This window comes from Caulobacter sp. GW821-FHT11E10 (assembly GCF_058808375.1).
On record NZ_JBXARP010000002.1, the window covers coordinates 216064 to 272897 of the forward strand.

Here is a 56834-nt window from a genome sequence, read left to right on the forward strand (position 1 = left end):
CCGCGAAGGCCTGAGGGTCAGCGTTCTGGACAGCGGAATCGGCATCGAGCCCGAAAGCATGGCGCGGCTGTTCCAGCGCTTCTCGCAGGTCGACGCTTCCACGACTCGCAAGTTCGGCGGCACGGGCCTCGGGCTGGCGATCTGTCGCGAACTGGCCCGCCAGATGGGCGGCGAGGCCTGGGCCGACAGCACGCCCGGTGTCGGCTCGGCATTCCATGTCACCTTGGCCCTGCCTGTCGTCGAGGCTCGCGCCACCGGCGATGATCCGGCCTCGGCCACCCCTGTGGTCATGGACCGGAACCTGCGGGTGCTGGCTGCCGAGGACAATCCGACCAACCAGACCGTGCTGCGCGCGATCATGGACGCCCTGGGCGCCGACCTGACCCTGGTCTCGACAGGGGTCGAGGCGGTCGAGACCTGGCGGCGCACCGATTTCGACGTGATCCTGATGGACATCCACATGCCCGACATGGACGGCATCGAGGCCACGCGCGAGATCCGCACCGCCGAGGCCAAGAGCGGGCTTATTCCCACGCCGATCATCGCCCTGACCGCCAACGCCTTCCAGCACCAGGTGGCCGAATACGCGGCGGCGGGCATGGACGACCATGTCTCCAAACCGATCGACGTCCAGGCGCTCAGCCTGGCGATCGCCCGCGTCCTGCAGCCGGAACCGGCCGATGCCGTCGCGGCCTATTCGGCATAGAGCGCCAGGGCCTCCAGGCACAGCTCCAGGCCCGTCAGGTCGCGCAGCGGATCGTGGGTGACGATCACGAACAGCCGCCGCATCTCGGCCCACAGCATCACCGTCTCGGGCAGGCCGTGGTCCTCGATCACGCAACCGTCGCCGTCGCGCCAGATGCGGTTCTCGTCCAGGGTCGCGCCCAGGATGGTGTCGACCCGCGCCACGTACTCGGCCTGCATCTCGCTGGTGACGTTCAGATAGGCGAAGGTCGGCTTGCCGAGGCCCGCCAGCACGCCGGCCTCGAACACCGACGCCGTGTCGGCCGAAGGGCCGCGAAACGGGGTCAGGTTGACGACAGCCGCGTCGGCCTGGCGCAATTGCGCCATGCGGGCGGCGTAGAACTGCCGCGCTTCCAGCTCGTCGCCGCCTTCGCCATGCGGCATGCGAGCGGGGGTCAGCACCTCGAAGCCGGCCTCCAGGCACAGGGCTCTCTGGCGAGCCCCCTGGATTTCGATGTCGGGGAGCCAGGCCTCGGGGCCGGTGAGCCATAGGGAACGGACAGGACGCATGGCGTCTTAGGTCTGGTCCGGAAGGCTCGCTGTCAATGACTTGATGGAGACGGAATGACGCCGATCGCGCGAAGAACCCTCCTGGCCGGCGGCCTCGCCTTGGCCGCGCCGCCCGTCCTGGCCGCGCCTCCCCAGCCGTGGATCGGCTATGAGCGCCGGCTGCGCGGCCTGCTCGCCGATCCGCCCGAGGGCGACTTCGATCCGGACTTCGAGGAGACGCTTCTGGACCTCAACAACGTCTTCCGGCGTCGCCAGGGGCCGCCCGAGCTGGCCTTCGACCGGGGCCTGACCCTGGCCGCCCGCGCCCACGCCGCCGACATGGCCGTCACCGGTGTCTTCGAGCACATCACGCGCGAAGGCTACTCCCCCGCCGGCCGCGTCGGCCTGCTGGCCCGCGACCTGGTCGGCGCGCCGGGCGAGAACATCGCCATGCGCCGCAACGCCTCGGGCGCGGTGCGACCCGAGCAGATCATGGATCAGTGGCGCACCAGCCCCGGCCACCGCGCCAACCTGCTGGCCCCGGGCTTCACCCATGTCGGTTACGGCGTCCTGCGCCAGGGCCCGCGCGTCATCGCGGTCGGGGCCTATGCCGAGGTCGCCGCGCGCCTGGCCGGCCCAGCGCCGCTGCGCGTGGCCGGGGTCGACGAAATCGCCCGCGCCCTGTCAAACGCCGCGCCGTCGATCCGCCAGTTCTCGGTGTCCGAGCCCGGCGGCGAGGCGCTGGTCTCGACGTATCTGGAGGGCCGTCCGCCCACCGTCCTGCGCCCCGGCGCCTGGCAGCTGCGCCCCCACCTGTCTTCAGGCGAGCACCGCTACCAGGTGGCCTGGGGGCCGGTGTTCGTGCTGGGCTAGGCGGCTATTGCGCCACCGCCAGGGTCTCGATGCGGATGTTCACCGCGTCGCCGATGATGCCGGCCGCGCTGGCGCTGCCGAAGGCCTTGCGGCTGACTTGGCCGGTGATGGTGAAGCCGGCCTGTTTCTTCTGGTTGTTCGGGGCCGAGCCCATCTTGTTGAGCTTGACGTCCAGAGTGACCGGCTGGGTCACGCCCATGATCGTCATGTCGCCCGTGACCTTGGCGGTCATGTCGCCGGTCTTTTCGACCTTGGTCGACTTGAAGGTCATGGTCGGGTTCTTGACCGCGTTGAGCCAGCGCTCGCCTTTGATGTGCTGGTCGCGGGTCGCGTCCCCAGAAAAGACGCTGTCAACCGTCACGGTGGCCTCGACGCGCGATTTGTCGGGCGCGGCCTCGTCCAGGAAGATCGTGCCTTCCGACTTGGCGAAGATGCCCAGGATCGAGGTGAAGCCGAAGCGGTCGATCGTGAAGGTCGTCTCGGTGTGCGCCGTATCCAGCTTGTAGGCGACCTCGGCGGCGAAGGCGGGCGCGGCGGTGGCCACCAAGGCGGCGCCGGCGATCATGGAGGCGAGCAGGCGTTTCATGGGGAGTCTCCCTCGTCATCCCCAAGCGGGACAGGGGCCAGACTTTTCCGCGCGCCGCCGCGCCGCGCAAGCCACAAAGAGGATCACTTATCACCCCAGCGCCAAAGCGATCGGCCGCGCACGCAAAAGCCCCCGGCCTTTGGGGACCGGGGGCTCCGTGGGATTACTACGCGGGGTACTAAACCGAATTAGTTCTTCGCTTGGTCGACAAGCTTGTTCTTGGCGATCCACGGCATCATGTCGCGCAGGCGACCGCCGACTTCCTCGATCTGGTGCTCGGCCGCGCGGCGACGGGTCGCCTTGAAGCTGGGCTGGCCCACTTGGTTCTCCAGCATGAAGTCACGCACGAACTTGCCCGACTGGATATCTTCCAGCACGCGCTTCATCTCGGCCTTGGTTTCCGGCGTGATGATGCGCGGACCGGTGACGTACTCACCGTACTCGGCCGTGTTCGAGATCGAGTAGTTCATGTTGGCGATGCCGCCTTCGTACATGAGGTCGACGATCAGCTTCAGCTCGTGCAGGCACTCGAAATAGGCCATTTCCGGCGCGTAGCCGGCTTCCACCAGCACTTCGAAGCCGGCGCGAACCAGCTCGACGGTGCCGCCGCACAGGACGGCCTGTTCGCCGAACAGGTCGGTCTCGCACTCTTCGCGGAAGTTGGTCTCGATGATGCCCGAGCGACCGCCGCCGATGGCCGAGGCATAGGCCAGGCCGAGGTCGTGGGCGTTGCCCGTGGCGTTGTGATGGATCGCGATCAGGCAGGGCACGCCGCCGCCCTTCTGGTACTCGCCGCGCACGGTGTGACCCGGGCCCTTCGGCGCGACCATCAGGACGTCGATGGTGTCCTTCGGCTCGATCAGGCCGAAGTGGACGTTCAGGCCGTGGGCGAACAGCAGGGCGGCGCCGTCACGGATGTTGGGGGCGATCTCGTTCTTGTAGATCGCGGCCTGATGCTCGTCGGGCGCCAGGATCATGATCAGGTCGGCCCAGGCGGCGGCCTCGGCGACGGTCATGACCTTCAGGCCTTCGCCTTCGGCCTTCTTGGCGGTCGGCGAACCGGCGCGCAGCGCCACGGCTACGTTCTTGATGCCCGAGTCCCGAAGGTTAAGAGCGTGCGCGTGACCCTGCGAACCATAGCCTACGATCGCGATCTTCTTGTCCAAGATGCGGGCGAGGTCGGCGTCGCGATCATAATAGACGCGCATGTTTTTTCTCCAAGGACTGGTCAATCTGGCCACCCCGCGCAACGGCGGAGCGACAAAGGCCGGGCGTTTGAGCGTTTTTTTGCCGTTTCGTCAAGGCGAAGCCGACAGAACGCTGAAATGCGAAGACCCTCGCGGCCACGTTTTAGGCGCTCGCGCGGTCGTACGCCATGCCGAGAGCCGACCAGGGGCGGCAAATGCGACTTTTGACCTAGCCGCGCAGCTCCAGCCCGTTGCCGTCCGGATCCTTCAGATAGATCGAGGTCGAGAGGCCCGAGGCGCCATGTCGTTCGCCTTCCTCGCCCAGCGCGACGCCCTTGGCGACCAGCTCGGCCTTGACCGTCGCGACGTCGAAATCGGCGATGGCCAGGCAGAAGTGATCGAGGTTTCGCCCCTCGACGCCCGGCGCGGCGCCGCCCTGGCGGCCCAGGAGGCCATCGATCTCGACCAGGTCGATCAGGGACGAGCCGGCCCGCAGCTGGGTCATGCCGATCCTGTCCTGACGGCGCTCGAGCGAGCAGCCGATGACGTCCATGTAGAAGGCCTCGGCCACGGCGCGGTCGCGGACCCGCAGCACCACGTGATCAATCCCTGCCGGCTTCATGCATCTCCGCTCCCTGTTCGCCCGGATATAGGCGCCGCTAGCCCTTGCGGTAGGGGAAGACGGCGCGCAGCACCGGATCGCGCAGCCACAGGCCGCCCCACATGAACAGGCCCAGATAGAGCGAGAACAGCTCGTGGCTGAACAGCGGGTTCTCGATCCGCACCTGGGTGGCCATCGCCCCGCCCAGGAGTCCCGTCATCAGCACCGCGCCCAGGAAGGCCGTGCGGGGAAAGAGGTACAGCGCCAGGAACGTCAGCTCCATGAGGCCGATCATCAGAACGTAGTCAGGCTTCCAGCCCAGCGCGATCATAGTCTCCGCGGCGACCGGCATGCCCAGCAGCTTCGGCGCGATGGACGCGCCCAGCATGAAGAGGGCGAAAAGGCCGGTCAGGACCCGGCCGGTCCACACCATGGGCGAAGCTTTCATCGGGAGTCTCTCCTGTCAGCGGAACAGCCGCCTTCAGGTCAAGGACGCCCGAGTCGCGCCGGAACCGACAGTGGGAAGACAGAAATTCGACGAAGGCCACGGGCGTCATCCTCGAACGAGAACGGGCGGGTCCCGTGAGAGACCCGCCCGCCCGGCGATTACCAGAAGAGATCGTAGTAGACGCTCAGGACCCGGCCGCTCCAGACGTCGACCAGGATGGCGTTGTCGCCGACCCGGACCCATTCGCAGCCGATCGGCGGCTGCGGCAGGTCGTACTGCCACCAGTCCAGATAGTAGGGGCTGGAGTACCAGCCGCCCGGCAGGTAGTCGCCAAAGCTCCAGCTGCGGACGTACCAGCCGCTGGGATAGCGGTAGGGGGACGCGCGGTAGCGATGCGTGGCCCGGAAGCTCGGGCGGTAGTGGTTGCGGTCGTACTGAGGACGGCCCCTGTCGCGGTCACGGTATTGGCCCTGACCGGGACGACGGTCGTTCCGGTCCCAACCGCCCCGGTTGTCGCCGCCACGATTGTTGTCGCGATCCCAGTCACGGCCTCGGTTGTCGTTGCGGTCGTTGCGATCATTCCGGTCCGGGCCGCGACTGCCGTTGCGGTCGCCGCCACGGTTGTCGCTGTCGCGGTTCCAGCCGCTGCGGTCGCGGTTGTCGTTGCCGCCCCGATTCCAGTCACGGCCGCCGTTGTTCTGCGGTTGCTGCCCGGCCTGGGGCGTCGGTTGAGGCTGCGGTTGGGTTTGCGGACGGTCGCCACGGTTCCAGCCGCTGCCGCCGTTCCCATCGGGACGGCCGCCGCGATCGCCACGGTCACCTCGGTCGCCTCGGTCCCGGCCGCCGCTGCTTTGCGCTGGCTGCTGCACCGGCTGGGGTTGGGCTTGAGGTTGAGACTGCGGACGTTCGCCGCCTCCACGGTTCCCGCGGTCGCCACCTCGGTCGCCGCCACGATCTCCGCGATCGCCTCGGTCACCGCGATCGCCGCGTTCGCCACCACGGTCCCCTCGGGGCCCGTCGCGCTGCTCGCGCTGCGCCTGCTGCTGCGCGACCACCGCCCCAGCCGCTCCGGCTTCGGCGGCGGCGCCGCCCAGCAGCGAAAGAAGCATGGCAGTCGTGATCAGACGTTTCATTTCTTACTCCGAAGGGCCTTGAAGCGCGGCCCAGGCTTGTCCCTTGATAGCAGTCTCTGACTCGCCGGATGAACCGCGCTTGAACGAACGGTAGGAGGCTTGATGACCGCGCACCCCAACGACGTCGTCAGCTTCTGGCGCAAGGCCGGGCCGAGAAAGTGGTTCGCCAAGGATCATGCTTTCGACGCGGCCATCGCGCTGAAATTTGAACAGACCCACTACCGCGCCTCGATGCGCAGGTACGACGACTGGGCCCAGACGCCGGAGGGCGCGCTGGCCCTGCTGATCCTGCTCGATCAGTTCCCGCGCAATATGTACCGCAACACGCCGCACGCCTTCGCCACCGATCCGCTGGCCCGGATGTTCGCCCGCGAAGCCATCGCCGCCGGCCACGACCACGACCCGATCATCGCTCCGGACCTACGGCCGTTCTTCTACTTGCCGTTCGAACATTCGGAGTCGCTGGTCGACCAGGAGTTTAGCGTCCAGCTCTTCGCGACCCTCCAGGCCGACACCGGCGACGAAGAATCGATGAAGTACGCTCTGATCCACCGCGACATCATCGCCCGCTTTGGTCGCTTCCCCCATAGGAATGACGGCCTTGGTCGCAAATCCACCGACGCCGAACAGGAGTTCCTCGACGAGGGCGGGTTCGCAGGTTAACGCGCTGTAATCTTGGCGCGACCGAAATCTAACATCACTTTAACTTGGCGAGACTGCGTTTCGCCAATAGGTAGCGCCCGCTCCATTAGGTTCGGGAAGAATACACATGAAAACGCTTCAAAAAAGCGTGCTGGCCGTCGGCCTCGCGCTCTACGCCGTCACGCCTGCCGTCAGCTTCGCCCAGGCCAAGCCCACCAAGGGCCAACAGTTGCAGACCCAGGCCTCGGCCGAGGTGCCCCACTGCCCGCGTAAGCTGGGCACCCTGTCGATCGTCGACGGCGACGACCCGCGCGGTTGGACCCAGTATAATCTGGCCTCTCCGCAGAAGGTGCTGCGCGCCATCGTCCAGCGCTCGGGCTGCTTCAACCTCGTCGACCGCGGCGCGGGCCTCGGCGCCGCCGAGAAGGAACGCGCGATTGGCGGAAATCTGGGCCTGCAGCGTGGCGCCAATGTCGGCCAGGGCCAGATCAAGGCCGCCGACTACGTGCTGGTCGCCGAAGTGCAAGGCGGCAACAGCGACGCCAGCGGCACGGCCGTGGCCGGAGCCGTCGGCGCCCTGATGGGCGGCCGCGCCGGCGCCCTGATCGGCGGCATCAAGACCAAGAAGGTCGAGGCCAACACGGTCCTGTCCCTCACCAACGTCCGCACCACCGAGACCCTGCAGGTCACGGAAGGCTACGCGGCCAAGAACGACATCGGCTGGGGCTTCGGCGGCGGCTCCATGGGCTGGGGCGGCGCTATCGGCGGCGGCTACGAGGACACCGACATCGGTCGCGTCGTCACCCTGGCCTTCATCAACGCCTATTCGAAGATGGTCACCGACCTTGGTCTGCTGACGGACAGCCCGTCCGCGGCGGCCGCCGCGCCGCAGAAGACCTTCGTGGCCACGCGCATCACCAACCTGCGCGCCAGCCCCGTCGCCAGCGGCAAGCTGATCCGCGCCCTGCCCGCCGGGGCCACCGTCTACCCGACGGGGAACAAGCAGGAAGCCTGGTGGGAAGTCGCCGACGAGAACGACAATGTCGGCTGGGTGCTGAACACGGCGCTGGAGCCGGCGCGGTAACGCCCACGCGTTATTCCTTCGTCATCCCGGAGAGCCTCTGCGAGGCTTCCGGGATGACGAGTCATTTTGGCGAGGGAAAACGAAGCGCGGCCTGTGGACGTCTACGGGCGCCGCACTGTGCAAACGTGCGATTCTCGCACACTGTGCGGGCATGCAAACCGCCGTCCTCGATGCTCCGAAAGCCGCCGCCGACCACCCCGAGCGGCAGTACCTGGCCCTGCTCGCCGACATCCTCGAGAACGGCGTGCAACGCGGCGACCGCACGGGCACGGGCACGCTCGGCGTGTTCGGCCGGCAGATCCGCTTTGATCTCGCCAAGGGCTTCCCGGTCCTGACGACCAAGAAGCTGCACCTGCGCTCGATCTTCATCGAGCTGCTGTGGTTCCTGAAGGGCGACACCAACATCGCCTATCTCAAGGACAACGGCGTGCGCATCTGGGACGAGTGGGCCGACGAGAACGGCGACCTCGGCCCGGTCTACGGCAAGCAATGGCGCTCGTGGGCCGCGCCCGATGGCCGCGTGATCGACCAGATCGCCAATCTCGTCGAGAACCTGAAGACCAATCCCAACAGCCGCCGCCACATCGTCTCGGCCTGGAACCCGGCCGATGTCGACGACATGGCCCTGCCGCCCTGCCACTGCCTGTTCCAGTTCTTCGTCGCCGACGGAAAATTGAGCTGCCAGCTCTACCAGCGCAGCGCCGACGTTTTCCTGGGCGTGCCGTTCAACATCGCCAGCTACGCCCTGCTGACCCTGATGGTCGCCAAGGTCGTCGGCCTGGAGCCGGGCGAGTTCGTCCACACCTTCGGCGACGCCCACCTCTATCTGAACCACCTCGACCAGGCCCGCGAGCAGTTGGCCCGCGAGCCCTTCGACTTCCCGACCCTGAGGATCGCCGACAAGCGCGACCTGTTCGGCTTCGAATACGAGGACTTCACCCTGGAGGGCTACCAGGCCCACCCGCACATCAAGGCCGAGGTTTCGGTTTGATCCATCTTGCCCTCGTCGTCGCCCGCGCCGCCAATGGGGTGATCGGTCGCGACGGCGACCTGCCCTGGCGGCTGAAGTCGGACATGGCCCTGTTCAAGGCCAACACCTTGGGCAAGCCCATCATCATGGGCCGCAAGACCTGGGACAGCCTGCCCCGCAAGCCGCTGCCCGGCCGCACCAATGTCGTCCTGTCCCGCGACCAGAGCTTCGAGCCCGGCGGCGCGGTGGCCTGCGAGACCTGGATGGAGGCGGTCGAGATCGCCAAGGAACAAGCGGCCGACGACGGGGTCGAGGAGGTCTGCGTGATCGGCGGCCACGCGCTGTTCGAACTGGCTCTGCCGAAAGCCAAGCGCCTCTACCTCACCGAGGTCGCCGCCGAGGTCGAGGGCGACGTGCGCTTCCCCGACTTCGACGAAAACGCCTGGACCGAGGTCCGCCGCGAGGAGCATCCCGCGGGCGAAGGCGACGACTTCCCGTTCGTGTTCCGGGTGCTGGAGCGCCGCTAGGTCGCGGGATCGTCCTTGGGCCAGGGCTTCGGACGCGACTCCAGGCCGGCCACCTTGCGCGTCTTCAGGTGCTTGCCCGTGCAGGCCTTGAACACGATCTCGACCTCGCCGCCCTTGCCGGGCTCGGGCATCGCGAACTTGGCCGGACCGATGCGGTGGGCGGTGATCACGGTGTTGCCGTTGTCGGTCTTGCTCCAGCCGAGCCGCACATGGGTTCCGGTGTCGCCGAACCGCTTCCGAAGCTCGCGGTCGAACGTCTTGTGAATGGCGCCGTCGACGACCGGACGCCAGGCCTCGCTCTTCATCGCCGGGCAGCTCGCCCGGGTCGGCATCGACGCGGGTTTCGACCCCAGCAGAGGGAGTGACGACAGCAGAGGGAGTCTGGTCCCGCAGCCCGCCATCATCAGCGCTACCGCCGCGACCGCCATCACAGATACCCGCATCTCAGATCCCCTATTCGCACTTTGCCCTACGCTCACCGCGAACCCTGTCGCGCGCAAGGCCTCGTCTCAATCATCGGTGAAGTAGTCGGCGATCGCCGCGTCGACAGTCTCCAGCTCGAACTTCGGCGAGGCGGCGCTTTCCAGGGCCCGGCGGATCTGCCAGGCGCTGCGCCCGACGTGGACGCCCATGTCGCGCAGCTCGGCGACAATCGCCTCGCGGGTGGCCTCGTCGACCGCCTGGTTGTTCTGCAGCCGCGCCTGGTCAAGCCGCCAGCCGAAGAAGGTGTCGGGGATCAACTCGACCACCGCCCCCGGCGCGGGCAACCACTCGTAGATCGCGCTGCGCTGGTCGACGGCGTAGTCGACATAGTTGGCCAGGCAGTTGCGGTAGCGGCGGGCGGCGTCACGGATGGCCGCGACCGTCTCCAGCGGCCGCAGGCGCTCAGTGCCCGGATGGGGCGGCGGCGGCAGCTCGCGGCGGAAGTCCTCGGCCACCAGGGTGAACAGCGCCTTGGGCGTCGGCGCGTGGCCCCAGGCCGCCACGCGCTGGGCCAGGAGCTCGGGCGGCAGGCGCTTGGCCAGCACCGCGTGGGCCTCGGCCAGCAAGGCGGCCTGGGCGGGGGTGACGCGCAGGGCCACGCCGCCGGCCTCGCGCAGGTCCGGCGGCAAGGCCGCCAAGGCGCGAACGAGATCCGGGGTGATGGCCTGGGCGTGGCGCAGGGTCTTGGCCGGCGCGGGATCGGCCAGCATCTGGGCCAGGACGCGGTAGTCCTCGGGCGCCCAGGCGATCTCGCCCAGGTGCTCCAGGGCCCGGCGCAGGCCTTCGGGGGCGGCGTCCTCCAGGGCAAGGCGCAAAGCCTTGCGCAGCGGGAGGTCCATCAGGCGCAGGACGTCGATCGGCGGCCCGCCATGAGGCTCAGCGGCCAGCATCAGGCAGATCAGGTGCCGGCGCGCGGCCGGGGCGGTGACGAACGGGGCGTGCGGCGCGGGCCACAGCGCGGCCAGCACCTCGGCATAGGGCGGCGCGATCAGGCAAAGCAGGGGCGAAGCGACCGAGGTCACGCTCGCGAGAGACTGGACAGTCATTGAAGAGCTCCGGCGGCGGCCGGAGCGGCCGCGACTAGCGGGAAGTGCGCAGGGGGCGATCGGCGGTTCGGCACGCTTTCGACGGCGCGCGCCAACCCGCCTTCGGCGGTGCGTTGGTCTGTGCGGCGGCGAGAGTCATGCGGCGGATCAGCTCCTGGAGCTCGAGTGGAGGCAGGCTGATCCCACGATCGCCGACTCGCGACAAGGCCCGCGAACGCCGTTCGCGCACGCGCGGCGGCGGCTGTGGCTGGGACGACACGGTTATCCGAACGGAACGCTCGCCAGGTTCAAACGGCCGTTTATAGTCTTCCGCGACGCCCGCTAGAGGCACAGGGAGAGACGCTCATGGACATCGAACTGGTGGCTGACGGCCTTCAATTCCCCGAAGGCCCCGTGGCCATGGCCGATGGTTCGGTGATCCTCACCGAGATCCAGGGCCAGCGCCTGACCCGTATCTGGCCGGATGGCCGCAAGGAGACCGTGGCCGAGACCGGCGGCGGTCCCAACGGCGCGGCGATCGGGCCGGACGGCGCGCTTTACGTCACCAACAATGGCGCCAGCTTCCAGTTCTTCGAAGCCAACGGGCTGAACATCCCCGGCCCTACCCCGCCCACCCACACGGGCGGCTCGATCCAGCGGGTCGACATCGCCACCGGCGCGGTGACCACGCTCTACACCGCCTGTGACGGCAAGACCCTGGTCGGGCCCAACGACCTGGTGTTCGACAAGCAGGGCGGCTTCTGGTTCACCGACCACGGCTGCTCGACGCCGGAGGGCCGCAAGTACGGGGCTCTCTACTACGCCCTGGCCGACGGCTCGAAGATCACTCGCTGGCGCGACCATTTCGTCTCGCCCAACGGTGTCGGCCTCTCCCCGGACGAGAAGACCGTCTACATGGCCGACACCATGCTGGGCCGTCTGTGGTCGTTCGATGTGGTCTCGCCTGGCGTCCTGGCCGATCCGCACCCGCTGATGCCGGGCAATGTCGTCTGCAACCTGCCGGGCTACCAACTCCTGGACAGCTTGGCCGTCGAGGCCGGCGGCAAGGTCTGCGTTGCCACGATCATCAACGGCGGCATCACCGCCTTCGACCCGGACGGCTCGACCGAGCACTACGCCTTCCCGGACGTCATCGTGACCAACATCTGCTTCGGCGGGTCGGACATGCGCGACGCGTGGATCACGGCGTCGGGGACCGGCAAGCTCTACAAGGCGCGGTGGCCGCGCCCGGGGTTGAAGCTGAACTTCAACGCGTGAATCAGATCCTCCCCCGCTGGGGAGGTGGCCCGGAGGGCCGGAGGGGGCAGCGCGGCCTAGGCCCAGATGACCCCCTCAGTCGCTCCGCGACAGTTCCCCCAGCGGGGGAGCATCTATCGCCCCTATTCCTTCAGGAACGCGCCGGCGATCAGCAAAGCCATGGCCAGAAGCGCCAACAAACCCGCGACATAAGGCAACCAGTTCATCGACGCCTCCCTGCTCTTGTGCGGGAGGACGATGGTCCGGGGCCGTCCGATCCGACAGCCCCGGAACAGGGGGTATGGCGACGCTCTAGTACAGCGTCCCCATGGCGGCGCGCTCGAAGCTCTTGAGCTCGTCATTGCGACCATCGCGAATCTTCACGACCCATTCCGGATCCTGCAGCAGGGCGCGGCCGACGCCGACCAGGTCAAACTCGCCGCGCTCCAGGCGCTCCAGCAGGCCGTCGATGGAGGCGGGCTGGCTGCCCTCCCCGCCGAACGCCGCGATGAACTCGCCCGACAGGCCCACCGAGCCGACCGTGATGGTCGGCGCGCCGGTCAGCTTCTTGGCCCAGCCGGCGAAGTTCAGGTCGGAGCCCTCGAACTCCGGCTCCCAGAAGCGGCGTTGCGAGCAGTGGAAGATGTCGGCGCCGGCGTCGGCCAGGGGCTGTAGCCAGGCTTCCAGCAGTTGCGGCGTCTCGGCGTTCTTGACCGCGTAGTCCTGCTGCTTCCACTGCGACAGGCGGATGATCACCGGGTAGTCCGGGCCCACGGCGGCGCGGACGGCCTTGAGGATCTCGGCCGCGAACTTGCTGCGGTCGGCGATGGTCGGGCCGCCGAACAGGTCGTCGCGGACGTTGGTGCCTTCCCAGAAGAACTGGTCGATCAGATAACCGTGGGCGCCATGCAGCTCGATGGCGTCGAAACCCAAGCGCTTGGCGTCGGCGGCCGCCTTGGCGAAAGCGGCGATGGTGTCGGCCACCTCGGCGTCGGTCATCGGCTCGGTGAACGGGTTGCCGCCCTTCTTGGACAGGCCCGAGGGGCTGTCGACCTTGCCCAGCACGTCCTTGCCGCGCGCGGCGCCCACGTGCCACAGCTGCGGAGCGATCAGGCCGCCGGCCGCGTGAACCTCGTCGACCACCTTCTTCCAGGCGGCCAGTTCTTCGTCGCCATGGAAGCGCGGCACGTTGGCGTCGTTCAACGAAGCGGGCCGGGCCACGCCCGTGCCCTCGGTGACGATCAGGCCCACCTGCCCCTCCGCGCGACGGCGGTAGTAGGCGGCGACGTCGTCGGTGGCCACGCCGCCTGGTGAGAACGACCGCGTCATCGGCGCCATCACCACCCGATTGGGCAGCTTCAGCGACTTGAACTCGAAGGGCTTGAACAGGGCGTCGAGGGCCATGGGGTGTTCCGGCACAGGGGTTGTTGCGAGCAATCCAAACACTTGTTCGGAATTTAGGCCAGTTAGAAATACTGGGAAGCGCCGTGCGTCCTTCGAGGCCCGCTGCGCGGGCGCCTCAGGATGAGGGATTCAGGGCTCTATCTTCCTCATCCTGAGGCGCGCGCTCCTGAGCGCGCCTCGAAGGACGCACAGCCTCACAACCCCAGCACCATCTTGGCCATGATGTTCCGCTGGATCTCGTTCGAGCCCGCGTAGATCGAAGCCTTGCGGTAGTTGAAATAGGCGGGCGCGGCCGGCGCGGCGTAGTCGGGTCCCGCGCGGCCGTCATTGGTCGCCGACCAGGTGTCGCGCACGAATGGCGCGGCATAGGTCCCGACCGCCTCCAGGGTCAGCTCGGTGATCGCCTGCTGGTGCTCGGAGCCAACGCATTTCAGCATCGACGAGGCCGGGCCGATCGCCTTGCCGGCGGTGCGGCTGGAGAAGATCCTCAGCTCGGTGGCGTTCAACGCCGCGACCTGGATCTCCAGATTGGCGATCTTCTCACGGAAGTCGCGATCATCGATCAACCGCCCGCCGTCATCCGCCCGCTCCAGGGCGGCGATGCGCTTGACCTTCTTGAGCATGTTCATCAGGCCCGGCGCATAGGCGTTGCCGCGCTCGAACTCGAGCAGGTACTTGGCGTAGGTCCAGCCCTTGTTCTCCTCACCGATGCGGTTGGCGACCGGCACGCGGACATTGTCGAAGAAGACCTGGTTGATCTCCTGCTCGTCATCCGGCGGGCCGTCCAGGGTGGGCAGCGGCTTGATCTGGATGCCGGGCGTATCCATCCGCAGCAGCAGGAACGAGATGCCCTCCTGCGGCTTGCCCTGGCTGGAGGTGCGGACCAGGCAGAACATCCAGTCGGCCCACTGGGCGTGGGTGGTCCAGATCTTCGAGCCGTTCAGGACATAGTCGTCCCCATCTCGCTCGGCCTTCATCTGCAGGCTGGCGAGATCCGAGCCCGAGCCCGGTTCCGAATAGCCCTGGCACCACCAGATGTCTGAGGTCAGGATCGGCGGCAGGTGCTGGGCCTTCTGCTCAGGGCTTCCGAACGCCATGATCACCGGCGCGACCATCTTCAGCCCCATCGGCGAGGAGGTCGGCACGCCGGCCAGGCTCATCTCCATGTTGAAGATGTAGCGCTGCGAGGGCGAAAAGCCCGTCCCGCCCAGCTCGACCGGCCAGTCCGGCGCGGCCCAGCCACGCGCGGCCAGCTTCTTCTGCCAGCGCACCTGGCCGGCCTTGTCGAGATAGCCGTTCTTGGACTGCGAGAACTGCTTCTTCAGGTCGTCGTCATAGGCCGAGGCGATCCAGTCGCGGACCTCCTGCTGGAACGCCAGGTCCTCGGGCGAGAAGGCCAGGTCCATCGTCCCTACTCCACCGCGTCGAGGTACTCGATGTCCGGACGACCGGCCATGAACGGCCCCATCGCCGCGCCGGCGGCCTTGAAGTAGTCCGTGCCGCCGTGGTGCTTCAACGCATCCGCCGAGGCGTAGAGCTCCAGAACCTTGTAGACGCCCTCATCGGTCTTCGACTTGGTCAGCTGGTAGACGCTGCAGCCCGGTTCGTTGGCCTTCACCTTGGCCGCCAGGTCCAGAAACACCTTCTCGAAGTCCGCGGACTTGTCCGGCTGAACCTTCAAGGTCGCCACCACACCGATCATGTCATCCTCCCAACGCTTGTTTGAACGCGAGGATGGGATAGGTGGAAGCGCGGAGCAAGAGGCATTGAATCCCTCTCTCATGGAGAGAGGGAGAGTTCTCGGCGGCTTACCGCCGCTCGTTCCAGCCGTAAGCGACCCACGAATGGCCGCCGACATTGCGGGCTTCGATCAGGCTGGGATCGCCTTGCTGGGTCTTGCCGACCTTGCGGCCGCGGAAGGCGAAGGCGGCCAGGCCGAACAGCGCGCTGCCGATGAAACCCACGACCACGACCGTCGCGGCGAACATCACCGCCAGGACCGCGCCGATCACCACCGCCACCGACGTCGCCAGGGCGCCGGCGATCCAGGCCAACTTATGGAGGGGCGAGGCTGCGGCGCTAGGGCTGCTCATCGTGATCCTTTCGTCCGCGCTCATGGTCAATCAAGTTGGTTCACAAGCGCTGAACGTCAACTGAACACCCGCTCGCGGCGGATGAAAAGCCTTTTCCGCCCCCTTACGGGGCCGCCACCCAGGGACAGATTGTCTCGGCTCAACCCGCGGCCGCCAGCCCAAGCTCCTTGCGCTCGCGCATCACCGTCGAGAAAGCGGCGTTGATGGCGGCGGCCTTGGCCTCGGCGACCTCGATGAATTCGCTCGGCAGCCCCCGCGCCCGGGCGCGGTCGGGGTGAGCGTTGGACAGGGCCAGCTTCCAGGCCTTGCGCACGGTGGCGTCATCGGCGTCGGGCAGCACTTCCAGGACCGCGTAGGGGTCGTCGGCGCCGACACCCAGGTGCGTGGCGCGCAGGCGGCGGAAGGCCAGGGGCGACATGCCGAACAGGTTCGAGACCCGCTCCAGGTAGTCGAGCTCGTCCTGGGTCACGACGCCGTCGGCCTTGGCGATATGGAAGAGGCCGTCGACCACGTCCTCCAGCAACTGCGGGCAACTGCTGTAGCGCTTGGCCAATCGCTTGGCGTAGCTCTCGAAGCCGTGCGTGGTCTGGCGGGCCAGGTCGTACAGGCGGTGGATGTTCTGCTCAGAGGCCGGGTCGGGCTGGAAGACCTCGGTGAAGGCGGCGAACTCTCCACCGTCGGCGCGACCGTCGACCTTGGCCAGCTTGGCGCCCAGCGCCGTCACGGCCGTCGAGAACGCGGGATCCTCACCGGGCAGACCGCCCGGGCACTCGGTGCAATCGGCCAGGTCCAGACGCCGGGCGGCGATGCTCGCGATGTTGCGCCAGAAGGTCATGAACGCCTCGAAACCTGCACGGACGATAGAAATACGCGCGAAGGGGCCAAGCGGATCACCCCGTCACGGTGCTTCTAGCACAATGAGAATGATCGTTCACATGACTTTAGTGCAATGCGGCGAAAGCGGCCGTTGCCGCGACGAGGGAGCCGATCTCCGGTTCGCTCGTTATGGCCACGCTTGGCCCGGTGTCCTTCCCGCTCGCGATCCTCGCGAACGGATAAGAAGGCCTCCATCCTCGGAGTTGAGCCTGCTTCTCCGGATCGGTACGCCGGTCCGGGCAGGCTCAATGGTCATGCAACGGTCCCAATCCGGATCGAAATGCTCTAGTCAGAACGTCCAGTTATTCGAAAGGACCTCCGCCCGCATGGCGAACGCCCTCTTCCTCGCTCTCGCCCTCCTGGCCCAGGACGGCCAGGCGAGCAGCCAAAGCCCGAACGCCCCGCCCGCCGACGAGTACGGCTATGTCGCCTGGTGCTACGGCGCCCTGGGCGGTTACGCCAATCTGTACGACCGGGTGATGCCGGAGGTGACGCGGATCGAGAAGGCGTTCCCCGGCCCCGACGGCGTGGCGGCTTCGCTGAAGACCTATCCGGAGCTGCGCGCCCAGGCCCAGAAGGACCTCAAGATCTTCGCCTCTGCGATCACGGCGGCCGAGAAGGCCAGCCCGCGTCCGATCTCGGAATATGGCGGCTCTCAGATCAAGCGCGGCGCCGGCATCTGGTCGGGAGCCGATTCGGTGAACAAGGCGCGCCTCGCCCAGATGTGGATGAGCTGGAGCCCGCCGGGCGACTGCGAAAAGCGCGCCAAGACCCTTGAGATGAAGTCGACCATCCTGGGCAAGGCCTTGAGCTACAACGCCGGCGCGGCGACCACGCCCCCGCCGACGCCCGCCGCCGAACCCGCTCCGGCCGTGGCCGAGACCGCTCCCCCGGCTCCGGCGCCCGCTCCGGCTTCGGAAGCGCCGGTAGCGCCGCCCCCGGCCCCCTCGGCCGATGTCGCCCCGGCGACCAAGCCCGAGCCGATAGCCAAGCCCAAACCGGCGCCGACCAAGGCCGCTGCGACCAAGCCTGCTCCGCCCAAGCCTGCTCCGCCCAAGGCCGAACCGGTGAAGACAGCCAGTGTCGAGCCCAAGCCGGTCGCGAAGGCGGTCAAGCCGCCAGCCAAGGCGTTGCCCCCGATCGGCGGCAACGAAGTGATCGTCGACCCGGTCAATCCCATCCCCTGCGCCGGCAGCCTCATCCCCGCCAAGCGCGGCGGCCGGGACGTGCTGATCTGCAAGGCGGACAAGCCGTAGAAGCCGTCGTCAAATCCTCCCCCACTAGGGGGAGGATGGCAGCGTCCCGCTCTGCGCCAACGCCTTGAACCACGAGTACGAGGCCTTCGGCGTTCGCACGCCCGTAGCCCGATCCATCGCCACCAGGCCGAACTTGGACGTGTAGCCCAGGTCCCATTCGAAGTTGTCGATCAGGGTCCACTCAAAATAGCCGCCCACGTCGCAGCCGGCCTCGCGGGCGGCCAGCACCGCCTCGAGGTGGCGGCGCAGATAGCCGATCCGGAAGTCATCCTTCAGGATCGCCGGCCCCTTGCCGAACGGATCCGAGCAACCGTTCTCGGTGACCAGCATCTTCGGCGCCCCGTACTCGCGGCGGACGCGGTCCAGAGTCTCGAACAGGCCCGACGGGTCGATGTGACGGCCGAAGGCGTCCAGCTCCGCGCCCTTCGGAGGATTGGCCGGCGCGATCTTGCTGGGCGAATTCAGGTCCAGCCGCACATAGGCCGGCGCGTAATAGTTCACGCCCAGGAAGTCGAGCGGCTGACGGACCGTCGCCAGGTCACCGTCCAGGACGACGCCCTTGAGCAGGTCGTCCATGTCCTTCGGGTAGGTCCCTTTGAACAGAGGATCCAGCCAGGCCCTGTTCCACAGGGCGTCGAGGCCGTCCGAGGCCAGGCGGTTCCAGACCGCCCACGGCCCCCCAGCCGGACGGCAGGGCTGCAGGGCCATGGTCGTGCCGACCTGAAGATCGCTTTGGGCGGCCCGCAGCGCCCGCATGGCCAGGCCTTGGCCGAGGTTCATGTGGTGGACGACCTTGCCCAGCTGGTTGATGTCCTTCAGCCCCGGCGCATGCTCGCCCAGAACGTGGCCAAAGACGGCGTGCACCGCCGCCTCGTTGAGGATGATGTAGTTCTTCAGACGGTCACCCAGGCGGTCGACGACGGCCTGGGCGTAGTCGGCGAAGCGTAGGGCGGTGTCGCGGTTGGCCCAGCCGCCCTTGGCCTGCAGCCCCTGCGGCAGGTCCCAGTGGAACAGGGTCGCATAGGGCGCGATCCCCTTGGCCAGCAGGGCGTCGACCAGTCGTGAATAGTGGTCAAGGCCGGCGGCGTTCACCGCGCCCTCGCCGCTGGCCAACACCCGCGACCAGCTGATCGAGAACCGATAGGCCCCCAGGCCGGCCCCGGCGATCAGGTCGACATCGTCGTGGAAGCGGCGGTAGCTGTCAGTCGCGACGGTGGCGTCGGTCCCGTCTTTCACATGGCCCGGGATCTTCTCGAACACGTCCCAGACGCTGGGCCCGCGCCCGTCGACGTCCTGCGCGCCCTCGGTCTGGAAGGCGGCGCTGGCCACGCCCCAGATGAAGTCCTTTGGGAACTGGCGGCTTCTCGGCTTGAGGTCGGCCTGGACCGCCCCTTCGCACCCCGAAAGCCCTACGGCCGCTCCGCCCAGGGCAAGCGCCCCGAGGGCCCGGCGGCTGACGCCTGACCGTTCCATCATCCCCTCCCGCCCTATCGTTGAAGCGGAGGATGCGGTTGGGTGGAGCCGTTAGCAATCCTCCCCCTCGCGGGGGAGGTGTCGGCTCGAAGAGACGACGGAGGGGGAAAAGGCCGGGCCAGGAGACTTCCCCCTCCGGTCCTTCAGACCACCTCCCCCGCTAGGGGGAGGATGGAAATCAGCGAACCTTGGCCGCTTCCCGCGCGCCGGCGATCGCGTCGGCGGGCATTGGACGGCCCAGCAGAAAGCCTTGGAACTCGGAACAGCCCAGCTTCACCAGCGCGTCGAGCTGACCTTGGGTCTCGACGCCTTCGGCCGTGGTCTTCAGGCCCAGCGACTTGGCCAGGCTGACGATGGCGCTGGCGACGGCCATGGATTCGCTGTTGCCCGGCAGGCTGGAGACGAACGAGCGGTCGATCTTCAGCTTGTCGATCGGATGGCGGCGCAGATAGGCCAGAGAGGCATAGCCCGTGCCGAAGTCGTCCAGCGCCAGGCGGAAGCCCAGGCGCTTCAGGCGACGCAGGGCCTCGTGGACGCCGTCACTGTCCTTCAGCAGGGCCGTCTCGGTGATCTCCAGCATGAAGACGTCGGCGCGGGCGCCGGTCTCGGCCAGGGTGGCGACCATTTCGTCGACGAAGCCCGGGCTCGACAGCTGGATGGCCGAGACGTTGACTGACACCTCCAGCCCCGACCAGCGCAGGCTGTCATAGCAGGCGCGACGGAACACGGCCGCGCCGACGGCGCCGATCAGGCCGCAGGATTCGGCCAGCGGGATGAAGATGGCCGGGGCGAGCTCGCCGCGCTCGGGGTGGGTCCAGCGGGCCAGAGCCTCGACCCCGATCATCATGCCCTTGGCGTCGGTCAGGGGCTGATAGGCCACCGTAAGGGCGTCGTTCTCCAGCGCCGTGCGCAGGTCACGCTCCAGGCCCTTCCGCAGACGCAGGGCGGCGTCCATCTCGGGTTCGAAGAAGCAGTAGCGACCGCGCCCGCCTTCCTTGGCGCGATAGAGGGCGACGTCGGCCTGGCGCAGCAGCTCGGCCTGGCCCTGGTCGGCGTCCGCGACGACCGAGACGCCCACCGAGCACGACAGCTCGGCGCGGCCGATCGACAGGTCGACCTCGCCAGACAAGCCCTCGACAATGCGCTGGGCCAGCGTGGCCGAGCCGGCAGGGGTGGTGTCGGGCTGGATGATCGCGAACTCGTCGCCCCCCAGACGGCAGATGGTGTCGGTCTCACGGCAGATGGTCTTCAGGCGGCGCGCGACCTCGCGGATCAGTTGGTCGCCGGCGTCGTGGCCATAGGTGTCATTGACCTCTTTGAACCGGTCGAGGTCGATGCAGAGCACGCCCAGATAGCCGGGCTTGCGGCGCAGCAGGGCATGGGCGTGAACCAAACGGTCGGTGAACAGGGTGCGATTGGCCAGGCCCGTCAGCGGGTCATGCAGCGACAGGTGCTTGGCTTCGGCCTCGCTGAGCAGCAGCTTCTTGGCCGCGCGGCGCGTGATGCGGAACAGCAGGAACGAGCCGATGGCCGCGGCCAGGACGGCGGTGGCCAGCATCGGCGTCGCCGAACGCAGCAGTTCAGCGCCCGGCCGGCGAGGTTCCCAGCGCAGGACGATACGGCGACCGTCGGCCGCCTTGCCCAGCACCGACTGCGCGCCGTTGGTGGCGAGTTGGTCGGGCCTGACGATTTCGATGCGGGTGTTGTGCAGCAGGAAGCGGTCGGAGAAGGCTTTCACGACGCTGCTGGCCACCGGGATGCCGGTCACCAGCAGGGGTGCATGGGCGCCGCGGGTCTTGGCCTTCAGGTCCGGGCGGACCAGTGAAACGGTGATCAGCACCGGCTCGTCGCCGATCAGTTCGACACGGCTCTTATGCACCGCGCGCAGTTCAGCGACCTTCTTGGGATCGGCTTCGATCTTGCGCACAGCCGCGACCAGCGAGGCGGTCTGAGCGGCATAGCGGCCGTAGGTGTCGAGCGAGGCGTCCTTGCCCGCCAGATGGGCGTAGATCGGCTTGTCGTCGGCGCCCAGGACGTAGACGACCCGGTAGCCCAGGGCTCCGCCCAACGACGCGCCGATGTTCTGGCTGGCCCAGGCCTGGTCGAACTGGTTGTCCAGCTTGATGATCGCCTCGTCCCAGATGACGTAGGGATTGAGGGCGGTCTGGACCTCGCGACCGCGCTGGCGCAGGCCGTTGCCGACCAGGGTCTGCTCGTACTGGCGCTCGCGGGTGTCGGCGTGGCGGGTGGCGACGGTCAGCGCGAAACCGGCGAGCAGGATCATGCCCGCCGCCATGCCGGCGATCAGGCCAAAGATCTTCAGCTCGATGTTTCTGCGGTCCATCCCACTCCCCCGAGATGCCGCATCGTTCATACCAACGGTTGCGGAAGTCCTTACCGCGGATGTCCTGAAGACATTTTATCGCACATCGTTACGCGATTTGGGTTTTGGGGGCGCAAATCGTCCCCCAGCGGGGGCGGTTTCGGCGCGAAGAGGCGACGGAGGGGGAAGAGACCGGGCCAGGACAACTTCCCCCTCCGGTCCTTCGGACCACCTCCCCCGCCAGGGGGAGGATTAGGGCTTACGCCGCCGCGTCTCGCGCCCGGGCGGCGGGATCGTAGTTCAGGATCGGCGACAGCCAGCGCTCGGCCGTGGTCATGTCCCAGCCCTTGCGGGCGGCGTAGTCCTCGACTTGGTCGGCGTCGATCTTGCCGACGCCGAAATAGTGCGCCTTCGGATGGCTGAAATAGAGGCCCGAGACCGCCGCGCCGGGGGTCATGGCGTAGCTCTCGGTCAGCTTCATGCCGGTGGCGACTTCCACGTCCAGGAGCTGGAACAGCGTGCCCTTTTCGGTGTGATCGGGCTGGGCAGGATAGCCGGGCGCGGGGCGGATGCCCTGGTACTTCTCGGCGATCATCACTTCGGTATCGGCCGCCTCGTCGGGCGCGTAGCCCCACAGCTCGACCCGCGCCTTGTAGTGCAGCCACTCGGCGAAGGCTTCGGCCAGGCGGTCGGCGAGCGCCGAGGCCATGATCGCCGAGTAGTCGTCGCCGGCGTCCTTGAACGTCTTGACGATCTCATCCTCGCCGTGGCCGGCCGTGACCGCGAAGCCGCCGACATAGTCCGCGCCCTGCCCGATCGGCGCGACGAAATCCGACAGCGCCACATTGGCCTTGGCTTCGCCGCCCTCTTTCGCCGGGCCCTTGTCCATCTGCTGGCGCAAGGTGTGGAAACGCGACAGCTCGGTCGTGCGGGTCTCGTCGGTGTAGAGCACCACGTCGTCGCCCTGGGCCTGAGCCGGCCAGAAGCCGATCACGCCCTTGGCCCCGAACCACTTCTCGGCCACGACCTTGTCCAGCATGGCGCGGGCGTCGCGATAGAGGTCCGTGGCGGCCTTGCCGACCACGTCGTCCTCGAGGATCTGCGGATAGCGGCCGATCAGTTCCCAACTGGCGAAGAACGGCGACCAGTCGATGAACGGGACCAGCTCTTCCAGCGACGGCTCGAAGGTCCGGGCGCCGATGAAGGCCGGCTTGGGCGGCGTGTAGCCGGTCCAGTCGATGGCGAACTTCTTCTTGCGGGCGTCGGCGATGCTGGTGCGCGCCTTGGCGGTCTGGCCGCGAGCGTACTGTTCACGGATGCGGACATATTCGGCCCGCGTCTCGGCCTGCAAGCGGTCGCGCTCGCTGGCCGACAGCAGGCCCGAGACCACGCCCACCGCTCGGCTGGCGTCCAGCACATAGGTGGTCGAGCCCTTGTGGTAGGCCGGCTCGATCTTGACCGCCGTGTGGGTGCGGCTGGTGGTGGCGCCGCCGATCAGCAGCGGGATGGTGAAGCCCTGGCGCTCCATCTCGGCGGCCACGAACACCATCTCGTCCAGCGACGGGGTGATCAGGCCCGACAGGCCGATCATGTCGACGTTGTGCTTTTTCGCCTCGTCCAGGATGCGGTCGGCCGGGACCATGACGCCCAGGTCGATGACTTCGTAGTTGTTACACTGCAGCACGACGCCGACGATGTTCTTGCCGATGTCGTGGACGTCGCCCTTGACCGTGGCCATCAGGATGCGGCCGGCCTGCTCGCGCGGCTTGCCGGCCTTCTCGGCCTCCATGAACGGCTCCAGCCAGGCCACGGCCTGCTTCATGACGCGAGCCGACTTCACCACCTGCGGCAGGAACATCTTGCCCGAGCCGAACAGGTCGCCGACCACGTTCATGCCGTCCATCAGGTGGCCTTCGATGACGTGCAGCGGCCGTTCAACCGACAGGCGCGCTTCCTCGGTGTCCTCGTTGATGAACTCGGTGATGCCGTGGACCAGGGCGTGGGTGATGCGCTCGTTCACCGTGCCCTTGCGCCATTCCAGGTTGGCGGTCTGGACCTGCCCCTTCTCGCCCTTGTAGCGCGGGGCCATGTCGACCAGGCGCTCGGTGTTGGAGACGTTGGTCCGTTGCGGGCGGTTGAGGATCACATCCTCGACGGCCTCGCGCAGTTCGGGGTCCAGGGCGTCATAGACCGGCAGGTCGCCGGCGTTGACGATGCCCATGTCCATGCCCGCCTCGATGGCGTGGTACAGGAACACCGAGTGGATCGCTCGGCGCACCGGCTCGTTGCCACGGAAGCTGAACGAGACGTTCGACACCCCGCCCGAAATCCGGGCGTAAGGGCAGCGCTTCTTGATCTCGCGCGCGCCCTCGATGAAATCGACGGCGTAGTTGTCGTGCTCTTCGATCCCCGTCGCCACGGCGAAGATGTTGGGATCGAAGATGATGTCTTCCGGCGGGAAGCCCACCTGGTCGACCAGGATGCGATAGGCCTTCTCGCAGATCTCGATCTTGCGGGCGGCGGTGTCGGCCTGGCCGACCTCGTCGAACGCCATGACCACCACGGCCGCGCCGTAGCGCAGGCACAGCTTGGCCTGCTCGATGAACTTGGCCTCGCCTTCCTTCATCGAGATCGAATTGACGATCGCCTTGCCCTGGACGCACTTCAGGCCCGCCTCGATCACCTCCCACTTGGAGCTGTCGATCATCACCGGCACGCGGGCGATGTCGGGCTCGGCGGCCATCAGGTTCAGGAAGGTGACCATGGCTTGCTGGCTGTCCAGCAAACCCTCGTCCATGTTGACGTCGATGACCTGGGCCCCGGCCTCGACCTGCTGGCGCGCGACCGACAGGGCGGCCGGATAGTCGCCCTCGACGATCAGCTTCTTGAACTTGGCCGAGCCGGTGACGTTGGTGCGCTCACCGATATTGACGAAGACGGGTCTCATGATGGGCGGTCCGGACATATCAGTCCCCTCCCCTTGATGGGGAGGGGTAGGGGGGGGGTGACGCGGCGGTCGGCCAAGACCGCTGAGCCCTATTCTGAAGCGCTTTCACCCCCATCCCTACCCTTCCCCCATCAAGGGGGAAGGAGGACGGCGGAACGCCTATGATTTCTAAGCCAACTCGAACGGCTCGAGCCCCGCCAGGCGCATGGCCTTGGGACGCTCGGGGATCTGGCGCGGCGTCACGCCCCGGACCTCGTCGGCGACGTGACGGATGTGGTCCGGCGTGGTGCCGCAGCAGCCGCCCAGGATGTTGACGAGGCCGTCCTTGGCCCATTCGTGCAGGGCGTGGCCGGTCTCGTGCGGCTGCTCGTCATACTGGCCCATGGCGTTGGGCAGGCCGGCGTTGGGATAGGCCGCGACCAGGGTGTCGGCGATACGGGCCATCTCGGCGATGTGCGGGCGCATCAGGTCGGCGCCCAGGGCGCAGTTGAAGCCCACCGCGAACGGCTTGGCGTGCTTGACCGAGTTCCAGAACGCCTCGGCGGTCTGGCCCGACAGGGTGCGGCCCGAGCGGTCGGTGATGGTGCCGCTGATCCAGATCGGCAGTTCCTCATGGCCCTCGTCGCGCAGGTCGAGGATGGCCTTGATGGCGGCCTTGCAATTCAGGGTGTCGGTGATCGTCTCGATCAGGAAGAGGTCGACCCCGCCCTGGTAGAGCGCGTCCACCTGCTGGCGGTAGGCCTCATAGACCTGGTCGAAGGTCACCTTGCGCGCGCCGGGGTCGTTCACGTCCGACGACATCGACAGCATGACGTTCAGCGGCCCGATCGAGCCGGCGATGAACTTCGGACTGGCCGGGTTCTGCGCGTTCCAGCGGTCGGCGACCGAACGGCCGATCCGGGCGCCTTCGAAATTGATATCCCAGACGTCCTGCTCGCCCAGCCGATAGTCGGCCTGGGCGATGGTCGTGCCCGAGAAGGTGTTGGTCTCGGAGATGTCGGCGCCGGCGCTGAAATAGGCGTCATGCAGCTCGGCCACGAGATCCGGCCGGGTCAGGCACAGGATGTCGTTATTGCCCTTCATCTGGCCGTTGTAGTCGGCGAAGCGATCGGCCCGGTAGTCGGCCTCGGTCAGGCCCTTCTTCTGGAACATCACGCCCCAGGAGCCGTCCAGAATCAGGATCTTCTGCTTGGCGGCGGCCTTGAGGGCGCCCACCCGGTTGGCTCGGATCGAGAGATCGGTCATCGCTTGGCTCCCGGATTGGCGGCCTGCTGGCGCGCCAGCTCCTGGTTGAATTTCGTCTCGGCGGCGTCGACGTAGCGAGCCAGCTCGGTCGGGTCGACAAAGGCGTTGGGGTCGCCGCGCAGTTGCTTCTGGCGCTTGGCCAGCAGGTTGCCCTGCTCCTCGTGGCTGGGCAGCATGACGTCGGTCGGCAGGGCCCGCAGGGCCGCGAAGCCGGCGCGATAATCGGCGACGATCGCCCTGTGGGTCTTGTTGCCGACCAGGTGGTTGCCGGCGACCGAGGTCGAGCAGTTGAAGGTCACGTTCAGCGGCCGCCCCTTCTCGACCACCTGGGTGGTCCAGGTCGTGCAGCCGATCGTGTGGCCCGGCGTGATGTGGGCGACCAGCGTGGTCTCGCCGAGTTTCAGCTTCTGGCCGTCGCCGAAACTCTTGTCGACCTTGACCGCCGGAAACGGGGTCAGGCCGTTGTCGTTGTCGCCGAAGTGCTGGCCCTTTTCCAAGGCCGGTTCGTCCAGGCGCGAGGCCCAGACCTTGGCCAGGGTGTCCGCCTTCAGCTGCGCCATGCCACCGGCGTGGTCGAAGTGGGCGTGGGTGTTGATCAGGATTTTCACGTCGGCCAACTGGAAGCCCAACTGCTGGATGCTGCGCTCGATCAGCTTGCCGCCCTCGGCCGACGGACCGCTGTCCAGCAGGATGTGGCCTTCCGACGACGTGATCAGCCAGGCCGACAGCCCCTCGGAGCCGACATAGTAGATGTTGCCGACCACGCGGTACGGCTTGATCGGACGCACCCAGTTGCTGTTGTCGTCGGCGTGAGCCGCCGGGGCCAACGCCGCCAGCGCCAGAGCGGTCAGGGAGAAGAGTGCGCGCTTCATGCCGCCGCCTCCGTCGTCGCCGGCGCCGTCTCGCGCACGCCCAGCACGCGGCAGATGGCGTAGACCAGATCGGCCCGGTTCAGGGTGTAGAAGTGGAAGTCCTCGAAGCCCTGCTCCTGCAGCTTGGCGCACATCTCGGCGGCGACCGAGCAGGCGATCAGGCGGCGGGTCTCGGCGTCATTCTCCAGACCGTCGAACAGGTTGGGCAGCCAGGACGGGATCGCCGTCTGGCAGGCGGCGGCCATCTTCTTCAGGCCGGCGAAGTTGGTCACCGGCATGATCCCCGGCACGATCGGGATGGTGATCCCGGCCGCGCGGACCTTGTCGACGAACCGCAGGAAGGCGTCGATATCGAAGAAGAACTGGCTGATTCCCAGGGTCGCGCCGGCGTCGACCTTCTGCTTCAGGACGTCGATGTCGTGCTCCAGCGACGGGCTTTCCGGATGCTTCTCCGGATAGACTCCGACCAGCACCTCGAACGGCGCGACCCCGCGCACGGCCTTGGTCAGCTCGGTGGCGTTGGCGTAGCCGTCGGCGCGCGGGACATAGACCCCGCCGATGCCGCCTTCGCCCGGAGGGGGGTCGCCGCGCAGCGAGACGATGTGGCGGACACCGGTTTCCCAGTATTCGCGAATGACTTCGTCGACTTCCTCGCGGCTGGCGCCGACACAGGTCAGGTGAGCGGCGGGCTTCAGGCTGGTCTCGTCCAGGATGCGCTTGACCGTCCGGTGGGTGCGCTCGCGGGTCGAGCCGCCGGCGCCATAGGTCACCGACACAAAGGCCGGCTCCAGCGGGGCCAGACGGGTGACCGCCTGCCAGAGGTTCTCCTCCATCTGCGGCGTCTTGGGCGGGAAAAACTCGAACGACACGCGCGGACGGCCGCCGGCCTGGCTTTGGCCGCGTTCCCCGGCGCGGGCGACGGGACCGATCACGCGGCGAGTGGGCGGAAGGGTCATGCGGCATTCCTCTCGGCGGCAGCCCCATTCTTGGAGGCTTGGGCCGGACGGCGGGCCGTCCAGATCTTGACGGTTAGCCCCTCGCCGGTGGCCGGCGGCAGGGCGATATTGCTTTCCAGCGCGAGGCCCGCGGCCTGCAGCCAGGTGACGATCTCGACGTCGTCGAAGCCCAGGCGGCGATGCTGGTGAACCTCGCGCAGGAACTCGTGGTCGTGCGGGGCGAAGTCGGCGATCAGCAGCAGGCCGCCGGGCGTCACCAGACGCGCGGCCTCGGCTACCGCATTGGCGGGGTCGGACAGGTAGTGCAGCACCTGATGCACGGTGACGAGGTCGGCGCAGCCGCCCGGCAGGCCGGTGCGGAAGATGTCGCCGTGGCGCAGCTCGCAGCGAACCAGGCCCGCCTTGGTCACCTCGTCGCGGGCGATGTTCAGCATCTGCTGCGACAGATCCAGGCCCAGCGCGTTGCTGGCGCGGCCGCCCAGCAAGGTGAGCATGCGGCCCGCTCCAGCCCCCAAGTCGACCAGTTCCTCGAAGGGGCCCTCGCCGGTCGCGCGCAGGATCGCGGCCTCGACCTCGGCCTCGTCGACATAGAGCGAGCGGATCTCGTTCCAGCGGGCGGCGTTGCGGGCGAAATAGGCCTGGGCGTCGCTCGAGCGTTCAGCTCGGACGGTCGCCAGCTTGTCGGCGTCGAGCCGGACGCCCGGGTCGGTGTCGTCGATCAGGTCCAGGGCCTGCTCGACCAGGAACCGTCCCGACGACTTGGCGGCCAGGCGATAGAACACCCAGGCCCCGTCCGGGAAACGCTCGACCAGGCCGGCTTCGGCCAGGAGCTTCAGGTGTCGCGACACGCGCGGCTGGCTCTGGTCGAGGATGCGGCACAGCTCCAGCACCGACAGCTCCTCGGCCGCCAACAGGGCCAGGAGCCGCAGACGCGTGGACTCGCCGGCGGCGCGCAGCACCTCGACGACCTGTTCGGCGGTAAGCTTCATGAGGACATAAAGATATCTTTATGTCCGATTTGGCAAGGGGAAATTATGCCTCAGGTTCGCCCTTGGCGGGCTCCCAGAGCTCAATCTTGACCCCAGCGGGGTCCAGAAGCCAGGCGAAGCGGCCCATGCCGTCTTCGTCCTGCTGACCCACAGGCTCGACACCCTCGGCGGCGGCCTTGGCCAGCACCCCGTCAATATCGTCGACTATGAAATTGATCATGAACGGCGCGGTCGAGGGCGCGAAATATTGGGTGTCGGCGCCGAACGCCGACCAGTTGGTCGAGCCGCCCTTCACGGGTTTGAACACCGCCCCGCCCCAGTCGTGGATGTCGAAGCCCAGCACGCGGGCGTACCAGTCGCGCACCGCCTTCGGATCTTCAGCCTTGAAGAACACCCCGCCCAGACCCAGCACCTTGGCCATTGATCAACTCCCCACCGCGTCGGCCCAATCTTCCGACCACCTTAGCAGAGGCCATAGCGCGGCGATCAAGTCCGTCCCGCGCGGGCTCAGGCGATAACCGCCCTCGGCCGCGACGATGTCGGCGGCGCGCAGCTCGGCCAGACGCGTGTTCAGCGTGCCCGGCGGCAGTTCGGCCGCCGCTTGCAGAGCGCGGAAGGTCAGGAGGCGGCCCTCGCGCAGCTCCCAGACAATGCGCAACGCCCCGCGCCGGCCCAGCAGGTCCAGCGCGGCCATGATCGGCTTGCCGGTCTCAGACCCGCGTACGGCGCGCCCGGGCAGCGGCGCTATTTGGGGCGCTTCAATTTCTGTAGCATCATCGCGATCTTGCATGATACAAATTTTGTAGCATGGAGGATTTCAGATGTCGCCCAGGATCGCGCCCGCCGTAGGCCCCTACCCGCCCGCCGTCGCCAAGACCCTCGAACGCCTGAAGACGCCCGGCGACCAGCCACCGTCGCTGTTCCGCACCCTGGCCCGTGATGAGCGTCTCTTCGCCCGCTTCACCGGCGCGGGCCTGCTGGATCCCGGACATCTGCCGCCGCGCGAGCGCGAGATCGTCATCCATCGCGTCTGCGCCCTGAACGGCGCGGCCTATGAGTGGGGCGTTCATGCGGCGATCTTCGCCGGGCCCGCGGGTCTGGACGCCGAGCAACTGGCGGCCACCGCCGCGCCGGGCGTCGCGGCCTGCTGGAGCCCGCGCGAGGCGCTGCTGATCGCCTTCTGCGACGCCGTCAACGCCTGCGCCGACATAGACGACGCTCTGTGGGCGCGCCTCGCCGAGGCCTTCTCGGAAGAGGCCCGGATCGAGCTGATGATGCTGGCCGGCTTCTACCGAACCGTCAGCCTGCTGGTGAACGGACTGCGGCTGGAACCCGAGGGCTTCGCCGCGCCGTTTCCTCGCTAGGCCGCGACCGGCGTCGCCAGGGGCTGGCCGTGGAAGTAGCGGCGCAGGTTCTCCAGGGTCAGGTTGACCATGGCCGGGATGCTGTCGAGCGTCGCGCCGGCGGTGTGCGGGGTCAGCACAGTGTGCGGCACACCCACCCAGCGCGCGGGCGGAGTCGGTTCGTGGTCGTAGACGTCCAGGCCGGCCATGCCCAGCGCGCCGGACTTCAGAGCCTCGATCAGGGCGTCCTCGTCGATCAGCGAGCCGCGCGCGACATTGACGATCAGGCCCTGGGGCCCCACCGCCTCGATGACGGCCTTGTTGATCAGGTGGCGGTTGCCGGGCTCGGCGCGGGCGCAGACCACCAGCACGTCGCTGTCGCGGGCCAGGGCCATCAGGCTGTCGGCGCGGTGATAGTCGCTTTCCTTGGGCCGCGGCCCCCACCACGACACCTTCATTTCGAAGGCCTTCAGGCGGTTGGCGACGGCTTCGCCGATATAGCCCAGACCGACGATCCCGACCTTGCGGCCACGCAGCCCATGGCGCGGGGCCATGCGTTCGGCGTGGGTCCAGTGGCCAGTGCGCAGCCGATGATCGCCCTCGACGATGCCGCGCCAGGCCGCAAGGACCAAGCCGACGGCGTGGTCGGCGACGTCCGAGGCGTTGAGGCCGGTCGAGTGGGTGACGGCGATGCCGTGGGCCTTGCACCACGGCACGTCGACGCCGTCATAGCCGACGCTGACGCAGGCGATCAGGCCCAGCTGCGGCATTTCCGAGAGCATGTCGCGGCTCAACGCCATCTCGCCAGCGTGGACGATAGCGCGCACACGCCGCCCCGGCCCCTCGAGGAACGCCATCCTGTCCGGATAGTCCCACAGCCGATGGACCTGATAAGCGCCCTCCAGCAGCGGCTGCAGCGGCATGAGCATCTCGTGCGACAGCAGGATGTGCGGCTTGTCGGCGGCCGTCTTGCTGGCCGGGGTTTGCGGCATGCGCGTCCTCCATGGAGGCCGGTCGAACGGACCGGCGGGACTATCGTCTTGCGTGACCAAGCTACTCCTCTTGGAGCGCTTATCCAGAGCTAAGCAGCGAAACGACGCGTCGCCAGGCGACCCGCCATCACGCTCTAGTGAGGCGCCCGCGCGGTCCGATCCCAGGCCAGGAAGCGCCTGCGCGCGCAGGGCAGAAACCCGGCCGGGCGCGCGACGGTTCCCTGCCCAAGGCCAAGCTGTGAACAACCGTCGCGGTAAGGGGTTTTGCTAGCGGCGCCGAAACGGCGCTTCCAGGCCCGGAGAATTCTCCATGTTGACCAAGATGCTCGCCGCGACCGCGGCGCTCTCGATGCTGGTCGGCGGCGGCGCGGCCCTTGCCGGCCCGCAAGCCAAGTCGGCCACGGTCGGTCCCAAGCAGCCGATCCCCTATTCGCAGCTCAAGGCCTATTCGAAGGCCTCGCCCAAGGTGCGGGCGAGCAAGGACTGGTGGGCCGGCTCGGCCATGGCGTCCACGGGGGTCCCGACGGACACCGCGGCGACCGCTCCACCCATGCCGACGGCCGACACGGCCGTGAACCCCGGGATGATGACGCCGCCGCCCAGCCTGCCGATCACCCCGCCCATCGATGGCGCGCCGATGCCCGCGGACCCGACCGCGCCCAACCAGCAACCCGGCGCGCCGGCGACGCCACCGGTGACCCCGCCGACCGAGCCCAAGTAGTTCGACCCTTCCGGGGCGGCATTGGCGCCGCCCCGGGCCCCTACTGGCCGCCGAAGATGAAGTCGGCCTTGTAGTAACCCTTGGCCGGATCCAGGAGATCGATCGCGAACGGCGCCGAGCCGTCCGCCAGGTCGCTGAGCCAGGCGTCGTTGGAGCGCACCATGACGCCGAGATCGGCTTTCTGCGCCTCGGCCAGCAACCAGCCGACCATGGCCGCCTTGGTCCCGATGCCGTTCGCGCCGTCGCCGCCATAGGTCGCGAAATAGGCGTCGCGACCGCCCGACAGCAGGGCCGTCACCTTGGTGTCGGTCGGCGTCCCGCCGAAGATCGCCGCATAGGCCTTCTTGGTGGCGTCGAAAAGCGACAGCGACCCGTAGTCGGCCGTGAACTTGGCTGCGCCCTCGCCAAGCTTGCCGAGATTGACCGCGAAGTTGATGTAGCGGTTCTCGAGGTTGAAGCTCTGGTAGTAAGCGCTGTTGAGATTGTTGGCGTTCGGCCCAGTCGGCGAGACCAGGTAGTCGATGCCGGCTTGGCCGGGGATCTTCCCGGTGAAGAACTCGTAGGCCAGGGTCGCGACGGAGGTGGTCGCGCCGGCGGCCTTGATGATCTCGGCCGTGACCTGATCGGCCGTCAATTGCCCCCCGTTCCACCTGGCCAGCAGATCCTGCGCCAGCACGGTCAAGGCGGTCGTTCCGCTTTGCCGCAGGATGGCGTTCATCTCGAAGGTGACCTCGGACGCCGACGGGGCTGTCGAAAAGACGATCTTCTCGACACCAAGCAACCTGTCGATCCCATCCGGCGAACCGACCCGCAGATCTGTCACTGTCTGGGAGCCATCACTGTTCTGGACGACCGAGTAGTTGGCCTTGCCACCACCATAATAGATGGTGTCGACGCCCACTCCGCCGTCGATCGTATCGTTGCCTGCTCCGCCGATCAGGACGTCATCACCCCCGCCGGCGGAAACCACGTCATCACCGGCGCCGCCGTCGAGCGTGTTGGCCGAGTCGTCGCCGGTCAGGATATCGGCATAGGACGAACCCCTGATCCCCTCGATGCCGGTAAGGCTGTCAACGCCTGCGCCGCGCGTGTTCTGCAGACCCGACTTCGTCAGATCTACGGTGACGCCGCCCGTCGCGCCGTCGTAGAGCGCCGTGTCGAATCCGGCTCCGCCATCCAGAACGTCATCGCCGGCATCGCCGCTCAGCAGGTCGTCACCGGCGCCGCCCGACAGCGTGTCACCGCCCCCGCCGCCCCGCAGCACGTCCGCTCCGTCGCTACCGTCCAGGCGATTGGCGTTGGCGTCGCCAGAGAGCGCGTCACTAAACGCCGACCCGATCAGGTTCTCGATATTCGTCAGCGTATCGACGCCAGCGCCCCGCGTGTCCTGCCCGCTGAAAGCCAGGCTGACCGTCACGGCGGCGGCGGCCCCGCTGTAGTCGGCGGTGTCGGCGCCGGCGCCACCGTCCATGCTGTCCGCGCCAGCGCCGCCGATCAGGCGGTCGTTGCCGGCGTCGCCGATCAGGGTGTCGTTGCCGTCGCCGCCGTTCAGGGTGTCGTCGCCGCCATACCCCTGCAGCCGGTCGTTGCCAGCGCCGCCGACGAGGTTGTCGGCGCCGTCCGTGGTGCCTTCGGGCTTGAGAGTCGCGAGGTTCACCGAAACGACACCGACGTCGCTGGTGATCAGCATACGGCCGCCATCGCGTGTCACCTGGACCCGATCGCCGTAGAGCGCCGAATAGTAGCCGGTCGAACTGAGACCGATGTCCACGCCCAGCGCGTACACCTGCTCGAGCGCCCAGGTCGCGGTCGACAGCTGGAAGATGCGGTCCGTGGTCGCGTCAACCACATAGAGGCGCGAGCTGTCCGCACTGAAATCCATGCCGAAGACACCGTTGCCGATCTCGGGATGGGCCTTGGCGATATCCTGGATGTACTTCAGCGAACTGTCATAGACGTAGAGGCCGCCGGAGAACTGAGCCACGAACGCGCCATTGCCCGCGTAGGCGGTCACGCTGTTGCCGTAGCCATAGACGCCGTCGGCATACATGCCGTGGAAGGCGATCTGGCCCTCGCCGGCCTTGTAGAGGTAGAGCGGCGCGTCGGAGCTCCCGAGCCCGCTGAAGAGCGTCTTGGTGCGATCGTCGGTCGTGGCGATCGTACCGTAGAGCGTCCCCGACTCGTTGGAGGAGAAGGCGCCTGTGGCAAGGTCCAGCAACAACGGTGCGGCCGTGCCCCAGCCGCTGGCCTGACCGTAGATCACCTTGTTGTCGCTGGTGAACGCGACGTCGAAGAAACCCGTCTGGTAGTTGCCCGTCCTGGCATAGTCCTTCACCTGGCCGGTGGTCGTGTCCAGGACGTGGATCTTCACGGTGGCCGAGAAGCCCGACGAACTGTTCGTGGGGTTCTCCAGGGATCGGTCAGCGACGACGATGTAGCGACCGTCCAAAGACAGGTCCATGCCGGCCAGCTGCGTTCCCACCTTCCAACGCCCGAGGATGTCGCCGGTAGTCGTGCTGATCGCCGAGATGTAACCTTCGCTGTTTGAGACATAGGCTGTGCGCCCATCGAACGACAGCAAAGCGTCGACGATCTGACCCGTCGCGAGTGTCTCGACCGCGGTCGTCGGCAGCACGTCGCTTAGCGAGACAGCCGCGTCCGACGGGGTCAGCGTCACCGTCTTGTCGGTGAACTGCAGCATCTCGACGTTGAGGAGGGTGTCCACGCCCTCGCTGCTCGTGGCGCGCAAAGCGCGTACCGTCCAGGTCCCGTTGGCATTGCGCGTCCAACTGTAGTTGGTCGAGGCGGCGCCGTAGATGGCCGTGTCCTGGCCGCCACCGCCGTCGATGACGTCGTTCCCGCCCCGTCCCTCGAAGCGCTCGTCGGCCGCGCCCCCCTGAAAGACGTCGGCGAAAGCCGAACCTTTCACCCCCTCGATGTTGGCAAGGCGATCGAAGCCGTCGCCGCGCGTGTTCTGCAGCACCCCGGTCTTGGTCAGGTCGATCCGGACACCGGCCGTCGCGTCCTCGTAGGAGGCGATGTCGACGCCGCCGCCGCCGTCCAGCACGTCGTCGCCGACCCCGCCCTTGAGGACGTCGTCGCCCGCGCCGCCGTCCAGGCGATTGCTGTTGGCGTCGCCGGTCAGGGTGTCCGAGAAGGCGCTCCCCGCGAGGTTCTCGATCCCGATCAGCGCGTCGGATCCAGCACCCTTGGTATCCTGGCCGTAGGTAATGCGGAGGTCCACGGCAACGCCGCCGAGCGCGCCGCCATAGTCGGCGGTGTCCGTCCCCACGCCGCCGTCCAACGTGTCGTTTCCGATCCCGCCGATCAGCCGGTCATCGCCATAGCCCCCATAGATCGTGTCGCTACCCGCCGCGCCGTCCAGGACGTCATCGCCGCCATAGCCCTTGAGGATATTGGCGGCGGCATCCCCAGTCAGGGTGTCGGCGCCGTCCGTGCCGCCCGAGGGCAACGCCGCCGAAAGGTCGAGGGCATTCAACTGCTTGTCGGTCAGGACGAGCAAGTACTTACCGTCGGCCGAAAGGCTCAGCCGATCGCCATAGGCGCTCCCCGAGAACAGCTGACCATAGGAAGCATCCTTGGTTAGCCCCACATCGAAGGCCCGCTGGATCGACAAGTCCTTGGTCGAGACCTGCAGGACCAGACCATCGTTACCGTTCAGGACGTAGACGCTCGCGCCATCGACGCTGAAGACCGCCGCGGCGGCCATAATTGGCTCCTTCTGGAGCGAGGATAGTGATCCCTTGAGGTTCAAGGCGCCGTCGTAGAGGACGCCGCTGCGGAAAATCAGATTGCCGTCGGACGAGATGGCTTGGGCGCCATAGCCGCTGAGACCGTCATAGGAGCCGTCGCGCGAAGCGACGAGGTCCCCACCCGCCTTGTAGACTTGGAGGGGGAGCGAGGAGATGCCGTTCTGGACGGAAAGGATCTTTGTCCCGTCCGCCGACGCCGAGAGGACGCTGTCCTGATAGTAGGATTGTGTTCCGAACGTGAACTTAGCCGTGATCGGATCCAGCACCGTGATCGGTTCCCAGCCCGATCCCCAATAGCTTTGCGACAACAGGATCTTGCCATCGGCGGTGAAGGCCGCGTCGTAGAAGGCCCCGTCGCCGTTTCTCTGGACGGTCGTCGTGTAGTCGCGGATCTGGCCAGTGGTCAGGTCCAGGACGTGAACGGTTGCGTTGGCCTTTGTGTCGTAGCCGGCTCCCGTCGTCGTGTAGGTTCGTTCGGTCGCGACCAGATATCGACCGTCCTGCGACAGGTCCATGCCGCCAAGGGTCGCGCCCATTTTCCAACGTGCGACGAAATCGCCGGTCACGACATTGAAGGCGCTGACAACACCTTCGGTGTTCGAGACGTAGGCGGTTTTGCCATCATTGCTGATGACGACATCCTGGAGATCGCCCGACGCGATCGTCTGGAAAGTACTCACTGAAACCGACCTTACGCGAACTGCAAACCGGGGCGCGCAATACACTATGTACGGTTGAGTTCAGCAAGAGCCAAACCCGAGGACGCCCGAATAGGAAAAAAGGGCGACGGTATCGACCGCCGCCCCTTGAACGAGTTGTCTGGGACGTCGCGCCTTAGCGCGCGAACTTCTGGAACTTGATGCGCTTGGGGATGAGGCTGTCGGCGCCCAGACGGCGCTTCTTGTCTTCCTCGTACATCTCGAAGTTGCCTTCGAACCATTCGACGTGGCTGTCGCCTTCGAAGGCAAGGATGTGGGTGGCGAGGCGGTCCAGGAACCAGCGATCGTGGCTGATGACCACGGCGCAGCCGGCGAACTCTTCGAGCGCCTCTTCCAGAGCCTGCAGGGTCTCGATGTCCAGGTCGTTGGTCGGTTCATCGAGCAACAGCAGGTTGCCACCGGTGGCCAGGGTCTTGGCCAGGTGGACGCGGTTGCGCTCACCGCCCGAGAGCAGGCCGACCTTCTTCTGCTGGTCGCCGCCCTTGAAGTTGAAGCTGCCGACATAGGCGCGGCTGTTGATCTCGCGCTTGCCGACGATCATCACGTCGGTGCCGCCGCTGATCTCCTGCCAGATGGTCTTGTTCGGGTCGAGTGCGTCACGCGACTGGTCGACGAACGAGAGCTTGACCGTCTCGCCGACCTTCACCGTGCCGGCGTCGGGCTGCTCGCGGCCGGTGATCAGCTTGAACAGGGTCGACTTGCCGGCGCCGTTCGGGCCGATGACGCCGACGATGCCGTTCGGCGGCAGGCGGAACGACAGGTCCTTGAACAGAACCTTGTCGCCGTACTCCTTCTCCAGGCCCTCGACTTCCAGCACCAGATTGCCCAGGCGCGGGCCCGGCGGGATCTGGATGTGGGCCTGGGTCTGGGCGGCGCGGGCGTTCTCCTGCGCGGCGACCATTTCCTCGTACGAGGCCAGGCGGGCCTTCGACTTGGATTGACGGGCCTTGGGCGAGCTGCGGACCCACTCCAGTTCGCGGGTCAGGGCGCGCTGACGAGCCTCGGACTCCGACTGCTCCTGGACGACGCGCTTGGTTTTCTGCTCCAGCCAGCCGGAGTAGTTGCCCTCGTAGGGCACGCCCTTGCCGCGGTCGAGTTCCAGGGTCCACTTGGTGACCTGATCCAGGAAGTAGCGATCGTGGGTCACCAGGATGACGCAGCCCGGGAAGTCTTCCAGGTGATGCTGCAACCAGGCCACCGACTCGGCGTCCAGGTGGTTGGTCGGTTCATCGAGCAGCAGCATGTCCGGCTTGCTGAGCAGCAGGCGAGCCAGGGCGATGCGGCGCTTTTCGCCGCCCGAAAGGTCGGTGATACTGGCGTCGTTGGGCGGGCAGCGCAGGGCGTTGATGGCCATCTCGACCTTGGAGTCGATGTCCCACAGGTCGCGGGCGTCGATGATCTCCTGGAGCTTGGTCATCTCCTCCATCAGCTCGTCGGTGTATTCCTCACCGAGCTGAGCCGCGAGGGCGTTGTACCGGTCGAAGATCTGCTTGTCCTCGCAGTCGGCGATGACATTGCCCCAGACGTCCAGGGTCGGATCCAGCACCGGCTCCTGCGGGAGGTAGCCGCGCTTGATGCCGTCGGCGGCCTTGGCCTCGCCGGAGAATTCCTTGTCGAGGCCGGCCATCACCTTCAGCAGGGTCGACTTACCCGAGCCGTTGACGCCGACCACGCCGATCTTGGCGTCGGAATAGAACGACAGCCAGATGTTCTCGAAGACCTTCTTGCCACCGGGATAGGCCTTGGTCAGGCCCTGCATCTGGAAAATGTATTGCTGCGCCATGAGGGCTCGCGTGCTCGCTGGACGAGGGTTTCGGGGATTGGGCGCTGAAATAGCGGTCGGGGGCGGTTTGTGCAATCGCGGCGGGCTCTTCGGTCGCCATCGGTCGTCATGGCGCCACCCCTATCGGCCCAATCGGGTCCAGGGCTTCGCGCAAAAAGAAAGCCCGGCCAAAACGACCGGGCTCAAAGTCATAGGGAGGAAACGCCCAGGAAGGGCAGAGGCGCTCGGCGCCTCACGGGATGCTGATAGCGCTAACATACGCGGAGGATCAAGCCTTTCTTGCGCACGCGGCGACCTGTCGCATGTCGGCGCCCGCCTGGTGGGCGCCGGACGCACGATCCATCGGCGCTTTACGCGGCCGCCGAGAGGTCATACCAATGTTACCGCTACCGCCACTGAAGAGCGGGACCGGGAGAAGACGTTCATGAAGTTGTTCGCGCGGCCCGCGTTCATCGCCGCCGGCCTGGCCCTCGCCCTGGCCCTGCCCGCCTGCGCCCAGGCCCCCAAGGAAACCAAATGGATCGGCGCCTGGGCCAGCGCCCAGATGGCCCCGGACGCCAACAACAGCCTCTCCCCGCAAGACTATCCGAACGCCACGCTGCGCCAGGTGATCCGGCTCAGCCTGGGCGGCGACAAGCTTCGGGTGCGGCTCTCCAACGCCTATGGAACCCAACCCCTGACGATCGACGCCGCGCGGATCGCGGTCTCGGCGGCGCTGAACACGGCCCGGATCGACCCGGCGACCGACCGCCCCCTCACCTTCTCCGGCGCCGCGACGGTGACCATTCCCGCCGGCGCGGACGCCCTGTCCGACCCCGTCGATTTCAAGGTCGCGCCGCTGACCAGCCTGGCCATCAGCCTGCACTACCCCGCCGCGCCGAGCGTCCAGACCGGTCACCCCGGGTCGCGAGCGACCTCATACATCCTGGCTGGTGACCACACCGCCGCCGCCGACCTGCCGGGCGCCAAGACGGCCGACCGCTGGTTCCAGATCGCCAACATCGACGTCGTCAACGAGGCCGCTCCCCAAGGGGCTGGCGCCATCGTCGCGTTCGGCGACAGCATCACCGACGGCTACGGCGTCCAGCCCAACACCAACCTGCGCTGGACCGACGGCCTGGTGGAGCGGCTGAAGGCGGCCGGCAAGCCGATGGCCGTCCTGAACCTGGGCATCGGCGGCAACCGGGTGCTGGCCGACGGCCTGGGTCCCAGCGGCCTGTCGCGCTTCGATCGCGACGTACTCTCCCAGCCCGGCGTGACGCACCTGATCATCCTGGAAGGCGTCAATGACCTCGGCGTCCTCAACCGCGACAAGCCCGCCGACGCCCAGATGAACGGCTGGATGGCCAAGGATCTGATCGGCGCCTATCAGCGGATGGTCGCCAAGGCGCGCGCCAAGGGGATCAAGGTCATCGGCGCGACCATCCTGCCCTACTCCGGCTCGGCCTATTACCACCCGCCGGCCGAGGCCGAGGCGGCGCGCCAGACGATCAACGCCTGGATCCGGGCGCCCGGCAATTTCGACGGCGTGATCGACTGGGACGCGGCGCTGCGTGACCCTGCCAAGCCGACCCACCTGCTGCCGGCCTATGACAATGACGGACTGCACCCCAACATGGCCGGCTACAGGGCCATGGCGGAGGCGATTCCCCTGAGCCTGTTCGGGAACTGATCGATGCGTATCCTGCTCTCCGCCGCCCTCGCTCTGACGTTCGCCTCTACCGCTCACGCCAGCGACAAGCCCGTCATCGCCTTCACCTGGGATGATCTCCCGTCCCACAGCGCCCTGCCGCCGGGGGTCACCCGCGTCCAGGTCGCCGCCGACCTGCTGAAGGCCTCCGCCGAGGCCAAGGCGCCGGCGTTCGGTTTCATCAACGCCGTGAAGACCGAGCAGGAACCGGACTCGGCTCCCGTCCTGAAGATGTGGCGCGACGCGGGCCAGCCGCTGGGCAATCACACCTGGTCGCACCAGAACATCGCCCGCCTGACACCCGAGCAGTTCACCGCCGAGATCGCCCGCAACGAGCCGGCGCTGAAGGACCTGATGGGCAAGGAAGACTGGCGCTGGCTGCGCTATCCGTTCCTGTCCGAGGGCGACACCCCAGAGAAGCGGCTGGCGGTGCGGAGCTGGTTGGCCGCCAACCACTACAGGATCGCCAGCGTCACCATGAGCTTCAGCGACTGGGCCTTCAACGAGCCCTACGCCCGCTGCATGGCCAAGGGTGACCAGGCGGCGGTGGCCGATCTGGAGAAACGCTTCCTGGACGGCGCGGCCGCCGTGGCCGACCGCTCGCGGGCGATGAGCCAGGCGCTGTACGGCAAGGACATTCCCTACGTCCTCCTGATGCACGGCGGGGCCTTCGACGCTCGCATGGCTCCGCGCCTGTTCAAGCTCTACCAGGACAAGGGCTTCGGCTTCACGACCCTGGAGAAGGCGCAGAGCCACGCGTTCTACAAGACCGATGAGGATCCCGGTCTGCCGCCTGAGCCCACGACGCTGGAGGACGCCATGCGGGCGAAGGGGCTGGCGGTTCCGGCCCAGCCGGTGGACCTGGCGGCGCTGAATTCGATCTGTCGCTAGACCCAATCCAACTCGTCATCCCGGCCGCAGCGAAGCGGAGAGCCGGGACCCAGGGGCCGCCGCATTGCGCTTGGCCCCTGGGTCCCCGGGTCGGCCCAGGGCCGCCCGGGATGACGAGGTGGGATTGCGTTTCAATCCAGCAACAACTTCCCTGCTGACAACGGCGACGCTCCCGCATAGCGTCCCGCGCCATGATCAAACCCTCGCTTACGGCGCTCGCGGCCGTCCTCGCCCTGTCCACGCCGGCTCTGGCGGAAAAACTCACCCCTGAACGCGTCTTCGCCGATCCCAGCCTGTCGGGCCCGACGGCCAAGGGCGTGGCGCTGTCGCCGGACGGCACGCGGGTGACCTATCTGAAGGGCAAGGCCGAGGCGGCCAACGTCCAGGACCTGTGGGCCGCCGACGTGAAGGGCGGCGAGCCCTATCGCCTGATCGACTCCGCCGCCCTGTCGTCGGGCGCCAAGGAGCTTTCCGAAGCCGAGAAGGCCCGCCGCGAACGCGCCCGCGTCTCGGCCCGCGGCATCGTCGAATACAGCTGGGACCGCCAGGGCCGCTTCATCTTGGTGCCGCTGGACGGCGACCTCTATCTGGACAGCGTCGCCGACGGCAAGATCACGCGCCTGACCCAGACGGCCGGCGACGAGGTCGACGCCAAGGTCTCGCCCAAGGGCGGCTACGTCTCTTACGTTCGCGACCAGAACCTCTACATCAAGCCGGTTGCCGGCGGCGCCGAGGCGGCCCTGACCACCGACGGCAAGGACACCCTGTCGTTCGGCACGGCCGAGTTCGTGGTCCAGGAAGAGCTGGACCGCTTCACCGGCTACTGGTGGAGCCCGGACGAGGCCCGCATCGTCTACACTCGCGTCGACGAGAGCGGCGTCGACGTCGTTCCGCGCGCCGACATCGGCCCCGGCGGCGCCACCGTCGTCAATCAGCGCTACCCCCGCGCCGGCCGCCCCAACGCCGTGGTCGAGCTGTTCGTCCGCGACCTGGCCTCGGGCGAGGTTCGGAAACTGGGCCTGGGCGCCAACAAGGACATCTACCTGGCTCGCGTCGACTGGTCGGCCGACGGCAAGACCGTCTATGTCCAGCGCCTGTCGCGCGACCAGAAGACCCTGGACCTGTTGGCCTTCGACGCCGCCTCGGGCGCGGGTAAGACGATCCTGACCGACAGCGACCCGCACTTCGTGGAGATCGGCGACGACTTCCGCCCGCTGAAGGACGGCACCTTCATCTGGGGCTCGGAGAAGGACGGCAACAACCACCTCTACCGCCACGCCGCCGACGGCAAGCTGATCGCCCAGATCACCAAGGGCGACTGGCCGGTGTCCGGGCTGGAAGGCGTCGACGAGGCCCGCAAGGTCGCGATCTTCACCGCCTCGATGGACAGCCCGCTGGAGCGCCGCGTCTACGAGGTGTCCTACGCCAAGCCGGGCAAGCCCAAGGCCCTGACCTCGGCCGGCGGCTGGTGGACGGCCAAGGTCGCCGAGACCGGCGGCGCCTTCGCCGCGACCTATGACGATCCCAAGACCCCGCCGCAGACCGCCCTCTATGCGCCGGACGGCAAGCGTGTGCGCTGGATCGAGGAGAACAAGCTGGCCGAGGGTCATCCCTACTGGCCCTATGCCTCGACCCTGCCGACGCCGGAATACGGGACGCTGAAGGCCTCGGACGGCGAGACCCTGTACTACGAGATCCTCAAGCCCCAGGGCTTCGACGCCGGCAAGAAGTACCCGGCCATCCTGGCGGTCTACGGGGGCCCGCACGCCCAGCAGGTCAAGAAGACCTGGCAGAGCGTGTCCGAGCGCACCTATCTGGAAGCCGGCTACGTCGTCTTCCGCATCGACAACCGCGGCAGCGGCAACCGCTCGGCCAAGTTCAAGCGCGCGCTGGATCGCAACCTCGGCACCGTCGAGGTCGAGGACCAGCTGCTGGGCGCCAAGCACCTGGCCAGCCTGCCCTATGTCGACGCCGGCAAGCTGGGCGTGATGGGCTGGTCGTACGGCGGCTTCATGACCCTGATGCTGCTGACGGCCGACAACACCCCGTTCAAGGCTGGCGCGGCCGGCGCTCCGCCGACCGAGTGGAGCCTGTACGACACGGCCTATACCGAGCGCTACATGGGCAAGCCGGACGAGAACAAGGCCGGCTACGCCTATTCGGACATCAACACGCGGATCGGCAAGCTCAAGCCCGGCGCCCTGCTGCTGCTGCACGGCATGGCCGACGACAACGTGATCTTCGAGAACAGCACCCGACTGATGTCGGCCCTGCAGGCGAAGGCCATCCCGTTCGAGATGGCGCTCTATCCCGGCGAGCGTCACAGCGCGCCGCGCAGCAAGACCAAGGGCCTCAGCGTACTCAAGACGCACCTGGGCTTCTTCGATCGCAAGCTGAAGGGCCAATAGGGCCCGTCATCCCGTCCGCGCCCGTCCTGGGCGTGGACGGCGGCTGCGACATCCTGCCCACCCCGCTCGACCTTATGTCGCAGGGTCGCGGGGCGCGGTGAAGTTTATGGTTAACGGCGCTGGTTCAGGAAACGCGCCATGACCAAATCCACCGACGAAGCCGTCGAATGGCTGATCAACACCGTCCAGGAAGCCCTCGAGGAAGGCCGCGCCACGGCCACCGATCTCGAGGAATGGCTGCTGGCGGCGATCCTCCTGGAAGAGATGGCGCTGGAAGAACAGCTGGACGCTCGGGAACTGCGCTCGTTCGCCGTACTGGACGGTGTGGTGCGCACGCTGCACTAGGCGGCCGGCAGGGGTATCCGCAGCTCGGTCCGCGCGCCGCAGGCGGAACGCTCGAAAACCAGCTCCCCGCCGATCTGCTCCAGTCGCGCCCGCAGGTTGCCAAGGCCCCTTCCGATCGTGAGACGCTCCGGCGCGCTGTCGCGACCCACGCCATCATCACTGATCACCACCCGCAGATGATCGCACGCCTCTTCGATCTCGACACTCACCGCTGTCGCTCGCGCATGCTTGACAGTGTTGGTGACGGTCTCGCGAACCGCGGAGATCAGGACCTTGTAGACGCCATAGTCCAGCACGGGTGACTCCGCCTCGCCGAGGCTGATCGGCCAGTGCAGGGCGAGGCCGGCGGAGGTCAGTCGTTCGGCGGTTTCGTGACGCAGGTCCGCGACGATCTGGTCGAGGGCGATGGCGTCGCCCGACAGCCCGTTGAGAATGACCCGGATATCGGCCATGGCCTCGCGGACATCCTTTCGCGCCACCTGCAGGTCGTCGCGATGGAGGCTGGTCAGCAGGCGCGAGCCGACGTCGTCGTGCAGGTCGCGCGCGATCCGGACGCGTTCCTCGTTCACGCCTCGCCAGTAGCTCTCCCGCGCGGATTCGGCCTGGCGCATGAGGCCGGCCAGCTGTGTCGCCAGCTGGACATCGACCTTCCGGAACAGGCCCTGGCCTCGATCGCGGTAGCGCAGGAGCGTCGCCGGGTCGCCCGCCGCCGAGGGCACGAAGAGCTCGAGGCCGTTCCGACGCAGATGCGGCGTAGCGACAGCCTCCGACGCTTCCTCGACCGACACCATTTCGAGCGGCGAAAACAGCCTTCGCATCAGGTCGAGCCAGCCCGCCCGGCGAGCGGCGGGATCAGGCTTGAAGGCCACCGACGCCGCCATCTCGAAAAGGTCCCCGTCGCTGACGGCGCGCTGCTGGGTCATGCGTCGCCACAGCCGGGTCCGCAGCGGCAGATAGGCGCCCGCCACGACCAGGATCGACAGACTGAGCGCCGCGCCTGTCCGCACGTGCAGCGCCAACACCAGCGCCGCGTCGACAGCCAGCAGCGCCAGGGCCGCGAGCACGACGAGGATCAGCCTGTAGGCCCATAGATCCAGGTCGAGCAGCCGATAGCGCCCGACCGCGACCGCCATGCCGGCATAGATGAAGATCAGGGGCCCGAACGCCGTGCCGTCGCTGGCGATCGACGGCGCGGCCATCAGCTTGGGCGCGGCCATCATCACCACCAGGAAGCCGGCTCCGGTCAGGGTGATCAGGCCGATCCACCGCAGGGCGCCGCGATCCAGCGGGTTGAGGTCGGCGTTACGCCATTGCCGCCAGAGCAGCCACGCCAGCGCCGGCAGGTGGGCCAACAGACCGGCGTAGTAGGTCTCCAGTGACAGCCAGCCGAGCGCGCCGGCCAGCGCCCAGGCCAGGGCCGCGCCCGCGAGCACGCTCAGCCAGGCGGGCCGGATGATCCTCTGCGGGAAGAAGGCGAACTGGGCCATCGTCGCGGCGGCGTAGAGACTGGTGCCGGTGAGGTTCGCCGTATTGAGCGCCCAGAGCAAACCGCCGTGAGCGCTGAGCGCCCGGGCGTCGAACAACGCGCCTGAAAACGCGGCGAGCAGCAGGCCAAGCGCCGCCAGGGCGAACATCCGCACGCCCCAGTCGCGAGGCCGCAGCACCAGGATCCACGCGCCGATGATCCAGACGACCAGGCCGCCGCCGAGCAGCATCCAGACATCGCGGGACAGTCCAGACAGGGTCTGGCGGGCGGGCGGCAGCGTCAGGACCCGATCCCGGTTCCCGTCGCGATAGGCCATCCGAACCGGCCCGTCGACGAGCATCCGCGCCAAGCGCGTCCGGTCCGCGTACCAGGCCGCGACATCGGTCGTGGCGCTGTCCGGCGCGTAGTCTTGGACCAGCCCCTCGGCCTTATCGGTCACCGCGCCACTGGGGCCGGTGAAGGTCACCAGGGCCTTGCGCTCCAAGGACGCGATGACCTGGCCTTCGATCGACACGACCTGGACTTCGGAGCCCACGGCCAGAAACCGGACGCTCGAGCCAGGCATCTGCAGCGCCGCCCAGACGACGGCCGCCGCGAGCAGGACCGCGACATAGACGGCCAGCATGATCTGGAACACGGGCGGCCTGGGCCACGTCCCCATCAGCCTGGAGCGCAGGGACGTCCGGACAGGCGCGGAATCTAGACTGGAGCTGTTCAAGAGACGCAAGCGCTCCGAGAGGCGGACGATTTCTGTTTAGGGCCTTAGGCCGGTGTCCGATAGCGCCGGTCGCTGACTTGCGTCCCCATCGCGCGTACGCCGCTTGACTTCCGTAGCGAAAGAAAACGAACCTGGTCGACATGACCGCCTATACCGACCTCGTCGCCGCCATCGCCGTCACCGAAACCGGCTTCTCCACCCACGTCCCGGACGACTGGAAACAGGGTCGCACCACCTATGGCGGCCTCTCTGCGGCGCTGTGCGTCGAGGCCGCCCAGCGGACCTTCCCGGACACCCCGCCCCTGCGTTCGGCCCAGTTCGCCTTCGTTGGCCCAGCGTTCGGAGAGCTGGCGATCCAGGTGCGGCCGCTGCGCCAGGGCAAGTCGACCTTGTTCGTCGCGGTCGACCTGATCGGCGAGCAGGGCGTGGCAACCCACGGCGTCCTGACCTTCGGGGCGGCCCGCGCCTCGGTCCTCGACTACAGCGAAGTCCCCTGCCCCGCGGTCGAGCCGCCCGAGGCGTGCGAATTGTTCTTCCCCGAAAGCCGCCAGGGCGCGCCGCACTTCTCGTCCCAGTTCGAGGTGCGCAAGGCGGGCGGAACCCGCCCCTTGGCCGGCGGCGAGCCCGAATATCTGCTGTGGATCCGCCATCGCGACCCGGCCGCGACCTCACTATCCGCCCTCGTGGCCCTCGCCGACATGCCCCCGCCTCCGGCCATGGCCCTGTTCCCGCGGTTCGGTCCGATCTCGACCATGACCTGGTCGCTGGACGTGGTCGGCCTGCCCGCCGAGAACGACGACGGCTGGCGCCTGCTGCGCACGCGGGCCGAGACTGTTGGCGAGGGCTATTCGACCCAGGAGATGCATCTGTGGGACAGGAACGGTCGCCCGCTGGTTCTGGCGCGCCAGAACGTGGCGATCTTCGTCTAGTCGCGCACGAATATCCCAACCGGCCCTTGGCGAACGCGGATTTTTGACCTCATCCTCCCCGCCGTCCGGTGCGCCTCGAGAGTCGCCGCCGAGTTCGGGGAAACGCTTCATGACCAAGTTCGCCTGCCTCGCTGGCGCCGCCGCCATCGCCCTGCTCGCCGGGAGCGCCGTCGCGCAGACCTCGGAAGAGGCGACCAAGGCCTACCTCGCGGTCATCAAGGACAAGAACCCCACCCTCCACGCGGTCATCGCCACAAACCCCAACGCCGTGGCGGACGCCAAGGCGCTCGACGCCGAGCGCAAGGCCGGCAAGGTCCGTTCGCCCCTGCATGGCGTGCCGATCCTGCTGAAGGACAATGTCGAGAGCGCCGATCCCCTGCCCACCACCGCCGGCTCGCTGGCGCTGAAGGACAACGTCACGGGCCGCGACGCCCCGATCGCCAAGCGGCTGCGCGACGCGGGCCTGGTCATGCTGGGCAAGGCCAACCTGTCGGAATGGGCCAATATCCGCTCCAACAAGTCGATCAGCGGCTGGAGCGCCGTGGGCGGCACCGTGCGCAACCCCTACGTCCTGGACCGCAGCGCCTGTGGCTCGTCCAGCGGCTCGGGCGCGGCGGTGGCGGCGGGCCTGGCGCCCCTGGCCATCGGCACCGAGACCGACGGCTCGATCACCTGCCCGGCGGCGATCAACGGCCTGGTGGGCATCAAGCCGACCGTGGGCCTGGTCTCGCGCACCCATATCGTGCCGATCAGCCACAGCCAGGACACCGCCGGCCCCATGACCCTGACGGTCGAGGACGCGGCCAAGGTGCTGACCATCATCGCCGGTTCGGATCCCGCCGACGCCGCCACCAAGGACGCCGACGCCCATAAGACCGACTACGCCCAGGGCCTCTCGAAGGACGCGCTGAAGGGCGTGAAGCTGGCCGTGGCCCGGTTCTACACCGGCTATTCGCCCAAGACCGACGCCGTGTTCGAACGCGCACTGAAGGACCTCCAGGCCCAGGGCGCGATCCTGGTCGACGTCAAGGAGTTCGACGAGGGCCCGATCGGCAAGGCCGAGGGCACGGTGCTGTACACCGAACTGAAGGCCGACATGGCCGCCTACCTCGCGTCCACGGATCCCAAGAAGGTGCCCAGCCGCACGCTGGCCGACCTGATCGCCTTCAACAAGGCGACGCCCAAGGAGTTCGAATGGTTCGGCCAGGAGAGCTTCGAGCGAGCCGAAAAGACCAAGGGCCTGACCGATCCCGACTATCTGAAGGCCCTGGCCGACTCCAAGCGGATGGCCGGCCCCGAAGGCATCGACAAGATCCTCAAGGACACCGGCGCGATCGCCATCATCGCCCCGACCACCGGCCCGGCCTGGACCATCGATCCGCTGAACGGCGACAACTACGGCGGCTCCTCGACCACCCTGCCCGCCGTGGCCGGCTATCCGCACCTGACCGTGCCGATGGGCGACGTCACCGGTCTGCCCGTGGGCCTGTCCTTTATCGGCCCGGCGTGGAGCGAGAAGCTGCTGCTGAACCTGGGCTACGCCTACGAGCAGGCGACGCACCACCGCAAGCCGCCGACGTTCAAGACGACGATCGCGCCGTAGGATCTTTCCGCGCTCCATCCAAATCCGTGTCATCCCCGAAAGCGCGTAGCGCTTGTCCGGGACCCAGGGGCAACCGCACGGGTCTTGGCCCCTGGGTCCCGGCTCTCCGCTTCGCTGCGGCCGGGATGACACTGGATTGGCTTCTTCCGATTGATCCCTTCCCCTTGCTTCCGGCCTCGCTTTCGACATATTACATTTGTAATTGATCGAAGTCGTCAGGCAGGAGATCTCCCATGGCCCATCGCACGCTTCGTATGACGGGGGTCGGCGTTCTGACCCTCGCCGTGGTCGGTTCCAGCGTCTCGCCCAGCATGGCCCTCCCGCCGCCCGTCTCGATTTCCGATGGGGCGGTGACGCCCGAGGCCTGCGCGGCCCTGGGCTTCCGCACCGAGCAGCCCGGCGAGGACATCCGCGTCTCCGGAGGCCGCAAACGCGCGCCCGGGAACGTCGGCCAGCCGATGTACGAGATGCGGGCGCTGAGAGCTCCCGCGCCGCCGCCCCCACCCCCGCCGCCGGTCCAGCACAGCTACGCGGCGCCCGTGATCAGCGCCGCGCCGCCCGTGCCGCTCGGCATACCGCCCGTGTCGCGCCCGGCGCCCCAGCAGCAGGACACCGAGCGCTACCCCGGCGCCGTCGCCAATCCGGTCAAGCGCGTGGCCGAGGAGCCGGTCTCGACCTTCTCGATCGACGTCGACACGGCCGCCTACGCCAATACCCGCCGGTTCCTGAACGACGGAGCCGCTCCGCCGCGCGACGCCGTGCGAGTCGAGGAGCTGATCAATTATTTCGACTACGGCTACGCCCGCCCCGCCACCGCCGAGACGCCGTTCCGCGCCACGGTGGCGGTCGCGCCTTCGCCCTGGTCGCGGGAGCGCCAGATCGTCCATATCGGCCTGCAGGGCTACGCCGCCCCGCGCGCCGACGCGCCGCCGCTGAACCTGGTCTTCCTGGTCGACACCTCGGGCTCGATGAGGGGGCCCGACCGCCTGCCCCTGGCCCAGAAGGCGCTGAACGTGCTGATCGACCAGCTGCGCCCTCAGGATCGTGTCGCGATGGTCGCCTATGCCGGCTCGGCGGGGGCCGTGCTGGCGCCGACCGATGGCCGCTCGAAGCTGAAGATGCGCTGCGCCCTCGGGGCCCTGCAGGCGGGCGGCTCGACGGCCGGCGGCGCGGGGCTCGAGCTGGCCTACAGCCTGGCCAAGCAGAACTTCACCAAGGGCTCGGTCAATCGGGTGATCCTGGTCACCGACGGCGACTTCAATGTCGGCATTTCCGATCCGACCCGGCTGAAGGACTTCGTCTCCGACCAGCGCAAGAGCGGCGTCTATCTGTCGGTCTACGGCTTCGGGCGCGGCAACTATAACGACACGATGATGCAGGCCCTGGCCCAGAACGGGAACGGCGTGGCCGCCTATGTCGACACCCTGAGCGAGGCCCGTAAACTGCTGCGCGACGACTTCCAGGCCAGCCTGTTCCCGATCGCCGACGACGTGAAGATCCAGGTCGAGTTCAATCCGGCTCGGGTCAGCGAGTACCGGCTCATCGGCTACGAGACGCGTCTGCTGAACCGCGAGGACTTCAACAACGACAAGGTCGACGCCGGCGAGGTCGGGGCCGGCGCCGCGGTGACCGCGCTCTACGAGGTCACCCCGGCGGGGGCGCGGCCGTCGTCGGATCCGCTGCGCTACGGCGAAAAGCCGCCCGCGCCGCCCGCGACGACCGGCGAGCTGGCCTTCCTGAAGGTCCGGTACAAGATCCCGGGCGGGACGACCTCGAAGCTGATCGAGCGGCCGATCGGCCCGCGCGACAGCTATGCCAGCCTGGCCTCCGCGCCGGAGTCGACGCGCTTCGCGGTGGCCGTCGCCGCCTACGGCCAGAAGCTGCGCGGCGACCCGTGGGTGGGCGACGGCTTTGACTGGCCGGCGATCACGGCCCTAGCCCAGGGCGCGCGGGGCGACGATCCGGACGGCCTGCGGGCGGAGTTCGTGCAGTTGACGAAGGCGGCCAGGGACGTGAAGGCGCGATAGCAGCCCTCCTTCATCGCCACCATTCTCGTGTCATCTCGGCCGCAGCGAAGCGGAGAGCCGGGACCCATGGGCCAATGCAGTGCGGTTGCCCCTGGGTCCCGGATAAGCCCTGCGGGCTTTCCGGGATGACGAGGGATTTTTGCGTTGGTGAGCGCTCCTACCGCCCCGTCGGCATGTCCTTGAAGGCCACGTCCTTGTCGACCCGCACGTCGCCGGGCAGGCCCAGCACCCGCTCGGCGATGATGTTCTTGAGGATCTCGTCGGTGCCGCCCGCGATCCGCAGGCCCGGCGCCCACATCAGGCTCTGCTGGAACGCCGCCTCGGCCGGAGCCTGGTCGGGATCGGAGAGGATGCCGTACTGATCCTCCATCTCGACGGCGGTGTTGGCCAGCTCCTGCAGCTGGTTGGCCGAGATGATCTTGCCGATCGAGCTTTCCGGCCCCGGCGTCTGGCCGCGCGACAGGGCGGTCATGGTCCGGAAGCGCGTGAACTTCAGCCCTTCGGACTGCACGTACCAGTCGGCCAGCTTCTCGCGGAACGCCTGGTCCTTCAGCGCCGGACCGGTCGAGCCCGACAGCTGGCGGGCCAGCTTCATGATCTCGCGATAGTTGGGGCCGGCCGAGCCGCCGACCGCCAGGCGCTCATTCATCAGCGTGACCAGGGCCACCTTCCAGCCGTCGCCGACCTCGCCCAGGCGCTGGCTGTCCTTGACCCGCAGGTCGGTGAAATAGACCTCGTTGAACTCGCGACCGCCAGACATCTGGTGGATCGGCCGGCACTCGACGGCCGCGTCCTTCATGTCGATCCAGAACATGGTCAGGCCCTTGTGCTTGGGCACGTCGGGATCGGTCCGGGTCAGCAGAATGCCGTAGTCGCAATAGTGGGCGCCGGTGGTCCAGACCTTCTGGCCGTTGATCACCCACTCGTCGCCGTCCTTGACCGCTCGGGTCCGCAACGCCGCGACATCCGAGCCGCCGGCCGGTTCGGAGAACAGCTGGCACCAGATCTCCTCGCCCTTCACGGCGGGAGAGACGAAGCGTTTCTTGGTGTCGCCGTCGGAGAAGGCCATGACCGTGGGCACGCACATGCCCAGGCCGATGGTGAAATAGCCGTAGCCGAGGCCGGCCTTGGTCTCTTCCTGGCCGAAGATCACCGACTGGATCGGCGTACCGCCGCCCCCGCCGATGGCCGCGGGCCAGGTGATGCAGGCATAGCCGGCGCCGGCCTTGGTCGCCTGCCAATCCTTGGCGGCGGCCATGTGCTCGGGCGTGTTGGGCTTAAGGTCGCCAAACTTGGCGCGATGCGCGGCGGCGTTCTCGGCCAGCCAGGCGCGGGCCTTTTCGCGATAGGCGGCTTCTTCGGGGGAGTCGTTGAAATCCATGGTCCTCGCGCTCCCTTAAGCCGCGTTCTTTTGTTCGAGCTGGCTGACGAGCCGCTCCTTCCAGACCTTGGGCGCGCCGGCGACCAGGCTCAGTTGCCGCGAACGGCGGTAGTAGAGGTGGCAGTCGACGTCCCAGGTGAAGCCCATGCCGCCGTGGACCTGGATGCTTTCCTTGCTGGCGAACCAGAAGGCTTCCGAGGCCGCGATCCGCGCCGCCGAGGCCGCGATCGGCAGCTCGGGCGCGTCGTCGTTCAGGGCCCAGGCGCCGTAATAGGCGTTGGAGCGGGCCACCTCGTTCTTGACGTACATATCGGCCAGCTTGTGCTTGATCGCCTGGTAGCCGGCGATGACCCGGCCGAAAGCGTAGCGACCCAAGGCGTATTCCTTGGCCATCTCCAGGCAGCGATCGGCGCCGCCCAGCTGTTCGAAGGCCAGCAGCACGGCGGCGCGATCCATGATCGCCTGGACGATGTCGAAGCCGGCCCCGGCCTCGCCCACCCGCTCGGCGGCCGCGCCGTCGAAGGTGATCTTGGCGACGCCGCGCGTGGGATCGAGGCTCTTCAGCGGCTCGCGCTTCACGCCCGCGCCCTTCAGGTCGACCAGGAACAGGCTGGGCCGGCCGCCTTCGCTGGCCAGGACCAGCGCCGTGTCGGCCACGTCACCGTCGGTCACCGGGATCTTGGTCCCCGAGATCTTGCCGCCCTCGACCCGGCAGGTCAGCGTCGCCGGTCCGACCACGCCGGGACCTTCCGAAGTCGCCAGGCAGCCGATCAGCTCGCCGGCGGCGATGCGCGGCAGGATCGAGGCCTTCTGGGCCTCGGAGCCGTGCGCCTGGATGCCCTCGGCCAGGAAATAGACGGTGGAGGCGAAAGGGATCGGCGCGACGGCGCGGCCCAGTTCCTCGGCGATGGCGCACAGCTCGACCCGGCCCAGGCCCAGGCCGCCATGCTCCTCGGGGATGCAGGCGCCCAGCCAGCCCTGTTCGGCGACACCCTTCCAGAGTTTTTCGTCGAACGAGCGGTCGGCGTTGTCCAACACGCCCCGCACGACGCCGACGTCGCAATGGCCGGCGAGGAACTTGCGCGCCTCTTCCTTCAGGAACTTCTGGTCGTCCGAATAGTCGAAATCCACTGGAGCCTCCCTGGACACGGCTCTCCGGCCGGTCTCGGGAGTCACACTGAACGACGTTCACGCGAAGGGAAAGATTGACCCGGCGTCAAGAATTTCAGGTTCTTATGCTCGCCTATCGCGCGATTTCGGACATTCTCCCCACCATGGCCAAGACCGTCTTCCATAAGAACCAGCGGGTGTGGGTCGAGAGCGTCGGCTGCTGGGCCACGATCGACAAGATCGTGCCCATCTGGGCCAAGGGCTTCGACGAGCCCGTGCGCGTCACCTACGACCTCGGCCTGGGCCGGGAGTTCCAGGCCCACGAGCTGAAGGCCGAGGACAAGGTCGATCCCCAGGAAGGCGGCCTGACCTCCAACTGGCGCGTCCTGCGGGCCCGCAACAAGTGGCAGCAGGAGGGCGACTGCGCCCACCATCCCTATCCGGGAACCTATCCGGTCGTGGTCACCGACGCCCAGGACTGGGGCGGCTGGCGCACCCCCGGCGCCGAATACGACCGCGACCCGCACAAGATGGAATACCAGGCCCGCCTGATCGCCAGCGCGCCGCGCCTGCACGCCCTCGCCCGCGAGATCCTGACCCTGGTGGCCGACAATCCCGAGGACGCCCCGCCGGCCCTCTCGGCCCTGGCCCAGAAAATCGTCGCCATCGAGCGCTACCTGCAGGAAGCGCCCGCGGCGGGGCCCGCGGGTCAGATCGAGGACTAGGGCTGGGACCGAGGCTCGACCACGTCCGGTCGCGCCTTGAAGTTCCCCTTCTTCCAGGCCCACCACAGGACGCCGATCGCTACGCCGGTCCCGACCACCATGGCCGGCAGCGAGGCCTCAGGCCCGAAGGCGCCGCCGCTCAGGAGTTCCGAAGCGCCGGGCTTGGCCTCGGCGATCAGCACGCTCGGGACGCGCGCCGTGCCCGACACCGACGCACCCCACAGCCAACCCTGGGTGAAGTTCCAGGCCGCGTGGACGCCGATGGACACCCAGACCCGTCCCGTCAGCAGATAGAAGGCGGCCAGCATGAAGCCGGCCTCGACCGCGATCGCGGCGGCGGCGGTCATGCTGGCGTTCGGATTGGCCAGATGCAGCGCGCCGAACAGCGCCGACTGGACGATCAGCGCGGGCCAGACGCCGAAGGCGCGCATCAGCAGCCGCATCATGATCGCGCGCATGATCAGCTCCTCCATGAAGCCCGACTCGATGGCGATCGCGGCCATGGGCCAGGGCGTCCCGCCCTGCGTTCGTGAGAACTGGTAGACGTCCAGGAGGCTCAAGCCGCCCATCACCGCGGCCATCATGGCGGTTCCGACCGCCGCGCCGATAAGCAGATCCACGGGGGCGGCCGTCAGCTTCAGTTCCTCCGGCCAGCGTCCTTCGGTCAGGCGCACCACGACGGCATACAGACCAAAGCCGGCCGCGCAGGCCAGCGCCACCTCGATCACGTCTCGCTCAGTCGGCCCCGCGACCAGCTGGACCAGGCTGTAGCCGAAGCCGAGGACCACGAAGAGCACCACCATCCAGACGGTGGCCCGCAACCATCGCAGGGGGCCGGGGTGCAGCACCCATCGGCGGCCGACCTCGATGCCGCTTTTCTCGTCGACCATGTGCGCCCCCAGTTGCGTCGCGACAGACGCCGCCAGCAGCCAATAATTCGGGCTGGGCCGTCAAGGTCCTCTCGCCGAGGTCGACCAGGGGGACTAAGTAGGATGGATGCGCACCGACACGCCCCAACCCGTCCGCCTGACGGACTATCGTCCGTTTCCGTTCGCCATCGAAACGACCCGACTGGCCTTCGACCTCCATCCGACCGAAACCCGGGTGAAGGCCGAGCTGTCTATCCAGCGAACCGGTGATCAGGGCGAGCCGCTCGTGCTGAACGGCGAGCGCCTGAAGCTGCTGTCGGTCGCGGTCAACGGCCAGGCGCTGAGCACCAACCAGTACGCGGTCGACGGCGAGCACCTGACGATCCACGAGGTTCCCGACCAGTTCGTCCTGACCACCGAGGTCGAGATCAATCCGCAGACGAACAAGGCCCTGATGGGTCTCTACATCTCAAGCAACCGCTACTGCACCCAGTGCGAGGCCGAGGGCTTCCGCACCATCACCTATTTCCCTGACCGACCCGATGTGCTGTCGCGCTACAGCGTGCGGATCGAGGCCGACGCCAAGCTCAAGCACCTGCTCAGCAACGGCAATCTGGTCGACCACGGCGTGCTGGACGGCGACCGCGCCTTCGCCGAGTGGGTCGATCCGTTCCCCAAGCCCAGCTACCTGTTCGCCCTGGTGGCCGGCGATCTCGACGTCCTGACCGACCAGTTCACGACCATGAGCGGCCGGGTTGTCGACCTGAAGGTCTTCGTCGATCCGGGTCAGGCCGCCCGCGCGGCCTACGCCCTCGACAGCCTCAAGCGGTCCATGAAGTGGGACGAGGAGGCGTTCGGCCGCGAGTACGACCTCGACCTGTTCATGATCGTGGCCGTGCGCGACTTCAACTTCGGGGCCATGGAGAACAAGGGGCTGAACATCTTCAACAGCTCCCTGTTGCTGGCCGAGCCGACGACCGCCTCCGACCTCGACTATGAGCGGATCGAGGCCGTCGTGGCCCACGAGTATTTCCACAACTGGACCGGCAACCGCATCACCTGCCGCGACTGGTTCCAGCTGTGCCTGAAGGAGGGCTTCACGGTCTTCCGCGACCAGAGCTTCAGCGGCGACATGCGCGGCGAGGCGGTCCAGCGGATCAAGGAGGTTCGCGCCCTGCGCGCGCGCCAGTTCGCCGAGGACGCCGGTCCCCTCGCCCACCCGGTGCGTCCGTCCAGCTATCTGAAGATCGACAACTTCTACACCGCGACCATCTACGAGAAGGGCGCGGAGATCATCCGGATGCTGAAAATCCTCCTGGGTGACGCGGTCTTCCGGAAGGGTTGCGACCTCTATTTCGAGCGCCACGACGGCGAGGCGTCCACGGTCGAGGCCTTCATCGCCTGCTTCGCCGAGGTCTCCGGACGTGACCTGACGGACTTCTTCGCCTGGTACGAACAGGCCGGCACGCCGACGGTGGACATCGTCAGCGACTACGACGCCGCCGCCCAGGCCCTGACCTTGACCCTGACCCAGTCGACCGCGCCGACCCCAGGCCAGCCGACCAAGAAGGCCCTGCCGATCCCTGTCGCCATCGGCCTGCTGGACTCCGAAGGCGCGGCGCTGCGCGACACCGAAGTCGTCGTGCTCGACACCCCCAGCCTGACGGTGCGCTGGGAAGGCGTGGCCAGCACGCCCGTGCTGTCGGCCCTGCGTGGCTTCTCGGCCCCGGTGAACCTGACGACCGATGCGCGACCGTCCGACCGCTACGTGTTGTTCGCGGCGGATCCCGACCTGTTCAACCGTTGGGAAGCCGGCCAGACCCTGGCGCGCGACCTGATCCTGACCCGCGCCGCCGGAACGCCGGACGAGGTGGGCGAGGAGCGCTACGCCGACGCCCTGGGCCGCGCCCTGGTCGACGACTGGTCCGAGCCCGCCTTCAAGGCGCTGCTGCTGGCCCTGCCCTCCGAGCCGGACCTGGCCCTGGCGTCGGAAGCCGCCGATCCCGCCGCCCTGCATGAAGCGCGCGACGACATCCGCACGCGGATTGCCGTCCATCTGGGCGAACTGCTGCGCCGCTTGCACGGCGAGATGCAGAGCGCCGAGGAGTTCTCGGCCGGCGCCAAGGCCGCCGGTCGCCGCGCCCTGCGCAACGCCTGCGCGGACATGCTCTCGGCCGATCCGCATAGCGACAACGTCACGCGGCTGCTGGCGCACTTCCAGTCGGCCCGCAACATGACCGACATGCTGGGTGGCCTCTATCCGCTGATCAGCGTCGGCGGGACGGCGCGCGACACCGCCCTGTCGGCCTTCCACGAGGCCTGGCGCCACGAGCCCCTGGTGCTGGACAAGTGGTTCATGATCCAGGGCCGCGACCCGAACGAGGACGCCCTGCAGCGGGTGCTCGCCCTGACCCAGCATGCCGACTTCGAGCCGACCAATCCGAACCGGCTGCGGGCCCTGGTCTCGACCTTCGCCAACTTCAATCCCGCGCGGTTCCACGACCCCAGCGGCGCGGGCTACCGCTTCCTGGCCGACCAGATCCTGGCGGTGGACAGCTTCAACCCGATGACCGCCGCGCGCCTGGTCGAGGCCCTGGGCGGCTGGCGGCGCTACAAGCCCGAGCTCGGACAGCTGATGCGCGAGCAGCTGGAACGCATCGCCGCCCATCCCGACCTGTCGAAAAACGTGCTGGAACTGGCCACTAAGGCCTTGGGCTGACTCAGGATTTCATGAGTCTGCACGGCTTGGGATTGCGACCAATAGGCTCACTCGGGCGGAATCCGTCGGTTCGGCGGTGACGAGGTCGTTCGGCGTACGGTAGATTTACCATGTCGGCG

At 67.7% G+C, this 56834-nt stretch carries 46 protein-coding genes and 4 pseudogenes (1 of these 50 running past the window's edge); 20 read left to right on the forward strand and 30 right to left on the reverse strand.

Annotation, left to right across the window (positions count from 1 at the left end; translation table 11 throughout):
* Positions 1 to 706: the 3' portion of an ATP-binding protein gene (locus AC1RRV_RS04165; protein ID WP_492858319.1), read on the forward strand. The gene continues 1253 nt to the left of window position 1, outside the view; the window shows 706 of its 1959 coding nt (coding positions 1254–1959); its start codon lies beyond the left edge, outside the window; it ends in the stop codon at positions 704 to 706.
* On the opposite strand, the gene AC1RRV_RS04170 is transcribed toward AC1RRV_RS04165, so the two are convergent.
* Positions 694 to 1254 (reverse strand): nucleoside 2-deoxyribosyltransferase, encoded by a 561-nt coding sequence (locus AC1RRV_RS04170; RefSeq protein ID WP_492858320.1) that lies wholly within the window; start codon positions 1252 to 1254, stop codon positions 694 to 696. The genes AC1RRV_RS04165 and AC1RRV_RS04170 overlap by 13 nt on opposite strands.
* A gap of 54 nt (positions 1255 to 1308) precedes the next feature.
* On the opposite strand from AC1RRV_RS04170, the gene AC1RRV_RS04175 reads away from it, so the two are divergent.
* Entirely contained in the window at positions 1309 to 2106 is a 798-nt protein-coding gene (locus AC1RRV_RS04175) for a CAP domain-containing protein (protein WP_492858321.1), read from the forward strand.
* 4 nt (positions 2107 to 2110) lie between these two features.
* Here the strand turns inward: AC1RRV_RS04175 and AC1RRV_RS04180 are convergent, their stop codons facing one another.
* The 5 genes from AC1RRV_RS04180 to AC1RRV_RS04200 form a co-directional block, all read right to left on the reverse strand.
* A complete protein-coding gene (locus tag AC1RRV_RS04180; protein ID WP_492858322.1) occupies positions 2111 to 2692 on the reverse strand; it encodes a YceI family protein in 582 nt (193 codons plus the stop codon).
* Positions 2693 to 2880: 188 nt separating this feature from the next.
* The gene (gene ilvC / locus AC1RRV_RS04185) at positions 2881 to 3900 is read right to left on the reverse strand and encodes a ketol-acid reductoisomerase (protein ID WP_492858323.1); all 1020 of its coding nucleotides are present in this window, start codon (positions 3898 to 3900) and stop codon (positions 2881 to 2883) included.
* 208 nt (positions 3901 to 4108) lie between these two features.
* The gene (locus AC1RRV_RS04190; protein ID WP_492858324.1) at positions 4109 to 4501 is read right to left on the reverse strand and encodes a VOC family protein; all 393 of its coding nucleotides are present in this window, start codon (positions 4499 to 4501) and stop codon (positions 4109 to 4111) included.
* Positions 4502 to 4538: 37 nt separating this feature from the next.
* Positions 4539 to 4928: a DoxX family protein gene (locus AC1RRV_RS04195; RefSeq protein WP_492858325.1), complete on the reverse strand. Its 390-nt coding sequence runs from the start codon at positions 4926 to 4928 to the stop codon at positions 4539 to 4541.
* A 158-nt stretch (positions 4929 to 5086) separates the two neighbouring features.
* Positions 5087 to 6061: an RcnB family protein gene (locus AC1RRV_RS04200; protein WP_492858326.1), complete on the reverse strand. Its 975-nt coding sequence runs from the start codon at positions 6059 to 6061 to the stop codon at positions 5087 to 5089.
* 99 nt (positions 6062 to 6160) lie between these two features.
* On the opposite strand from AC1RRV_RS04200, the gene AC1RRV_RS04205 reads away from it, so the two are divergent.
* The 4 genes from AC1RRV_RS04205 to AC1RRV_RS04220 all read left to right on the forward strand — a co-directional run bounded on the left by AC1RRV_RS04205 (position 6161) and on the right by AC1RRV_RS04220 (position 9284).
* A complete protein-coding gene (locus tag AC1RRV_RS04205) occupies positions 6161 to 6724 on the forward strand; it encodes a DUF924 family protein (RefSeq protein WP_492858327.1) in 564 nt (187 codons plus the stop codon).
* A 106-nt stretch (positions 6725 to 6830) separates the two neighbouring features.
* Positions 6831 to 7787: a CsgG/HfaB family protein gene (locus AC1RRV_RS04210; RefSeq protein WP_492858328.1), complete on the forward strand. Its 957-nt coding sequence runs from the start codon at positions 6831 to 6833 to the stop codon at positions 7785 to 7787.
* A gap of 151 nt (positions 7788 to 7938) precedes the next feature.
* Entirely contained in the window at positions 7939 to 8778 is an 840-nt protein-coding gene (locus AC1RRV_RS04215) for a thymidylate synthase (protein ID WP_492858329.1), read from the forward strand.
* Positions 8775 to 9284 carry a dihydrofolate reductase gene (locus AC1RRV_RS04220; protein ID WP_492858330.1) on the forward strand — a complete coding sequence of 170 codons (510 nt, stop codon included), beginning with the start codon at positions 8775 to 8777 and terminating at the stop codon, positions 9282 to 9284. The genes AC1RRV_RS04215 and AC1RRV_RS04220 overlap by 4 nt, the downstream gene beginning before the upstream one ends.
* On the opposite strand, the gene AC1RRV_RS04225 is transcribed toward AC1RRV_RS04220, so the two are convergent.
* Together AC1RRV_RS04225 and AC1RRV_RS04230 are read right to left on the reverse strand one after the other, a co-directional pair.
* Positions 9281 to 9616, reverse strand: a complete 336-nt coding sequence (locus AC1RRV_RS04225) for a hypothetical protein (protein ID WP_492858331.1) — start codon at positions 9614 to 9616, stop codon at positions 9281 to 9283. The genes AC1RRV_RS04220 and AC1RRV_RS04225 overlap by 4 nt on opposite strands.
* 177 nt (positions 9617 to 9793) lie before the next feature.
* Positions 9794 to 10813, reverse strand: a complete 1020-nt coding sequence (locus AC1RRV_RS04230; protein ID WP_492858332.1) for a hypothetical protein — start codon at positions 10811 to 10813, stop codon at positions 9794 to 9796.
* 345 nt (positions 10814 to 11158) lie between these two features.
* On the opposite strand from AC1RRV_RS04230, the gene AC1RRV_RS04235 reads away from it, so the two are divergent.
* A complete protein-coding gene (locus AC1RRV_RS04235) occupies positions 11159 to 12070 on the forward strand; it encodes an SMP-30/gluconolactonase/LRE family protein (protein ID WP_492858333.1) in 912 nt (303 codons plus the stop codon).
* Between the two features lie 291 nt (positions 12071 to 12361).
* Here the strand turns inward: AC1RRV_RS04235 and AC1RRV_RS04240 are convergent, their stop codons facing one another.
* From AC1RRV_RS04240 to AC1RRV_RS04260, 5 genes are all read right to left on the reverse strand, one after another.
* Positions 12362 to 13453 (reverse strand): NADH:flavin oxidoreductase, encoded by a 1092-nt coding sequence (locus AC1RRV_RS04240; RefSeq protein ID WP_492858334.1) that lies wholly within the window; start codon positions 13451 to 13453, stop codon positions 12362 to 12364.
* 194 nt (positions 13454 to 13647) lie between these two features.
* Positions 13648 to 14859: an acyl-CoA dehydrogenase family protein gene (locus tag AC1RRV_RS04245; protein ID WP_492858335.1), complete on the reverse strand. Its 1212-nt coding sequence runs from the start codon at positions 14857 to 14859 to the stop codon at positions 13648 to 13650.
* Positions 14860 to 14864: 5 nt separating this feature from the next.
* On the reverse strand, positions 14865 to 15155 hold the full coding sequence (locus AC1RRV_RS04250; RefSeq protein WP_492858336.1) for a putative quinol monooxygenase: 291 nt from the start codon (positions 15153 to 15155) through the stop codon (positions 14865 to 14867).
* Positions 15156 to 15261: 106 nt separating this feature from the next.
* Entirely contained in the window at positions 15262 to 15576 is a 315-nt protein-coding gene (locus AC1RRV_RS04255; protein WP_492858337.1) for a hypothetical protein, read from the reverse strand.
* A 109-nt stretch (positions 15577 to 15685) separates the two neighbouring features.
* Positions 15686 to 16381: a tellurite resistance TerB family protein gene (locus AC1RRV_RS04260; protein WP_492858338.1), complete on the reverse strand. Its 696-nt coding sequence runs from the start codon at positions 16379 to 16381 to the stop codon at positions 15686 to 15688.
* 367 nt (positions 16382 to 16748) lie between these two features.
* Between AC1RRV_RS04260 and AC1RRV_RS04265 the strand changes: the two genes are divergently transcribed.
* Positions 16749 to 17678 carry a hypothetical protein gene (locus AC1RRV_RS04265; RefSeq protein ID WP_492858339.1) on the forward strand — a complete coding sequence of 310 codons (930 nt, stop codon included), beginning with the start codon at positions 16749 to 16751 and terminating at the stop codon, positions 17676 to 17678.
* A gap of 24 nt (positions 17679 to 17702) precedes the next feature.
* On the opposite strand, the gene AC1RRV_RS04270 is transcribed toward AC1RRV_RS04265, so the two are convergent.
* From AC1RRV_RS04270 to AC1RRV_RS04310, 9 genes are all read right to left on the reverse strand, one after another.
* The gene (locus tag AC1RRV_RS04270; RefSeq protein ID WP_492858340.1) at positions 17703 to 19151 is read right to left on the reverse strand and encodes a GH1 family beta-glucosidase; all 1449 of its coding nucleotides are present in this window, start codon (positions 19149 to 19151) and stop codon (positions 17703 to 17705) included.
* 178 nt (positions 19152 to 19329) lie between these two features.
* Positions 19330 to 21495 carry a putative bifunctional diguanylate cyclase/phosphodiesterase gene (locus AC1RRV_RS04275; RefSeq protein ID WP_492858341.1) on the reverse strand — a complete coding sequence of 722 codons (2166 nt, stop codon included), beginning with the start codon at positions 21493 to 21495 and terminating at the stop codon, positions 19330 to 19332.
* A 238-nt stretch (positions 21496 to 21733) separates the two neighbouring features.
* On the reverse strand, positions 21734 to 24439 hold the full coding sequence (gene metH / locus AC1RRV_RS04280) for a methionine synthase (protein WP_492858342.1): 2706 nt from the start codon (positions 24437 to 24439) through the stop codon (positions 21734 to 21736).
* A gap of 150 nt (positions 24440 to 24589) precedes the next feature.
* Positions 24590 to 25666: a homocysteine S-methyltransferase family protein gene (locus tag AC1RRV_RS04285; RefSeq protein WP_492858343.1), complete on the reverse strand. Its 1077-nt coding sequence runs from the start codon at positions 25664 to 25666 to the stop codon at positions 24590 to 24592.
* Complete coding sequence (blaCAU, locus tag AC1RRV_RS04290) at positions 25663 to 26538, reverse strand: CAU/MBL1b family subclass B3 metallo-beta-lactamase (RefSeq protein WP_492858344.1); 876 nt, start codon at positions 26536 to 26538, stop codon at positions 25663 to 25665. The genes AC1RRV_RS04285 and blaCAU overlap by 4 nt, the downstream gene beginning before the upstream one ends.
* Complete coding sequence (metF, locus tag AC1RRV_RS04295; protein ID WP_492858345.1) at positions 26535 to 27494, reverse strand: methylenetetrahydrofolate reductase [NAD(P)H]; 960 nt, start codon at positions 27492 to 27494, stop codon at positions 26535 to 26537. Before metF ends, blaCAU begins: the two co-directional genes overlap by 4 nt.
* Positions 27491 to 28483, reverse strand: a complete 993-nt coding sequence (locus AC1RRV_RS04300; protein ID WP_492858346.1) for an ArsR/SmtB family transcription factor — start codon at positions 28481 to 28483, stop codon at positions 27491 to 27493. Before AC1RRV_RS04300 ends, metF begins: the two co-directional genes overlap by 4 nt.
* A gap of 43 nt (positions 28484 to 28526) precedes the next feature.
* Entirely contained in the window at positions 28527 to 28904 is a 378-nt protein-coding gene (locus AC1RRV_RS04305; RefSeq protein ID WP_492858347.1) for a VOC family protein, read from the reverse strand.
* A 3-nt stretch (positions 28905 to 28907) separates the two neighbouring features.
* On the reverse strand, positions 28908 to 29177 hold the full coding sequence (locus AC1RRV_RS04310) for a winged helix-turn-helix transcriptional regulator (RefSeq protein ID WP_492858349.1): 270 nt from the start codon (positions 29175 to 29177) through the stop codon (positions 28908 to 28910).
* Positions 29178 to 29304: 127 nt separating this feature from the next.
* On the opposite strand from AC1RRV_RS04310, the pseudogene AC1RRV_RS04315 reads away from it, so the two are divergent.
* Positions 29305 to 29640 (forward strand): annotated as a pseudogene (locus tag AC1RRV_RS04315) (carboxymuconolactone decarboxylase family protein); the annotation flags it as partial.
* A pseudogene (locus tag AC1RRV_RS04320) lies at positions 29641 to 29847 on the forward strand (carboxymuconolactone decarboxylase family protein); the annotation flags it as partial. It lies immediately after the preceding pseudogene.
* Here the strand turns inward: AC1RRV_RS04320 and AC1RRV_RS04325 are convergent.
* Positions 29844 to 30818, reverse strand: coding sequence for a 2-hydroxyacid dehydrogenase (locus AC1RRV_RS04325; protein ID WP_492858350.1), 975 nt, complete (start codon positions 30816 to 30818; stop codon positions 29844 to 29846). The pseudogene AC1RRV_RS04320 and the gene AC1RRV_RS04325 sit on opposite strands and share 4 nt — an antisense overlap.
* Positions 30819 to 31128: 310 nt before the next feature.
* Between AC1RRV_RS04325 and AC1RRV_RS04330 the strand changes: the two genes are divergently transcribed.
* Positions 31129 to 31539: a hypothetical protein gene (locus AC1RRV_RS04330; RefSeq protein ID WP_492858351.1), complete on the forward strand. Its 411-nt coding sequence runs from the start codon at positions 31129 to 31131 to the stop codon at positions 31537 to 31539.
* Positions 31540 to 31579: 40 nt separating this feature from the next.
* On the opposite strand, the gene AC1RRV_RS04335 is transcribed toward AC1RRV_RS04330, so the two are convergent.
* Entirely contained in the window at positions 31580 to 35992 is a 4413-nt protein-coding gene (locus AC1RRV_RS04335) for a hypothetical protein (RefSeq protein WP_492858352.1), read from the reverse strand.
* A 154-nt stretch (positions 35993 to 36146) separates the two neighbouring features.
* Positions 36147 to 37814 (reverse strand): energy-dependent translational throttle protein EttA, encoded by a 1668-nt coding sequence (ettA, locus tag AC1RRV_RS04340; protein ID WP_492858353.1) that lies wholly within the window; start codon positions 37812 to 37814, stop codon positions 36147 to 36149.
* 424 nt (positions 37815 to 38238) lie between these two features.
* Here ettA and AC1RRV_RS04345 point away from each other — a divergent pair, with 424 nt between their 5' ends.
* The 4 genes from AC1RRV_RS04345 (at position 38239) to AC1RRV_RS04360 (ending at position 43148) form a co-directional block, all read left to right on the forward strand.
* Positions 38239 to 39486, forward strand: a complete 1248-nt coding sequence (locus tag AC1RRV_RS04345; protein ID WP_492858354.1) for an SGNH/GDSL hydrolase family protein — start codon at positions 38239 to 38241, stop codon at positions 39484 to 39486.
* A 3-nt stretch (positions 39487 to 39489) separates the two neighbouring features.
* The gene (locus tag AC1RRV_RS04350; protein WP_492858355.1) at positions 39490 to 40395 is read left to right on the forward strand and encodes a polysaccharide deacetylase family protein; all 906 of its coding nucleotides are present in this window, start codon (positions 39490 to 39492) and stop codon (positions 40393 to 40395) included.
* 191 nt (positions 40396 to 40586) lie between these two features.
* A complete protein-coding gene (locus tag AC1RRV_RS04355) occupies positions 40587 to 42803 on the forward strand; it encodes a S9 family peptidase (protein ID WP_492858356.1) in 2217 nt (738 codons plus the stop codon).
* Positions 42804 to 42941: 138 nt separating this feature from the next.
* Positions 42942 to 43148 carry a hypothetical protein gene (locus AC1RRV_RS04360; RefSeq protein ID WP_492858357.1) on the forward strand — a complete coding sequence of 69 codons (207 nt, stop codon included), beginning with the start codon at positions 42942 to 42944 and terminating at the stop codon, positions 43146 to 43148.
* Here the strand turns inward: AC1RRV_RS04360 and AC1RRV_RS04365 are convergent.
* Positions 43145 to 45271, reverse strand: a complete 2127-nt coding sequence (locus AC1RRV_RS04365; protein WP_492858358.1) for a sensor histidine kinase — start codon at positions 45269 to 45271, stop codon at positions 43145 to 43147. The two genes, AC1RRV_RS04360 and AC1RRV_RS04365, sit on opposite strands and share 4 nt — an antisense overlap.
* 221 nt (positions 45272 to 45492) lie before the next feature.
* On the opposite strand from AC1RRV_RS04365, the gene AC1RRV_RS04370 reads away from it, so the two are divergent.
* Together AC1RRV_RS04370 and AC1RRV_RS04375 are read left to right on the forward strand one after the other, a co-directional pair.
* Complete coding sequence (locus AC1RRV_RS04370) at positions 45493 to 46281, forward strand: thioesterase family protein (RefSeq protein WP_492858359.1); 789 nt, start codon at positions 45493 to 45495, stop codon at positions 46279 to 46281.
* Between the two features lie 12 nt (positions 46282 to 46293).
* Positions 46294 to 47884: pseudogene (locus tag AC1RRV_RS04375) on the forward strand (amidase).
* Here AC1RRV_RS04375 and AC1RRV_RS04380 read toward each other — a convergent pair.
* Positions 47862 to 48039, reverse strand: a pseudogene (locus tag AC1RRV_RS04380) (hypothetical protein). The pseudogenes AC1RRV_RS04375 and AC1RRV_RS04380 overlap by 23 nt on opposite strands.
* Positions 48040 to 48117: 78 nt before the next feature.
* Here AC1RRV_RS04380 and AC1RRV_RS04385 point away from each other — a divergent pair.
* Positions 48118 to 49911, forward strand: coding sequence for a vWA domain-containing protein (locus AC1RRV_RS04385; protein WP_492858360.1), 1794 nt, complete (start codon positions 48118 to 48120; stop codon positions 49909 to 49911).
* A gap of 157 nt (positions 49912 to 50068) precedes the next feature.
* On the opposite strand, the gene AC1RRV_RS04390 is transcribed toward AC1RRV_RS04385, so the two are convergent.
* Positions 50069 to 51292 (reverse strand): acyl-CoA dehydrogenase family protein, encoded by a 1224-nt coding sequence (locus AC1RRV_RS04390; protein WP_492858362.1) that lies wholly within the window; start codon positions 51290 to 51292, stop codon positions 50069 to 50071.
* 15 nt (positions 51293 to 51307) lie between these two features.
* The gene (locus tag AC1RRV_RS04395) at positions 51308 to 52423 is read right to left on the reverse strand and encodes an acyl-CoA dehydrogenase family protein (RefSeq protein WP_492858363.1); all 1116 of its coding nucleotides are present in this window, start codon (positions 52421 to 52423) and stop codon (positions 51308 to 51310) included.
* A 143-nt stretch (positions 52424 to 52566) separates the two neighbouring features.
* Here AC1RRV_RS04395 and AC1RRV_RS04400 point away from each other — a divergent pair, with 143 nt between their 5' ends.
* Positions 52567 to 53127: a hypothetical protein gene (locus AC1RRV_RS04400; protein WP_492858364.1), complete on the forward strand. Its 561-nt coding sequence runs from the start codon at positions 52567 to 52569 to the stop codon at positions 53125 to 53127.
* Here the strand turns inward: AC1RRV_RS04400 and AC1RRV_RS04405 are convergent.
* The gene (locus tag AC1RRV_RS04405) at positions 53124 to 54017 is read right to left on the reverse strand and encodes a CPBP family intramembrane glutamic endopeptidase (protein ID WP_492858365.1); all 894 of its coding nucleotides are present in this window, start codon (positions 54015 to 54017) and stop codon (positions 53124 to 53126) included. The genes AC1RRV_RS04400 and AC1RRV_RS04405 overlap by 4 nt on opposite strands.
* A 106-nt stretch (positions 54018 to 54123) precedes the next feature.
* On the opposite strand from AC1RRV_RS04405, the gene pepN reads away from it, so the two are divergent.
* A complete protein-coding gene (gene pepN / locus AC1RRV_RS04410; protein WP_492858366.1) occupies positions 54124 to 56715 on the forward strand; it encodes an aminopeptidase N in 2592 nt (863 codons plus the stop codon).
* The last annotated feature ends 119 nt before the right edge of the window (positions 56716 to 56834 follow it).

Bases quoted from the DNA above. Each gene is read 5' to 3' on its own strand.
- AC1RRV_RS04170 (WP_492858320.1), bottom strand. From the start codon at position 1,254: ATGCGTCCTGTCCGTTCCCTATGGCTCACCGGCCCCGAGGCCTGGCTC.
- AC1RRV_RS04175 (WP_492858321.1), top strand. From the start codon at position 1,309: ATGACGCCGATCGCGCGAAGAACCCTCCTGGCCGGCGGCCTCGCCTTG.
- AC1RRV_RS04180 (WP_492858322.1), bottom strand. From the start codon at position 2,692: ATGAAACGCCTGCTCGCCTCCATGATCGCCGGCGCCGCCTTGGTGGCC.
- ilvC (WP_492858323.1), bottom strand. From the start codon at position 3,900: ATGCGCGTCTATTATGATCGCGACGCCGACCTCGCCCGCATCTTGGAC.
- AC1RRV_RS04190 (WP_492858324.1), bottom strand. From the start codon at position 4,501: ATGAAGCCGGCAGGGATTGATCACGTGGTGCTGCGGGTCCGCGACCGC.
- AC1RRV_RS04195 (WP_492858325.1), bottom strand. From the start codon at position 4,928: ATGAAAGCTTCGCCCATGGTGTGGACCGGCCGGGTCCTGACCGGCCTT.
- AC1RRV_RS04200 (WP_492858326.1), bottom strand. From the start codon at position 6,061: ATGAAACGTCTGATCACGACTGCCATGCTTCTTTCGCTGCTGGGCGGC.
- AC1RRV_RS04210 (WP_492858328.1), top strand. From the start codon at position 6,831: ATGAAAACGCTTCAAAAAAGCGTGCTGGCCGTCGGCCTCGCGCTCTAC.
- AC1RRV_RS04215 (WP_492858329.1), top strand. From the start codon at position 7,939: ATGCAAACCGCCGTCCTCGATGCTCCGAAAGCCGCCGCCGACCACCCC.
- AC1RRV_RS04225 (WP_492858331.1), bottom strand. From the start codon at position 9,616: ATGCCGACCCGGGCGAGCTGCCCGGCGATGAAGAGCGAGGCCTGGCGT.
- AC1RRV_RS04230 (WP_492858332.1), bottom strand. From the start codon at position 10,813: ATGACTGTCCAGTCTCTCGCGAGCGTGACCTCGGTCGCTTCGCCCCTG.
- AC1RRV_RS04235 (WP_492858333.1), top strand. From the start codon at position 11,159: ATGGACATCGAACTGGTGGCTGACGGCCTTCAATTCCCCGAAGGCCCC.
- AC1RRV_RS04240 (WP_492858334.1), bottom strand. From the start codon at position 13,453: ATGGCCCTCGACGCCCTGTTCAAGCCCTTCGAGTTCAAGTCGCTGAAG.
- AC1RRV_RS04245 (WP_492858335.1), bottom strand. From the start codon at position 14,859: ATGGACCTGGCCTTCTCGCCCGAGGACCTGGCGTTCCAGCAGGAGGTC.
- AC1RRV_RS04250 (WP_492858336.1), bottom strand. From the start codon at position 15,155: ATGATCGGTGTGGTGGCGACCTTGAAGGTTCAGCCGGACAAGTCCGCG.
- AC1RRV_RS04260 (WP_492858338.1), bottom strand. From the start codon at position 16,381: ATGACCTTCTGGCGCAACATCGCGAGCATCGCCGCCCGGCGTCTGGAC.
- AC1RRV_RS04265 (WP_492858339.1), top strand. From the start codon at position 16,749: ATGGCGAACGCCCTCTTCCTCGCTCTCGCCCTCCTGGCCCAGGACGGC.
- AC1RRV_RS04270 (WP_492858340.1), bottom strand. From the start codon at position 19,151: ATGGAACGGTCAGGCGTCAGCCGCCGGGCCCTCGGGGCGCTTGCCCTG.
- AC1RRV_RS04275 (WP_492858341.1), bottom strand. From the start codon at position 21,495: ATGGACCGCAGAAACATCGAGCTGAAGATCTTTGGCCTGATCGCCGGC.
- metH (WP_492858342.1), bottom strand. From the start codon at position 24,439: ATGTCCGGACCGCCCATCATGAGACCCGTCTTCGTCAATATCGGTGAG.
- AC1RRV_RS04285 (WP_492858343.1), bottom strand. From the start codon at position 25,666: ATGACCGATCTCTCGATCCGAGCCAACCGGGTGGGCGCCCTCAAGGCC.
- blaCAU (WP_492858344.1), bottom strand. From the start codon at position 26,538: ATGAAGCGCGCACTCTTCTCCCTGACCGCTCTGGCGCTGGCGGCGTTG.
- metF (WP_492858345.1), bottom strand. From the start codon at position 27,494: ATGACCCTTCCGCCCACTCGCCGCGTGATCGGTCCCGTCGCCCGCGCC.
- AC1RRV_RS04300 (WP_492858346.1), bottom strand. From the start codon at position 28,483: ATGAAGCTTACCGCCGAACAGGTCGTCGAGGTGCTGCGCGCCGCCGGC.
- AC1RRV_RS04305 (WP_492858347.1), bottom strand. From the start codon at position 28,904: ATGGCCAAGGTGCTGGGTCTGGGCGGGGTGTTCTTCAAGGCTGAAGAT.
- AC1RRV_RS04310 (WP_492858349.1), bottom strand. From the start codon at position 29,177: ATGGCCGCGCTGGACCTGCTGGGCCGGCGCGGGGCGTTGCGCATTGTC.
- AC1RRV_RS04325 (WP_492858350.1), bottom strand. From the start codon at position 30,818: ATGCCGCAAACCCCGGCCAGCAAGACGGCCGCCGACAAGCCGCACATC.
- AC1RRV_RS04330 (WP_492858351.1), top strand. From the start codon at position 31,129: ATGTTGACCAAGATGCTCGCCGCGACCGCGGCGCTCTCGATGCTGGTC.
- ettA (WP_492858353.1), bottom strand. From the start codon at position 37,814: ATGGCGCAGCAATACATTTTCCAGATGCAGGGCCTGACCAAGGCCTAT.
- AC1RRV_RS04345 (WP_492858354.1), top strand. From the start codon at position 38,239: ATGAAGTTGTTCGCGCGGCCCGCGTTCATCGCCGCCGGCCTGGCCCTC.
- AC1RRV_RS04350 (WP_492858355.1), top strand. From the start codon at position 39,490: ATGCGTATCCTGCTCTCCGCCGCCCTCGCTCTGACGTTCGCCTCTACC.
- AC1RRV_RS04355 (WP_492858356.1), top strand. From the start codon at position 40,587: ATGATCAAACCCTCGCTTACGGCGCTCGCGGCCGTCCTCGCCCTGTCC.
- AC1RRV_RS04360 (WP_492858357.1), top strand. From the start codon at position 42,942: ATGACCAAATCCACCGACGAAGCCGTCGAATGGCTGATCAACACCGTC.
- AC1RRV_RS04370 (WP_492858359.1), top strand. From the start codon at position 45,493: ATGACCGCCTATACCGACCTCGTCGCCGCCATCGCCGTCACCGAAACC.
- AC1RRV_RS04385 (WP_492858360.1), top strand. From the start codon at position 48,118: ATGGCCCATCGCACGCTTCGTATGACGGGGGTCGGCGTTCTGACCCTC.
- AC1RRV_RS04390 (WP_492858362.1), bottom strand. From the start codon at position 51,292: ATGGATTTCAACGACTCCCCCGAAGAAGCCGCCTATCGCGAAAAGGCC.
- AC1RRV_RS04400 (WP_492858364.1), top strand. From the start codon at position 52,567: ATGGCCAAGACCGTCTTCCATAAGAACCAGCGGGTGTGGGTCGAGAGC.
- AC1RRV_RS04405 (WP_492858365.1), bottom strand. From the start codon at position 54,017: ATGGTCGACGAGAAAAGCGGCATCGAGGTCGGCCGCCGATGGGTGCTG.
- pepN (WP_492858366.1), top strand. From the start codon at position 54,124: ATGCGCACCGACACGCCCCAACCCGTCCGCCTGACGGACTATCGTCCG.